The 42,664-nt window shown below is 70.6% G+C and carries 39 protein-coding genes; 23 read left to right on the top strand and 16 right to left on the bottom strand.

The genetic code is table 11. The features are described from left to right. On the bottom strand, nt 1–1,384 hold a 1,384-nt coding region (locus tag E1295_RS25850), incomplete at its 3' end, for a helix-turn-helix domain-containing protein (RefSeq protein WP_132633518.1). A gap of 367 nt (nt 1,385–1,751) precedes the next feature. On the opposite strand from E1295_RS25850, the gene E1295_RS25845 reads away from it, so the two are divergent. The 5 genes from E1295_RS25845 to E1295_RS25825 all read left to right on the top strand — a co-directional run bounded on the left by E1295_RS25845 (nt 1,752) and on the right by E1295_RS25825 (nt 5,648). Next, nucleotides 1,752–2,102: a YbaB/EbfC family nucleoid-associated protein gene (locus tag E1295_RS25845; protein WP_171055572.1), complete on the top strand. Its 351-nt coding sequence runs from the start codon at nt 1,752–1,754 to the stop codon at nt 2,100–2,102. A gap of 2 nt (nt 2,103–2,104) precedes the next feature. Next, entirely contained in the window at nt 2,105–2,704 is a 600-nt protein-coding gene (gene recR, locus E1295_RS25840) for a recombination mediator RecR (protein ID WP_132338813.1), read from the top strand. Beyond that, nucleotides 2,697–3,227 carry a DUF5063 domain-containing protein gene (locus E1295_RS25835; RefSeq protein WP_132338811.1) on the top strand — a complete coding sequence of 177 codons (531 nt, stop codon included), beginning with the start codon at nt 2,697–2,699 and terminating at the stop codon, nt 3,225–3,227. Before recR ends, E1295_RS25835 begins: the two co-directional genes overlap by 8 nt. Nucleotides 3,228–3,315: 88 nt before the next feature. After that, nucleotides 3,316–4,590 carry an aspartate kinase gene (locus tag E1295_RS25830; RefSeq protein WP_132633516.1) on the top strand — a complete coding sequence of 425 codons (1,275 nt, stop codon included), beginning with the start codon at nt 3,316–3,318 and terminating at the stop codon, nt 4,588–4,590. After that, the gene (locus tag E1295_RS25825) at nt 4,587–5,648 is read left to right on the top strand and encodes an aspartate-semialdehyde dehydrogenase (RefSeq protein ID WP_132633514.1); all 1,062 of its coding nucleotides are present in this window, start codon (nt 4,587–4,589) and stop codon (nt 5,646–5,648) included. Before E1295_RS25830 ends, E1295_RS25825 begins: the two co-directional genes overlap by 4 nt. 55 nt (nt 5,649–5,703) lie before the next feature. On the opposite strand, the gene E1295_RS50250 is transcribed toward E1295_RS25825, so the two are convergent. Continuing rightward, a complete protein-coding gene (locus E1295_RS50250; protein WP_132633512.1) occupies nt 5,704–6,615 on the bottom strand; it encodes a hypothetical protein in 912 nt (303 codons plus the stop codon). Nucleotides 6,616–6,790: 175 nt separating this feature from the next. Here E1295_RS50250 and E1295_RS25815 point away from each other — a divergent pair, with 175 nt between their 5' ends. The 4 genes from E1295_RS25815 to E1295_RS25800 all read left to right on the top strand — a co-directional run bounded on the left by E1295_RS25815 (nt 6,791) and on the right by E1295_RS25800 (nt 10,372). Beyond that, complete coding sequence (locus tag E1295_RS25815) at nt 6,791–7,459, top strand: TetR/AcrR family transcriptional regulator (protein WP_166427412.1); 669 nt, start codon at nt 6,791–6,793, stop codon at nt 7,457–7,459. Nucleotides 7,460–7,532: 73 nt separating this feature from the next. After that, the gene (locus E1295_RS25810; RefSeq protein ID WP_132633510.1) at nt 7,533–8,492 is read left to right on the top strand and encodes an LLM class F420-dependent oxidoreductase; all 960 of its coding nucleotides are present in this window, start codon (nt 7,533–7,535) and stop codon (nt 8,490–8,492) included. Between the two features lie 27 nt (nt 8,493–8,519). Then, complete coding sequence (locus E1295_RS25805) at nt 8,520–9,938, top strand: amidase (protein ID WP_220448886.1); 1,419 nt, start codon at nt 8,520–8,522, stop codon at nt 9,936–9,938. A 65-nt stretch (nt 9,939–10,003) separates the two neighbouring features. Continuing rightward, nucleotides 10,004–10,372 carry a YkvA family protein gene (locus E1295_RS25800; RefSeq protein ID WP_246080350.1) on the top strand — a complete coding sequence of 123 codons (369 nt, stop codon included), beginning with the start codon at nt 10,004–10,006 and terminating at the stop codon, nt 10,370–10,372. Here E1295_RS25800 and E1295_RS25795 read toward each other — a convergent pair. From E1295_RS25795 to E1295_RS25780, 4 genes are all read right to left on the bottom strand, one after another. Further along, nucleotides 10,369–11,565: an amidohydrolase family protein gene (locus E1295_RS25795; protein ID WP_132633508.1), complete on the bottom strand. Its 1,197-nt coding sequence runs from the start codon at nt 11,563–11,565 to the stop codon at nt 10,369–10,371. The genes E1295_RS25800 and E1295_RS25795 overlap by 4 nt on opposite strands. Before the next feature lie 91 nt (nt 11,566–11,656). Further along, the gene (locus E1295_RS25790; protein ID WP_132633506.1) at nt 11,657–12,391 is read right to left on the bottom strand and encodes a tyrosine-protein phosphatase; all 735 of its coding nucleotides are present in this window, start codon (nt 12,389–12,391) and stop codon (nt 11,657–11,659) included. Nucleotides 12,392–12,400: 9 nt separating this feature from the next. After that, nucleotides 12,401–13,219: an SURF1 family cytochrome oxidase biogenesis protein gene (locus tag E1295_RS25785; RefSeq protein ID WP_132633504.1), complete on the bottom strand. Its 819-nt coding sequence runs from the start codon at nt 13,217–13,219 to the stop codon at nt 12,401–12,403. A 47-nt stretch (nt 13,220–13,266) separates the two neighbouring features. Continuing rightward, nucleotides 13,267–13,746 carry a winged helix-turn-helix transcriptional regulator gene (locus E1295_RS25780; protein WP_132633502.1) on the bottom strand — a complete coding sequence of 160 codons (480 nt, stop codon included), beginning with the start codon at nt 13,744–13,746 and terminating at the stop codon, nt 13,267–13,269. 59 nt (nt 13,747–13,805) lie between these two features. Between E1295_RS25780 and E1295_RS25775 the strand changes: the two genes are divergently transcribed. Together E1295_RS25775 and E1295_RS25770 are read left to right on the top strand one after the other, a co-directional pair. Then, nucleotides 13,806–14,291, top strand: coding sequence for a GNAT family N-acetyltransferase (locus tag E1295_RS25775; protein ID WP_132633500.1), 486 nt, complete (start codon nt 13,806–13,808; stop codon nt 14,289–14,291). A 26-nt stretch (nt 14,292–14,317) separates the two neighbouring features. Then, nucleotides 14,318–14,914 carry a TetR/AcrR family transcriptional regulator gene (locus E1295_RS25770; RefSeq protein ID WP_132633498.1) on the top strand — a complete coding sequence of 199 codons (597 nt, stop codon included), beginning with the start codon at nt 14,318–14,320 and terminating at the stop codon, nt 14,912–14,914. Nucleotides 14,915–14,965: 51 nt separating this feature from the next. Here E1295_RS25770 and E1295_RS48965 read toward each other — a convergent pair whose 3' ends face one another. Beyond that, entirely contained in the window at nt 14,966–15,148 is a 183-nt protein-coding gene (locus tag E1295_RS48965; protein ID WP_166427411.1) for a hypothetical protein, read from the bottom strand. 12 nt (nt 15,149–15,160) lie between these two features. Here E1295_RS48965 and E1295_RS25765 point away from each other — a divergent pair, with 12 nt between their 5' ends. Then, entirely contained in the window at nt 15,161–16,084 is a 924-nt protein-coding gene (locus E1295_RS25765; RefSeq protein ID WP_425465367.1) for an RNA-guided endonuclease InsQ/TnpB family protein, read from the top strand. Nucleotides 16,085–16,269: 185 nt separating this feature from the next. Next, the gene (locus E1295_RS25760) at nt 16,270–17,667 is read left to right on the top strand and encodes a DUF7059 domain-containing protein (RefSeq protein ID WP_132633496.1); all 1,398 of its coding nucleotides are present in this window, start codon (nt 16,270–16,272) and stop codon (nt 17,665–17,667) included. Between the two features lie 273 nt (nt 17,668–17,940). Here E1295_RS25760 and E1295_RS25755 read toward each other — a convergent pair whose 3' ends face one another. Together E1295_RS25755 and E1295_RS25750 are read right to left on the bottom strand one after the other, a co-directional pair. Further along, a complete protein-coding gene (locus tag E1295_RS25755; protein WP_132633494.1) occupies nt 17,941–21,036 on the bottom strand; it encodes an AfsR/SARP family transcriptional regulator in 3,096 nt (1,031 codons plus the stop codon). Nucleotides 21,037–21,428: 392 nt separating this feature from the next. Then, nucleotides 21,429–22,706 (bottom strand): pyridoxal phosphate-dependent aminotransferase, encoded by a 1,278-nt coding sequence (locus E1295_RS25750; RefSeq protein ID WP_132633492.1) that lies wholly within the window; start codon nt 22,704–22,706, stop codon nt 21,429–21,431. A 79-nt stretch (nt 22,707–22,785) separates the two neighbouring features. On the opposite strand from E1295_RS25750, the gene E1295_RS25745 reads away from it, so the two are divergent. The 3 genes from E1295_RS25745 (at nt 22,786) to E1295_RS25735 (ending at nt 25,583) form a co-directional block, all read left to right on the top strand. Continuing rightward, nucleotides 22,786–23,808: a LysR family transcriptional regulator gene (locus E1295_RS25745; protein WP_246080348.1), complete on the top strand. Its 1,023-nt coding sequence runs from the start codon at nt 22,786–22,788 to the stop codon at nt 23,806–23,808. Between the two features lie 95 nt (nt 23,809–23,903). Continuing rightward, the gene (locus tag E1295_RS25740; RefSeq protein ID WP_132633490.1) at nt 23,904–24,575 is read left to right on the top strand and encodes a ribonuclease HII; all 672 of its coding nucleotides are present in this window, start codon (nt 23,904–23,906) and stop codon (nt 24,573–24,575) included. Nucleotides 24,576–24,602: 27 nt separating this feature from the next. Then, on the top strand, nt 24,603–25,583 hold the full coding sequence (locus E1295_RS25735) for an LLM class flavin-dependent oxidoreductase (protein ID WP_132633488.1): 981 nt from the start codon (nt 24,603–24,605) through the stop codon (nt 25,581–25,583). A 30-nt stretch (nt 25,584–25,613) separates the two neighbouring features. Here the strand turns inward: E1295_RS25735 and E1295_RS25730 are convergent, their stop codons facing one another. Then, nucleotides 25,614–26,000: an SCO5389 family protein gene (locus E1295_RS25730; protein WP_132633486.1), complete on the bottom strand. Its 387-nt coding sequence runs from the start codon at nt 25,998–26,000 to the stop codon at nt 25,614–25,616. A gap of 86 nt (nt 26,001–26,086) precedes the next feature. Continuing rightward, nucleotides 26,087–27,016, bottom strand: a complete 930-nt coding sequence (locus tag E1295_RS25725) for an ATP-binding protein (RefSeq protein WP_132633484.1) — start codon at nt 27,014–27,016, stop codon at nt 26,087–26,089. Between the two features lie 67 nt (nt 27,017–27,083). Here E1295_RS25725 and E1295_RS25720 point away from each other — a divergent pair, with 67 nt between their 5' ends. Further along, nucleotides 27,084–27,563: a tetratricopeptide repeat protein gene (locus E1295_RS25720; protein ID WP_132633482.1), complete on the top strand. Its 480-nt coding sequence runs from the start codon at nt 27,084–27,086 to the stop codon at nt 27,561–27,563. Here the strand turns inward: E1295_RS25720 and E1295_RS25715 are convergent. Further along, on the bottom strand, nt 27,560–28,939 hold the full coding sequence (locus E1295_RS25715; RefSeq protein ID WP_246080346.1) for an LCP family protein: 1,380 nt from the start codon (nt 28,937–28,939) through the stop codon (nt 27,560–27,562). The two genes, E1295_RS25720 and E1295_RS25715, sit on opposite strands and share 4 nt — an antisense overlap. A gap of 127 nt (nt 28,940–29,066) precedes the next feature. On the opposite strand from E1295_RS25715, the gene E1295_RS25710 reads away from it, so the two are divergent. The 4 genes from E1295_RS25710 to E1295_RS25695 all read left to right on the top strand — a co-directional run bounded on the left by E1295_RS25710 (nt 29,067) and on the right by E1295_RS25695 (nt 32,757). Further along, a complete protein-coding gene (locus E1295_RS25710) occupies nt 29,067–29,777 on the top strand; it encodes a class I SAM-dependent methyltransferase (RefSeq protein WP_132633480.1) in 711 nt (236 codons plus the stop codon). 41 nt (nt 29,778–29,818) lie between these two features. Continuing rightward, complete coding sequence (locus tag E1295_RS25705; RefSeq protein WP_132633478.1) at nt 29,819–31,258, top strand: MFS transporter; 1,440 nt, start codon at nt 29,819–29,821, stop codon at nt 31,256–31,258. Between the two features lie 69 nt (nt 31,259–31,327). Further along, nucleotides 31,328–31,729, top strand: coding sequence for a hypothetical protein (locus tag E1295_RS25700; protein ID WP_132633476.1), 402 nt, complete (start codon nt 31,328–31,330; stop codon nt 31,727–31,729). 77 nt (nt 31,730–31,806) lie between these two features. Further along, complete coding sequence (locus E1295_RS25695; protein WP_220448885.1) at nt 31,807–32,757, top strand: serine hydrolase domain-containing protein; 951 nt, start codon at nt 31,807–31,809, stop codon at nt 32,755–32,757. Between the two features lie 17 nt (nt 32,758–32,774). Here E1295_RS25695 and E1295_RS25690 read toward each other — a convergent pair whose 3' ends face one another. Next, a complete protein-coding gene (locus E1295_RS25690) occupies nt 32,775–33,644 on the bottom strand; it encodes a LysR family transcriptional regulator (RefSeq protein ID WP_132633474.1) in 870 nt (289 codons plus the stop codon). A 70-nt stretch (nt 33,645–33,714) separates the two neighbouring features. Here E1295_RS25690 and E1295_RS25685 point away from each other — a divergent pair, with 70 nt between their 5' ends. Next, complete coding sequence (locus E1295_RS25685; RefSeq protein ID WP_132633472.1) at nt 33,715–34,590, top strand: 4-hydroxy-tetrahydrodipicolinate synthase family protein; 876 nt, start codon at nt 33,715–33,717, stop codon at nt 34,588–34,590. 45 nt (nt 34,591–34,635) lie between these two features. Here E1295_RS25685 and E1295_RS25680 read toward each other — a convergent pair whose 3' ends face one another. The 3 genes from E1295_RS25680 to E1295_RS25670 are packed head-to-tail and all read right to left on the bottom strand — an operon-like array spanning nt 34,636 to nt 42,062. Further along, nucleotides 34,636–39,471, bottom strand: coding sequence for a DNA repair ATPase (locus tag E1295_RS25680; protein ID WP_132633470.1), 4,836 nt, complete (start codon nt 39,469–39,471; stop codon nt 34,636–34,638). A gap of 6 nt (nt 39,472–39,477) precedes the next feature. Beyond that, complete coding sequence (locus tag E1295_RS25675; RefSeq protein WP_132633468.1) at nt 39,478–41,574, bottom strand: SPFH domain-containing protein; 2,097 nt, start codon at nt 41,572–41,574, stop codon at nt 39,478–39,480. Next, nucleotides 41,574–42,062, bottom strand: a complete 489-nt coding sequence (locus E1295_RS25670) for a hypothetical protein (RefSeq protein ID WP_246080344.1) — start codon at nt 42,060–42,062, stop codon at nt 41,574–41,576. The genes E1295_RS25675 and E1295_RS25670 overlap by 1 nt, the downstream gene beginning before the upstream one ends. 196 nt (nt 42,063–42,258) lie before the next feature. On the opposite strand from E1295_RS25670, the gene E1295_RS25665 reads away from it, so the two are divergent. After that, complete coding sequence (locus E1295_RS25665) at nt 42,259–42,603, top strand: alcohol dehydrogenase catalytic domain-containing protein (protein WP_342775908.1); 345 nt, start codon at nt 42,259–42,261, stop codon at nt 42,601–42,603. Nucleotides 42,604–42,664 lie beyond the last annotated feature (61 nt).

Raw genomic sequence — 42,664 nt, 5'->3', positions numbered from 1 at the left:
CGGTGGGAGGCAGTGCGGCGAGGCGTTCGAGCACCTCGTAGTCGTCGCGCCCGTTGCAGGTCTGTGCATACGCCCACAGATCGTCGGGTGTGCCGCGCCGCAGCAGGCAGGCGCGCACCTGCGCCTCGATCTCGTCGCGTTCCCTGCGGATCTCCGGCGACTCCGAGCGCAGCAGCAGCGGGCCGCTGTAGGCACGGGCCAGCGCGGCCGGGTCGCCGGCGGCGAGGTGGCGGCGCAGCTCCAGGAAGTCGGCCTCGACGGGGCAGATCAGCCGGTACGGCTTGGCCGCGATCGCGTTGCCGAACTGGGCGCGCAGCCGGTGGATCTCCGCCCTGATCGTCACGGGGTTGCCGTCGTCGCCGTAGAGCAGGAACGACAGTTGCTCGGCCGTCAGCCCGTGGGGGTGCAGCGCCAGGAGGGCGAGGATCTCGGCGTGCCGGAGTGACAGAGGTTGTTCGCGGTCGCCGAAGGTGGCGGTGGGGGTGCTCGCGCCGAGGAACGCCATGGTCAGGGCCGGCGGCGTGGTGGACGGCGAGGGGCGCAGGAGGAAGCCGTTCGCGAAGGGTTCGATCAGGGCGACGGAGCCGTCTCTGAGGAACATGCGCTGGGCCTGGTTGCCGAGGTGGACGCGTTCGCCGAGGCAGCCTGACGGGTCGCCGGAGATGACGCGGCCGGTGGACGACAGCAGGATGCCGGGCCGCCCGCGCAGCGCCTCATAGCGGCGGCGCAGGCGTTCGTCGCGTTCGTGCATGCGCAGGGCGAGCTGGGACTCGGCCAGTTTGGCCGTGGTGGCGACCAGGGCGACGGTGGCGGGGTGGAGGGTGCGGGCGGTGCCGCTGACGTCGACGCAGCCGATGACCTGGCCGGAGTCGGGGTCGCTGATGGGGGCGGCGCTGCACGACCAGACGTGGAGCACGCGCATGAGGTGCTCTTCGGAGTAGACGTGGGTGGGCCGGCGGATGGCGAGGGCGGTGCCGATGCCGTTGGTGCCGACGTTGTGCTCGGCCCACTGGTGTCCGTCGGCGAGCCCGATCTGGTCGGCGCGGCGGATGATCGCCTGGCCGCCTTCCCGCCACAACACCCGCCCGTTGTCGTCGGTGACGACCATCATGTGGTCGATCTCGTCGGCCAGGCCGGCCAGGGTCTCGATGAGGAGGGGGAGGAGGGGACGCAGCGGGTGGGCCTGGCGGAGGTCCTCGATGCGGGAGGCGTCTAAGACGAAGGGCGCGCTCGTCTTCTCCGGGTGGATGTCGGCTTCGAGGGAGCGACGCCACGACGCCGTGATCAGACGGCGTGGGGACTGCGGCCAGTCCTGGCCGTCCCCCACCGCTTCGTGTGCCCTGCGCAGCGAGCGGGAGTATTCGTCGAGATGGGCGTAACTCATCGGTCACTCCAAGTAGTCAGTTCGACTATCCGTCCTGAGAGCCTTTCACGCAAGCCATTCGTGATGATTGCACAGTGTGATCAAATGAACGCAACGTGTGCGCAACGTTCGGTCCCGTAGCGTTCCTGACCAACGCGCCGGTTCGCCGGCGTGAGGCCGGGTCTCGGCGCTGGAGGGGGGCCTGAGACCCGGCCGGACACTTCCGAAACTCCCCCGAACGCCCGGTGGGGAACACGCCGGGCGAGGAGCGGATCATCCGGGCAGAGGCCCTGGGACGAAACATGGGGACGCCACCAGTACATGACGCCGCCCAAACACCGTAGGCTCGTGGCAGTCAAGAACGCGGAGCCACGAGGAGCGCACGACGGTGAACCCAGGGGATGTCAACCTGCAGCAGCTGCTGGAGCAGGCACAGCTCATGCAGCAGCAGCTTGTGAGCGCCCAGCAGGAGCTCAACGATGCGCAGATCGAGGGCTCAGCAGGCGGCGGCATGGTCACCGCCGTCGTCAACGGCTCGGGCGAGCTGCTCGAGCTCAAGATCGACCCGAGCGTGATCGACGCCGGCGACGCACAGGACACCGCTGACACGATCGCCGACCTGGTGATCGCAGCCGTCCGCGACGCCGTGCGCGCGGCCGCCGACCTGCAGCAGGAGAAACTCGGCCCGCTCGCCCAGGGGTTGGGTGGCGGCGGCCTCGGACAGTTGCCAGGGTTCTAGGCATGTACGAAGGGGTCGTCCAGAACCTGATCGACGAGCTGGGGCTGCTGCCCGGCGTCGGTCCCAAGAGCGCGCAACGGATCGCGTTCCACCTGCTGGCGGCCGATCCAGCCGATGTCAAACGGCTGGCGCACGCGTTGCTGGAGGTCAAGGAGAAGGTGCGGTTCTGCCGCACGTGCGGCAACGTGGCCTCCGAGGAGGAGTGCCGCATCTGCCGTGACGCGCGCCGCGACACCCACGTGATCTGCGTGGTCGAGGAGTCGAAGGACGTCGTGGCGATCGAGAAGACGCGCGAGTTCCGCGGCACCTACCACGTGCTCGGCGGCGCGATCAGCCCGATCGACGGTGTCGGCCCCGACGACCTGCGCATTCGTGAGCTCATGACGCGGCTGGCCGACGGCCGCGTCACCGAGCTCATCCTCGCCACCGACCCCAATCTCGAGGGGGAGGCGACGGCGACCTACCTCGCCCGTCTGGTCAAGCCGATGGGTGTGAAAGTGACACGACTGGCCAGCGGTCTGCCTGTGGGCGGTGACCTCGAATATGCCGACGAGGTCACCTTGGGCCGCGCGTTCGAGGGACGGAGGCTGCTGGATGTCTGACGAGTGGAGCGCGCTGGCGGAAGAGATCTCCGGGCACGCACAAGACTACGTCGACGGGTTGACGAGGGTCGCGGGCGGCGAGGGTGGCGACGCCATATGGTCGTTGCTGCTGGTGGAGGTCGCCCAGGTGAGCCTGGCGGGCGCCAAGCTCGGCGCCAACCGCGACGTGATCCTGGCGGGCAACTACGAGCCGCCGATGAGCGAGGACCCCGACATCGACGGCGTGCGTACGGCGCTGGCCGAGCGGCTGGAGGCGGTCGACGACTACGCCGAGGTGTTCGACCCGTACAAGGACACGGGGGTCACCCCCTACCGGCTGTCCGACGATCTGACGGCGGTCGCCGCCGACCTCATCCACGGGCTGCGCCACTATCACGCCGGCCGGCCGCACGAGGCACTCTGGTGGTGGCAATACTCTTATTTCAACACCTGGGGCAACCACGCGGGTGCCGCCATGCGAGCGCTGCAGGCGCTGGCCGCGCATTCGCGGCTTGACGTGGCCGAGGAGACCACCACGGTTTGAAGATCATCCACAAGGTGGCATGGCCCCTCGGGCTCATGAGACGGCCCCAGTAGACTGGCAGCTCACAGTCCAGACCGGGAGACTTCTTGTGGCCCTCGTTGTACAAAAGTACGGTGGTTCGTCCGTCGCCGACGCGTCCTGCATCAAGCGGGTCGCGCAACGGATCGTCGCGACGAAAAAAGCCGGCAACGACGTGGCCGTGATCGTCTCCGCCATGGGCGACACGACCGACGAGTTGCTCGACCTGGCCGAGCAGGTGTCGCCGCTGCCTCCGGGCCGCGAGCTCGACATGCTGCTGACCTCGGGCGAGCGCATCTCGATGGCCCTGCTGGCGATGGCGATCGCCAACCTCGGCCACGAGGCCCGCTCGTTCACCGGCTCGCAGGCGGGCCTGATCACCAATTCGGTGCACGGCAAGGCGCGCATCATCGACGTGACGCCGAGCCGCATAAGCGAGGCGATCGACGAGGGTTACATCGCGATCGTGGCCGGCTTCCAGGGTGTCTCGCACGACACGAAGGACATCACGACGCTGGGTCGCGGCGGCTCCGACACCACGGCGGTCGCGCTGGCGGCGGCGCTGGAAGCCGACGTGTGCGAGATCTACACCGACGTCGACGGCGTCTACACCGCCGACCCGCGCATCGTGCCCGCGGCGCGGCAGATCCCCAGAATCTCCTACGACGAGATGATGGAGATGGCCGCGTGCGGGACGAAAATCCTGCATTTGCGCTGCGTCGAGTATGCTCGCCGGTTCAACCTGCCGATTCACGTACGCAGCTCGTTCAGCACCAAGGAAGGCACGTGGGTCGTGTCCGACCCTTACACCGAAGGAACCGAGATGGAGCAGCCGATCATCTCCGGCGTCGCGCACGACCGGAGCGAGGCCAAGATCACTGTTGTCGGGGTGCCCGACAAGGTCGGAGAGGCTGCCTCGATCTTCAAAACACTGGCCGACGCCGAGATCAACATCGACATGATCGTGCAGAACGTCTCGGCCGCGGCCACCGGTCGCACCGACATCTCCTTCACGCTGCCCACGGCCGACAGCCAGGCCGCGCTGACGGCGCTGAAGAAGGTCCAGGAGCGGATCGGTTACGAGTCGCTGCTCTTCGACGACCAGATCGGCAAGGTGTCGCTGATCGGAGCGGGCATGCGCTCGCACCCCGGCGTCACGGCGACGTTCTTCGCGGCCCTCGCCGACGCGGGGGTCAACATCGAGATGATCTCCACGTCGGAGATCCGCATCTCTGTCGTGGTCGGGGAGGACGGTGTCGACGCGGCCGTGGGCGCCGCCCACCGTGCCTTCGATCTCGACGCTGACCAGGTCGAAGCCGTGGTGTATGGAGGAACCGGACGATGAGCAGCAGGCCCAACCTGGCCCTGATCGGCGCGACCGGCGCCGTGGGCACCGTGATGCGCGACATCGTGTCGTCGCGTGAGGACATCTGGGGCGAGATCCGTCTCGTCGCCTCTCCCCGTTCGGCGGGCAAGGTCCTGCGCGTGCGCGGCGAGGACGTCGTGGTCCAGGCGCTCGCGCCCGAGGTCTTCGACGGCATCGACGTGGCCATCTTCGACGTGCCCGACGAGGTGTCGGCCGAGTGGGTGCCGATCGCGGCCGCCCGCGGTCCCGTCGTGATCGACAAGTCGGGCACGTTCCGCATGGAGCCCGACGTGCCGCTGGTGGTGCCCGAGGTCAACCCGCTCGACGCCCGCAACCGGCCGCGCAACATCATCTCCACGCCCAACTGCACGACGTTGTCGATGATGGCGGCCATGGGCGCGCTGCACGCCGAGTTCACGCTCTCCGAGCTGGTCGTCGCCTCCTACCAGGCGGTGTCTGGCGCCGGCGTGGCCGGTTCCGCGCGACTCTACGACGAGGTCGAGGCCCTGGCGGGCGACCGCAGCCTCGGTCAGGTGTCGGGTGACGTACGCGGGGTGCTGGCCGACAAGCTGCCCGGCGAGTCGCCGTTCCCGGCGCCGATCGCGTTCAACGTGGTTCCGTGGGCCGGCTCCTACAAGGAGGGCGGCTGGGCCTCCGAGGAGCTCAAGCTCCGCAACGAGTCCCGCAAGATCCTCGGCATTCCGGAGCTCAAGGTCTCCGCGACCTGCGTGCGCGTGCCGGTGGTCACGACCCACTCGCTGGCCGTGCACGCGCGGTTCGAGCGCGAGATCACGGTCGCCGACGCGCACCGGGTGCTGGAGGCGGCGCCGACGGTGGTGCTCATGGACGACCCGGCCGACGGGGTGTTCCCGACGCCGCTCGAAGTGGTGGGCAACGACCCGACCTACGTCGGCCGTGTCCGCCAGGCGGTCGACTTCCCCAACACGCTCGACCTGTTCGTGTGCGGTGACAACCTGCGCAAGGGGGCGGCGCTGAACGCGGCGGAGATCGCCGAACTGGTCGCGTCCGAGAAGTGACCGGATGATGTGGTGTGACGCCGTGGGTGCCGCACGGCGTCCGCCGCAGGCCTTCTCACCGGAAGAGGATGTCCCAGTGGTCGCCTTCGTCGGCGTAGACGGTGCCTGAGCCGTCTCTGTAGAGCCGGGCGCCGTCGCTGCGGACTCCGGCACGGTCGGACGTTTTCTTGATGTGCCGGTCGACGCAGGAGTTGTGCGAGATGTCCAGCTTGTAGCCGTTGCCGTGGCTGTACTGGCCGGGCGCGTGGCCGGTCTCCGTGCCGCCCGTCACCATGATCGGGCAGCCGCTCTCGCGCTTGAACTTGATGATGCCGGCGATGGTCCCCGCCCGTACGGAGTCGAACGAGGTGCAGTGGCGCTGGTGCTTGCTCGTGCAGTTGCCGGTCGACTTCGTACGCAGGCCCGAGGTCCGCAGCCAGCCGGCGGCGGTGGCGTGGGTCAACTGCGCGGCCGCCTGCCGGGGCATCACGCGGTTCAGGTTCACGCGGCCGCGCTTGTGCGCCTTGTGAGCCTTGTGCCGCCTCGTGTGGCGCTTCTTGGCCACCTTGGTGCGTTTTCGCGCCTTGGAGGCCTGTGGGTGGCGTTCCGCGGGCGCCAGGTTCGCCCGCGGCTGGGCCGTCCACGGCTCCACCCGCGTCGTGTCCGGCAGTCGGCCGCCTCCCGTCAGCCACCGCAGGTCTTCCAGCGGCCAGTTCTGCAGGGCCGCAAGATCGTCACGGTTCATCATGAGGTTTTCGTGCGCCGAGGGTCCGGCCGGCAGCGGCCTGGCCTCGGAGGCGCCGGACTGCGTCTCCGCCATGGCCGCCCGCAGCGGTGGCGGGAGGGGATCCTCCCACCCGCCGGGCCCGGCCTCGTTGGGCCCGCTTCCTGACCGCTGCCCATCGGGGTGGGTGGCGGCGGAGGCGGTCGAGGCCAGCGCGATGATGGTGATCTCTATGCCGAGGAGCGCGACTACGATGAGGCGCACTGTTCCACGTATCCACATGTCGATGCCTTTTCGCGGAAATAGCCCTTCCGCCTAGAAACGACAATCCCACCATTCACTGGAGATAACTCATGCCGCGGATGCAACTTTGCCGTGGATCGGCGATCACCGTGCGGCTCCATGACCTAACCAGGTCTCCCGACGTACAGTGACGAACGTGTCCGAAGCCCGAAGCCGTGGATCGGAGAGCACCCGGGAGCTCATCGTCGAGACGGCGTTGCGACTGTTCAGGGAGCGCGGCTTCGACGCGACCACCATGCGCGCCATCGCCGCGGAGGCCGGGGTTTCCGTGGGCAACGCCTACTACTACTTCGAGAGCAAGGAGGCGTTGATCCAGGCGTACTACGACCGCGCCCAGGCCGAGCACGAGGAGGCATGCAGGGCGTTCCTGGAGACCGAGGACACGTTCGCGGCCCGGCTGAGCGGGGTGCTGCGCGAGTGGGTACGCGTCTCCGAGCCCTACCACGAGTTCGCCGTGAAGTTCTTCAAGCACGCGGCCGAGCCGACCAATCCGCTGAGCCCGTTCAGCGAGCAGTCGTCCCCGGCGCGGGAGGCGTCCATCGCGATCTACCGCCAGGTCGTCGAGGGTTCGCGCGACCGCATGAACGCCGAGCTGCGGGAGGAGCTGCCCGAGCTGCTGTGGTTGTTGTCCATGGGGATGGTGCTGTTCTGGGTGCACGACACCTCGCCGGGGTGCGCCCGTACGTACCGGCTGATCGAGGTCACGGTGCCGCTGGTGGACCGCCTGGTCGGGTTGTCGCACCTGCCGGGGCTGCGGGGGATCACGAAGGACTTCATCGCGGCGGTGCACGAACTCCGCGCCTAGCCCCCATACCGAGCGGTTGGTAAGTTGGACGCGTCCAGCGTCCGACCGGGCGTGGCAGTGCTGGAGGCTGTGCATGACGCAGAAGTGGGGCATGACCATTCCCTTCTACGACCGTTCGCTCGCGAGGTCGCAGAAGCTGATCGCGGAGTTGCCCGGGCTCGGCTACACCGACGCGTGGTCGGCCGAGGTGAACGGCGTCGACGGGTTCACGCCGCTGGCCCTGGCCGCGCAGTGGGCGCCGGGCATCAGGCTGGGCAGCGCCATCGTGCCCGTCTCGACGCGCGGCCCCGGACTGCTGGCCATGTCCGCGGCCACGCTGGCCGATCTGGCGCCCGAGCGGTTCGTGCTGGGCATCGGGGCGTCCTCGCCGGCCATCGTCGAGCGGTGGAACGCGGGCACCTTCGACAAGCCGTACGCGCGCACCCGCGACACGCTGCGTTTCCTCAAGAAGGTGCTGGCCGGTGAGAAGGTGACGGAGGCGTACGAGACGTTCGAGATCAAGGGCTTCCGGCTCGAACGTGCTCCCAAGGCGCCGCCGAAGATCGTGCTGGCCGCGCTGCGGCCGGGCATGTTGCGGCTGGCCGCCGCCGAGGCCGACGGCGCCATCACCAACTGGCTCTCCCCGCAGGACGTACGCCGCGTGCGCGCCGAGATCGGCCCCGGCACCGAGCTGATCGCCCGCCTGTTCGTCTGCGTCAGCGAGGACGCCGACCAGGTGCGCGAGATGGCCCGGCGCATGCTGGCCGGCTACCTCACGGTCCCGGTGTACGCCGCCTTCCACGACTGGCTGGGCCGCGGTGAGACGTTGCGCCCGATGCACGAGGCCTGGGCGGCGGGCGACCGGCAGGCCGCGCTGAAGGCCATCCCCGACGAGGTGGTCGACGACCTCATCGTGCACGGCGACGCGGCCACCTGCCGCGCCAGGATCCAGCAGTACGTCGACAACGGGCTCGACACCCCCGTCCTCGCCCCCATCCCCGGCGGCGAGGTCTCCATCGACCAGGCGGTGCGCGACCTGGCTCCCCGGGCTTAGCCTGGCTCCCCGGGCTTAGGAGGCGACGTGGACGACGTACTGAGGCTGGACGCGCTCGGTCAGGCACAGGCGGTCAGGGAGGGAGAGGTCTCGGCGCGCGAGCTGGCCGAGGCCGCGATCGCCCGCATCGAGGCCCGCGACGGCGAGCTGAACGCGGTCGTTCACCGCCGCTTCGAACGCGCGCTGGCCGAGATCGACGCCATCCCGGCGGACGCGCCCTTCCGAGGGGTGCCGATCCTGCTGAAGGATCTGGGCTGGCGGCAGATGGGGGAGCCGTACAGCGCGGGCTCGTCGGTGCGCGACGGCGTGGCGGACGCCCCCGACGGGTACGGCGTCGTCAGCCTGCGCGAGGCCGGGTTCGTCATGCTGGGACGGACCAACACCCCGGAGTTCGGCTCCACGATCACCACGGAGCCGCTGGCGTTCGGGCCGACGCGCAACCCGTACGATCCGGCGTACTCCGCGGGCGGGTCGAGCGGCGGCTCGGCGGCTGCGGTGGCGGCCGGGATGGTGGCGCTGGCCACCGCCAGCGACGGAGGCGGCTCGATCCGCATTCCCGCGTCCATGTGCGGCCTGGTGGGGCTCAAGCCGACGCGCGGCCGGGTCAGCCTGGGGCCGGCGCTGGGCGAGGGGTGGAGCGGGTTCTCGTGCCCGGGGTTCGTCAGCAGGAGCGTACGCGACACGGCGGCGGCGCTCGACGTCGTCTCCGGCATGCGGCCCGGCGACCCGTACGCCGCCCCGACGCTGCCCGGCCCGCTGGCCGCGGAGGTGGGGGCGGATCCCGGGCGGTTGCGGATCGGGTTCCTCGCCACGCATCCGAGGGGCGACGTACCGGAGGCGCCCGAGGTCGCCGAGGCCGTCACCAGGGCGGCGGCGCTGCTGGAGTCGCTCGGCCACGACGTCTCCCCAGGAGGCCCCCAGGCGCTCGCGGACCCTGACTTCCCACAGCACTTCGGCAACATCGTGGCCAACAACCTGGCCGCGCAAGTCGCGAGCCTGGGCGCGGCCCGCGGCAAGCCCGTGGACGTGGAGGAACTGGAGCCGCGTAACGCCGTCATGGTGGGCACGGCCAGGGACCACAGCGCGGCCGACCACATCCTGGCCACGCAGTGGGTCGACGGGTTCCGCCGGCGCATGGCCGCCTGGTGGAGCGCCGGTCACGACCTGCTGCTGATGCCGTCGCTGGGGGTCGCGCCGTTCCCGCTGGGCTGGATCCCGGCCGACGACCTCAGCCTGGGCTTCGGCAGGACCGCGCACGCCGTGGCCTACACCTCGCCGGTCAACGCGACCGGGCAGCCCGCCGTCTCGCTGCCCCTGCACAGAACCGCGGCGGGGCTGCCGGTGGGCGTGCAGCTGGTGGCGGCGGCCGGCCGGGAGGATCTGCTGGTCAGGGTGGCCGCGCAGGTCGAGCGGGCCTGCCCGTTCGAGCATGCGGCGCTGGCCTGATCGTGAGGAACTCGTGGCCGGGGCGACGCGTTATGTCGTGAAGAGCCGGGGGTAGGGGGTTTCTCATGATGGCAAAGGCAGCACGCGCCGCGGCGGCGTGGCGGACCTATCGCGAGGTGACCAAACCCGGGTCGCCCGCGCTGATGACCAGGGTCCGGGCGATCCCGCGGATGATCGGCGCGGTCATGCGCGGCCAGTACGACGGCATGGGCAAGGGCAAGCTGAGCCTGCTCGCGCTCGGCGTGGTCTACATCGTCTCCCCGGTCGACGTGCTGCCCGACTTCCTCATGCTGATCGGCGTCGCCGACGACTTCGGCGTGTTCCTGTGGCTGGTCGCCTCGCTGCTCGGCGAGAGCGGGCGTTACGTCCAGCACGAGCGCAGCGTCATCCAGAGCCGCGTCGAGGGGCCCGTCGAGGGCCTCGAACAGGCCTAGATCTCCTCCATGCGCAGCCAGGCGCGCGACGGCAGCGGGTGACCGAAGAGGCGGGCCGCGTTGCCGTAGGCGACTCGTGCGATGTCGGCGGGCGGCAGCGCGCCCAGGTTGTGCGCCACCGACTTCTGGGTGTCGGGCCAGGTCGAGTCGGAGTGGGGATAGCCGCTCTCCTGGAGTACGTGGTCAAGGCCCACGGCGAGCCGCACCCCCGACAGCGCGTGGTCGTCGCGCGTGCCGAAGAAGAAGTTGCGGCGCAGCACCTCACTCGGCTTGAGCCCGCCCTCCCATGACGCCTCACCGGCGACCGGATGGTCGAGGGCGTAGTCGGCGCGCTCGGCCAGCATCGGCAGCCAGCCGACGCCGCCCTCCACGATGAGGATGCGCAGCGCGGGGAAGCGCAGCGGCAGCCCCGACCAGAGCCAGTCGGCGCAGGCGAACATGGCGCTCGTCGGCATCAGCGTGGTGATCGCTTCGAGGGGCGTGTCGGGGGAGGGCACCGGCGACCAGGAGGCGTCGCCCGTGTGCAGGGCGACGACGGTGCCGGTCTCCTCGCAGGCGGCGAAGAACGGATCCCAGTGGCCGGAGTGGATCGACGGCAGCCGCAGCCTGGTCGGGAACTCCGGGAACACCACGGCCTTGAAGCCCTTGGCGGCGTTGGCGCGGATCTCCTTGGCGGCGACGTCGGGATCGGGCAGCCACGGGAGCTGCAGCCCGATGACCCGCTCCGGGTAGGTGCCGGCCCAGACGTCGATGTGCCACTCGTTCCACGCCTTGACCAGGGCCAGACCGAGCTCCTGGTCGCGGGTCCTGGCGAACGGCATGCCCGACTGGCCGGCCAGCATGCCGGGGAAGCAGAGCGCGGCCCAGATGCCCGCGACGTCCATGTCCTTGATGCGGGCCTCGATGTCGTGGCAACCCGGGCGCATGTTCTCGAACCGGACGGGGTCGAGGGTCCACTGCTCGCGTGGCAGCCCCGCGCCGACGTCGATGCCGGCGCACGGGTAGGTGGCCCCGCCGTAGCGCCAGACCTGGTGACCCGCCTCCGTCTCCACGACCTTGGGCGCGACCTCGGCGTATTTCTCCGGCAACCGGCCATCGAACAGATCGGGAGGCTCGATCAGGTGATCGTCGGCGGAGATGATCACGTAGTCGCGCCGCCTCGGGTCTGGGTCGGGGAGCAGCGGCGTAGTCACGCCAGTAACCGTACGACGAGGGGATAACGTCGAACAAGCTGCGACGTATCCGTTGGGTCTCCGAGATCACCACATCGGGAGCCGACTCGAGTCAAGGCGCTTCAGTCAACAGGTGATCCCGCAGCTCATCGACGGTGTCCTGGGTGAGCTGGAGCACGTGGCCGGTGTACGCCTCGACCGAGCCGTGCCGGCGGGCGAGATCGGTCAGGAAGAGCCGCATGGCCTCCGCGGGGGCCATTCCGAACCCCGGCCACGGGGACGCGCCCGGATGTCTGCTGCTCCAGTCGGCGCGGAACCGGTCGGTCGACAGCCCTGTGAGTGCGTAGTCGGCCACGATGTCGTCCTCGCTGACCCCCGCCAGCGACAGGACCAGCGCGGCGAGCACGCCGGTACGGTCCTTGCCGGCGGCGCAGTGGATGACGACCGGGGCGTTGTCGGCCCGCGCGATGGTCTCCAGCGCGATCCTGAGGTTCGCCACGCCGTCGTCGGTCAGCTCCAGGTAGCGGTCGGCGAGGTAACGCGCGATGCCGAGCTCCTCGTCGTAGGTGGTGGCGGTGTCCCAGCGGCGGCCCTCGATGGGCAGGTTCTGGTAGAGCAGGCCGTCGGTCTCGGGCACGCGGCCGTTCTTCTCGACCTCGAACGCGTGCCGCAGGTCGATGACGCTGCGTACGCCCAGGTCGCGGAAGGTCGTGAGGTCGTCACCGGCCAGCCAGCCGAGGGAGTCGGCCCGGTAAAGCCGCCGCCACCGGACGACGCGCCCATCTTTCGTGGAATATCCGCCTACGTCGCGAAAATTGCAGAGATTGGTGAATGTGATGTGGCGCACCTCACCACCCTAGCGGGGAGACGTCCGAGTTCCCTCAGCGTCGGCTTCCTCAGCGTCGGCCCTCTCGGCTTCCTCCGCGGCGGCCCTGCGCTCGGCCACCTCGCGGCGGATCAACAGGACCCATCCGCCGACGGCGATCCCGATGAACAGCCACCACTGGACCCCGTAGGCCAGGTTGAGGCCGCCACCGGCGCCCACGTCGGGCTCCGGCACCGGCGCGGGCGCCGCGGCCGGCCGCGGCTGCTGCTCGGTCAGCTCCACGTAACCGCCCACCAGCGGGTACGGGAGCCCCTTCCCGATCGTGTCCGCGTTGATCAGCAGCACCTGACCGGGCGGCAGCCCTGAGCGCTCCCGGATGCCGCTGGACTCCTCGGTCTCGCTCGGGCGCAGCCGGCCGGTGACGCTGACCTGCCCCGTGGGAGGCGGCGGCACCTCGGGTGGGGTGTCGGCGGTGGCGCCGGCCTTGACCCAGCCCCTGTTGACGATCACAGCCGTGCCGCGGCCGGTGACGAGCGGGGTCAGGACGTAGTAGCCGGGCCTGCCCTCCTGGGGGCGCCGGCGTACGACCAGGGCGTGAGACGGGTCGTACGTGCCCGCCACCGTCACCTTCCTGAACCGGTCGTCCTCACGGACCGGCCGCCCGGGGGCCGCCAGCCGTTCCAGCGGCACCGGCGGGGCCTCGATGTTGGCGGTGACCCGCTCGCTGTTGGCGGAGCGTTCTTCGAACCGTCCGAACTGCCACCGCCCGAGGAACACGAAGGCGGGGATGACCAGCAGCACCACCACGTGGAGCGCGAGCCACCGAGGCGTCAGAAGGAACCGGTACACGCTCTCAAGACTAGGCGCAAAGAGGGCCGCCACCTGCGTCGGGCCGCTCACGCGCTCCTGAGCTCGGCTCCTTCCCCGGGGACGGGCGTGATCTCGCGCGGGCCGCTCACGTCGTGGCCGTCGGCGCAGCGGAAGTGCTGCTCGACGGGGGCGCCGCAGCCGCGGTGGGTGAGCCGGACGGGCGGCCCGTCGTCGTCGCAGAGGTATTTGTCGCCCCAGTGCATGAGCGCGACCATCAGCGGATAGAGGTCACGGCCCTTGTCGGTGAGCCGGTATTCGTCGCGCTGGCGCTGCCCAGGCTCGCGGTAGGGCTCCTTGCGCAGCAGGCCCTCGTCGACCAGCCGGGCCAGGCGGGCGCTGAGCACCTGGCGAGGGGCTCCGGTGATCGCCTGCATGTCGGCGAAGCGCCGCACGCCGCTGAACGCCTCGCGCAGCACGAGGAAGGTCCACTTCTCCCCGACGATGTCGAGGGTGCGCTCGATCGAGCATCTGTCCGCTCGGAAATCCATGCGAGACGGCACATTCATCTCGCCATTATATCTGAGTTCGATTGACAGACCCAGAGGTGACAGGGCAGGCTGAGTTCGTGAATGGAACCCAGATCCGTCCGGCCTGTCCTGATGACGAGGAGGGGATCAGACGTTTCCTGGCGGGTCTGTCGCTGCACACGCAGACGCTGCGCTTCTTCACGGGCGTCGCCAACCCCGCCGCCGGTCTTGTGCGCACGCTGCTGGCGGTGGACGAGCGCCGCGACGCGCTCGTCGCCACCGCCGAGGGCGGCGAGATCGTCGGCCACGCCATGAGCTATCGGGGCGGGTGCAGCGACGTGGAGATCGCCGTGGTGGTGACCGACCGGTGGCAGGGGTTCGGGCTCGGGCCGCGGCTGGTCGACACGCTGCTGATGCGGGCCGCCGTACGGGGGGCGAGGACCGTGGGGATGGACGTCCTCGGCGAGAACCGGCGGGTGTTGCGGCTCATCCGCAGGTTGTGGCCGGACGCCGAGATGACGGTCGCCTCCGGTGCCGTGGCGGTCACCGCTATGATCGATCGGCACGGGTTATTTGCGGAATAACGTTCTGGTGGCACACCATTGACAGCGTGAAGAGTGTCAAGAACGGACGCGACGGCCGGACCCGCATCATCGAGGGTGCCCTCCGGCGGTTCAGCCAGGACGGCGTCTCCGCCACCACGCTGGCCAGCCTCCGCGAGGAAAGCGGCGTGAGCGTCGGCAGCTTCTACCACCACTTCGCCAGCAAGGAGCATGTCTTCGGCGTGCTGTACGCCGAGATCCTCACGGCCTACCAGAGCGCCTTCCTCGCCGAGCTGGTCAGCCACGAGGAGGCCCGCGACGGCATCGAGGCCGTGGTGGCCTTCCACATGCGCTGGGCGGGCGAGCACCCCGAGCGGGCCAGGCTGCTGGTCAGTGAGCGCCCGCCGCGCAAGCACGAGCCGGGCGGCGCTGAGGTGGCCGAGGAACGTCGCGCGTTCTTCCGCAAGGTCTCCGACTGGTGGCGGCCGCACATGAAGAACGGCCTGCTCCAGCCCGTCCACCCGACCATGTGCTACGTGCTGTGGCTGGGGCCCGCGCAGGAGATGTGCCGCCTGTGGTTCGCGGGCGCCCACACGCCTACCGACGAGGAGATCAGGGGCCTGGGCGAGGCGGCCTGGCAGAGCCTGCGCCAGCGCTCCGGCTGACGGCACGCGCGGCGGCCACCTCGCCGGGTCCGTACGTCGCGGGTGTTCGGGTCATGCCGGTTGGCGGGTCGGTGAGGGCACCCGCCAGCTGTGCCCGCCGAGGGTGATGTCGAGCCGGAGGTCGCCGCGCTGCCTGCGCAGGCCCGGCACACGTACGCGCACCAGCACGTCGAACCTGCCCTGGCGCGGATAGCCGAACCCCAGCTCGCCCGGCAGCACCAGGCCGCCCAGCATGTGATCAAGAAGGTGTGCGACGCCTGTCGCACGCTGCACGCCGACCTGGCCGCCGGCAACCTGGGCAAGCCCGGATCGCCGCGCCGTCTCAAGGCCGAGGCCAAGCCGGTCTCCTTCCGGCCGCTGGCCGCCCAGCCGTATGACGACCGGTGCCTGTCCTGGCAGCACGACGCGCGGACGGTGTCGATCTGGACGACCGGCGGCCGGCTGAAAGGGGTGGCCTTCACCGGCTCGGACCAGCAGCTGGCGCTGCTGGCCGCCCACCGCCGTGGCGAGTCGGATCTGGTGTGCCGGGACGGGATGTGGTTCCTGCACGCCACCATCGAGGTCCCCGACGTCCCGGCCGCCGCGCCCAAGGGGTTCTTGGGCGTGGACCTGGGCATCGCCAACATCGCCACTACCAGCGACGGCGTCCGGCGCAGCGGTGAAGGGCTGAACGCGGTGCGGCACCGGCATCGTGCGTTGCGCCGCCGGTTGCAGGTTAAAGCCACCAAGTCCGCCAAGCGGCTGCTCAAGCGCCGTCGCCGCAAGGAGGCCCGTTTCGCGGCCGACACCAATCATGTGATCGCCAAGCAGATCGTGACCGAGGCGGAACGCACCGGGCGCGGGATCGCTCTGGAAGACCTCCAGGGTATCCGCGAGCGGGTACGGCTTCGCAAGCCCCAGCGGGTCACGCTGCATGGGTGGAGTTTCCGCCAGCTGGGCGGCTTCATCGACTACAAGGCGGCCCGGGCCGGTGTCGCCGTCATCCACGTCGATCCGTCCTACACCTCACAGCAGTGCTCGCAGTGCGGGCACGTGGACCGGCGCAACCGGCCCGGCCAGGCTACCTTCTCCTGCACGTCGTGCGGCTTCGCTGAGCACGCCGACGTCAACGCAGCCCGCAACATCGCCTCACGCGGTGAGACGGGCTGGGCAGTGAGTCACGCTGCCTGACGCGGACCAGACCGTGCACCCCATGTACGGCGAGGAGCTGCAAGCTCGGTCGTTCACGGCCGAGAAGCTGACAGATATCGCGTCCGCGTTGTCCCGCGCAGGCAGAATGCCGGGCGGACCGGTAACCGTATGAACACCCTCGGTATCGGATCATGCGTGGAAGTCCGCGATGAAAGGATGGACTTGTGGAACGACTGCGCGATCATCTCCTGGAGACCGGTTACACGATCGACGGCGTACGCGAGCGCCTCGGCGCGATGGCCGCCTCCGCGCTGTCCAGGGAGGAGCTGGTCCCGGCGCTGCGGGCCACCGCCGACGGCGACCCGCTGGCGACGCTGATCCGGTTGTGGTGGCTGGGTGTTCCCGTGCCGGCGAAGGGGCTCGCGCCGGAGGTCATGCGTTCCGGGCTGGTCGAGACGGACGGCGACCAGGTCCGCGCGAGCGTGCACCTGCAACCGTGGGAGACCGGCGGCTACCTCGTCTCCGACCGCAAGGTCAGGCCGGGTGACCCCGCGCTGCGGCCCGACCACGTCGTGGGAGCCGGCGGCGCCTCGGCGAACCTGGCCCAGCTCGTCACCCGCCGCCCGGTCGGGCGCGCGCTCGACCTCGGCACGGGGTGCGGTGTGCAGGTGCTGCACCTCGACGGGCGGGCCGGGCACATCGTGGCGACCGACCTCAACCCGCGGGCGCTGGAGCTGGCCGGGCTGAGCTGGGAGTTGTCCGGGGTGTCCGGGGTGGACGCGCGCGCCGGGTCGATGTTCGAGCCGGTCGAGGACGAGCTGTTCGACCTGATCGTGAGCAACCCGCCGTTCGTGATCGCCCCGGAGGGGAGGCTGACCTACCGGGAGACGGGTGCCGCCGGCGACGACTTCTGCCGCGACCTCGTCCGCGAGACGCCCCGTCACCTCAGCCCCGGCGGGCAGGCCCACTTCCTGGCCAGCTGGCTGCACGTCGAGGGCGAGGACTGGCACGACCGCGTCGGCGGCTGGCTGCGCGAGACCGGCTGCGACGCCTGGGTGGCGCAGCGCGACGTGCAGGACCCCGCCGAGTACGTCGAGCTCTGGCTCAGGGACGCCGCCGAGCAGGGCACCAGGAGCTACGCGGAGCGCTACGACCGCTGGTTGTCCTGGTTCGAGGAGCGCAAGGTCGAGGCCATCGGGTTCGGCTGGATCTCGATGCGCAACTCGGGCACGCTCGACCCGGTCGTACGTGTCGAACACCTCACCCACCAGGTGAGCCTGCCGGTCGGCGACTACGTCGACTCGGTGCTCGACGCCGTCGCGGACGCCCACCGGGCCGGCGACCTCGACGCCGCGCGGCTGCGTACGGTGGAGGGCCTGCTCGACGAGCGGATCGGCCTGCCCGGCGCGGAAGACCCGATCCGCATCGTGCTGCGGCAGACGCAGGGCCTGCGCCGCAGCAGGGAGGTGGGCACGGTGGAGGCCGCGCTGGCGGGCGTGTGCGACGGCCAGCTGGCGCTGGGGCCGCTGCTCAACGTGATCGCCGAGCTGGTCGGCGACGGCGAGATCCCCAACGCCGACGCGGTCAGGCCCCTCATCGCCGAGGGATACTTCCTCCTTTGATCCGGCATTGATCGGACGTTGACACCTCGGGTGGAGGCTCAAGGCCAGGACACGGCCCTGGGGGGTTCGAGGGCCGTGCCAGGTCCGGCCGGTCGTCTGTGTGAGGCGGCTGCCGCCCGCGGAGCATCCCGATGACCGGGCCCCCTAGCGACGCGTGGCGGCGAAGGATGACCGGCCGGGCTGAACCTCAGTCGATCACGGGCACCTCGTGACTCCCTAAGGACAGCCTTGATCAACCATGTGTGGATGACACGTCTGGACGACGAGCTGTACTCAGGACTCGACGACGGGCTCGCCGTCGGTCCCAGCGACGGAACCAGCGACGGGCTCGGTGACGGAACCAGCGACGGAACCAGTGGCGGGCTCGTCGGCGGGGATGCCGTCGAGCAGGGCCTTGAGATCGCCGGCCTCGGGAGCGCCGAGCCGGGAGAAGATCTCGAAAGCCTGCCGTAGGCAGTCGAGACTCCTCCGCGCGGCGCCCGGCTCATGACCGAGGCCGCGCAGCGCCTTGCCGAGCACGGTGAGCGAGAGCGCCTCGCCGTAGGGGTGGCCGATGTCGCGGGAGACCACGAGGGCCTGCTCGGCGTGGCGTACGGCGTCGGGGTAGCGCTCGGCGGCGATGAAGGTCTCGGCCAGCCTGGAGCACACGCGCTGCTCCCAGACCCGCTGCCTGCTGGCCCGGAAGAAGGCGAGGCACTCGGCGTGGTGGTGCACGGCCTCGGTGAGCCGGCCGACCCGGGAGAGCACGATGCCGAGGTGGTAGCGGGCGCGCGCGGTGCCGGCGCCGCTGCCGATCTCGGTGAAGATGGCCAGGCCCTTCTCCGCGGCGGCGATCGCGTCGTCGGGGCGGCCGAGGCCCAGGTGGTCGCGGGCGGAGTAGCTGAGCACCAGGGCCTCGCCCGCGGGCACGCCGTTCTCGCGGTAGAAGCGCATCGCGGAGTCGAACAACGCCAGCGCCTCGGTGTGGCGGCGCTGCCTGCCGACCACGACGGCCAGGGCGTTGCGCACCTCGCCGGTGACGATCTTCTCGTCGCGTTCGCGCGACAGCTCGTCCACGCGCCTGAAGTGTTCCTCGGCGTCCTTCAGCCGGTTGCCCGCGAACAACACCCGGCCGAGCACGTAACGGGCGCGCAGTTCGCCCGCGGTGTCGCTGATGGCCAGCGCGGCGGCCAGCACCGCCCGGGTGCTCTGGTCGAACTCGCGCGTGTGCGTGCCCGACTCCAGCAGCGGCTCCATCGCCACCAGCAGGTCGGCGGCGGGCAGGAGGTGCTCGGCGGTGCGGGCGGAGGCCGCCGCCTGGTTGATGGCGGCGAACAACGAGTCGCCTTCGGCGATCAGCCAGGCCACGGCCTCGTCGACGCTGGTGAACGTACGTCCGCTGCCGACCACGACCAGGTTGGCCGAGATCATGCTGCCTTCGTAGGCCAGTTCGTGCGCCGACTGGGCGGAGGCCAGGTAGAAGCCGAGCAGCCGGCGCAGCGCCATCGTCCTGGCCTGGGGCCGCTCGCCCTTGTCCAGCTCCCGCCTGGCGAACAGCTTGAGCAGGTCGTGGAAGCGGTAGCGGCCCGGCGCCGGCGCCTCCAGCAGGCTGGCGTCCACGAGCGACTCCAGCACCTCCTCGGCCTCGAACGCGCTCATCGACAACACGGCCGCGGCGGCGCCCGCGGAGATGCCGGGGCCGTTGGGCAGCGCGAGCAGCCGGAACGCGCGGGCCTGCGCGGTGTCGAGCTGCCCGTAGCCGAGCGCGAACGTGGCCTCGACGGCCAGGTTGCCCACCCGCAGCTCGTCGAGGCGGCGCTGCTCGTCGGCCAGCCTCGGCACCAGCGAGGCGACCGTCCACGACGGGCGGGCGGCGAGCCTGGCGGCCACGATCCGCACCGCCAGCGGCAGGAACCCGCAGGCGGCCACCACGTCCATGGCCGCCGCGTGCTCGGGTGAGACGCGCTCGGCTCCGGCGACGGCGGCGAACAACGACAGGGCCTCGTCCGGCTCCATGACGTCGAGGTCGATCAGCCGGGCCGACGGCAGGTCGGCGAGCTTGCCGCGGCTGGTGACGATGGCCGCGCAGCCGGCGGAACCGGGCAGCAGCGGGCTGACCTGCGCGGCGTCGCGGGCGTTGTCGAGCAGGACGAGGATGCGGCGGTCGGCCAGGATCGAGCGGTAGAGCGCGGAGCGTTCGGCGAGGCCCTCGGGGATGACGTCCGGCGGGATGCCGAGCGCGCGCAGGAACCCTCCGAGCGCCGACTCGGGCGCGGTGGCCTCGCCGGAGTAGCCGCGCAGGTCGGCGTAGAGCTGGCCGTCGGGGAAGACCTCGTCGACCTGGTGGGCGACGTGTACGGCCAGCGCGGTCTTGCCGACGCCGCCGATGCCGGAGATGGCGACCACCGGCACCCCTTCGGGCGACGACTGCGCGGACGAGCGGGCCGACACCATCGTGCGCAGGCGCCGCACGACCTCCTTGCGGCCGGTGAAGTCGCTGACGGCGGCGGGCAACTGCGCGGGGCGGGGCAGGTCGAGCGCCTGCGGCTCCTCTTCCTCGTACGCCTCGGCGGCGGAGGTCTCGTCGTCGGCGACGGGCGCGGCGGCCAGCGTGGGGTCGGCGGCCAGGATGCGCTGGTGCAGCGCGCTCAGCTCGGGGCCGGGCTCGATCCCCAGCTCGTCGACGAGCGCCTCGCGGGTCTCGGTGAAGACGTTGAGCGCATCGCCCTGCCGGCCGCAGCGGTAGTAGGCGAGCATGAGCTGGGCGCGCAGCCGCTCGCGCAGCGGGTGGTCGGCGGTCAGCGCGATCAGCTCGGAGACGACCTTCGCGTGGTCGCCCAGCTCCAGGTCGACGTCCATGAGCGTCTCGACCACGCTGATGCGGCGCTCGACCAGCCGGTCGCGCTGGTGCTCGGCGTAGGGCCCGACGGCTCCGGCCAGCGGCTCGCCCTCGAACAACTTCAGCGCCGCCCGCAGCGCCCTCGCGGTCTCGGACAGCCGGCCGGCCCTGCGCGCGGACTCGGCCTCGCGGATGCCGCGTTCGAAACGGGTCAGGTCGAGCGCGTCGCCGGGCAGGCGCAGCGCGTAGCCCCTGCCGATCGAGGTCAGCAGCTCGGGGCGGGAGCGGGCGGGCCGGTCGGGTTCGAGCACCGTACGGAGCCTGGAGACGTAGGTGCGCAGGGCGCCCAGAGCGCGCGGCGGCGCTTCCTCGCCCCAGACCGCGTCGATCATCTCGTTGGGGGTGACCGCGTGCCCTTCCCGCAGCAGCAACATGCCGAGAATGGAGCGCTGCAGCGGGGTGCCGAGGTCGAGTTCCCGGCCATCGCGCCACGCGCGGACAGGACCGAGCACGGCGAACCGCAGCCCGCCTGGAACGCTCTGACCAGCCATGCCGTCTGTCTCCAAGCAATGGAACGATTTGGTACCAAATGATAGATCCATAGTTGCTCGTCACCTAGACGCCGGGCTGACCGTTCACGAGGCGTTGATCCGCCGTTGATCAGGCGTTGAGCTCACCCCTGGATGCTGAGGCTCGGCTGGGTATGACACTCAGGCGATACCGGACACACGCGGGGGCGTGTCATACAGAGAGCCGGCGGGCAGGCAAAAATACCGGCCCCGCCCAGAAATTTCGGGCGGGGCCGTGACGGAAAGAATGAGCATGAACACCTGCCGGTGCGCGGGCCGGTCAGCTGCGGACAGGGTGGCTCCGCAGGTCGACGACCCCTTGTGGGGGGTGGGGGACCGGTTTCCCCGGCTGGGTGGGCCTCCTGGGGACCGCTTCAGTGCGCGGCGACGAGCGCGGGGTCCGGCCCGGCGGTCGCGCCGTGACGTACGAGCGAGAGCTCTTTCAGGCCCATCGACAGGTGGTGGAGATTGGCCGCGATCCACGGCAGTTCGAGCGGGTCGGGGCTGGTCAGAGCGGTCAGCCGCTCCTGTGCGGTGTCGCCGTAGAGCAGGCTCACCGCCACCCTCATGCGGGCCGCGGCGGGGTCGTCGCCGAAGGCGTGCCCCGGCAGGACGCCGATGCCGTGGTTCTCCAGCAGAAGTCTGGTGATCTCGGCGGAGCCGCCGAGCCTGAGGTGGCTGAGGTCGGGGTAGAGGTAGAAGCCGCCCTGAGGGGTGGGCACGTCGGCGCCGATCTCCACGAACCTGTCGTGCACGGCCCGTGCGAGCAGGCCGTGCAGCCGGCGGCTGCGGGTGATGCGCTCGGTCAGCTCGCGTGGGTCGCCGAAGGCGTAGGCGGCGGCCTCCTGTACGGGTGCCGCGGGCGCCGACCAGATCTCGCTGGCCACCGCGAGCAGGCGGGCGCGCAGTTCGTGCCCGTCGTCGGGGAGCCTCGCGACGCCGATCCGCCAGCCGCCCAAGGCCAGGCTCTTGCTGAGGCCGGTGGTGACGATCGTGCGCTCGGGTGCGAGGTCGGCCGGGGAGGTGTAGGGCAGGTCGGGGTCGTGGAGCAGGTCGCGGTAGATCTCATCTGAGATGATCATGAGGTCGAGCTCGCGGGCGACCTCCACCAGGCGGCCCACGGTCGCCGGGGTGGCCAGCCGTCCCGTCGGATTGTCGGGGAGTGTGACGAGCACCGAGCTCACGACCCTGCCCTGTGCCCTGGCCAGCCGCACCTGGGCGGCCACCAGGTCGGGGTCGGGCACCCCGCCCTCTCCTGGAGGTGCGGGCACCAGGATGGGGCGGGCGCCGACGAGGTCGGCCTGCGCGGCGTAGCTGACCCAGCTGGGCATGGGCAAGACGATGTCTCCGCCGATCGCCAGGAGCAGGCCGTACAGCAGCGACTTGCTGCCGGGCCCGCAGACGACCAGTTCGGGGTCGGTGATGAGCCCCCGTCGTGTCCAGTAGCCCGCCGCCGCGACCCGTAGTCCGGACGCCCCCGCGACCGGTCCGTAGCCGTTGTGCTCCGATGCGGCGGCCAGCCTCTCGCGCAGCGCCGGGTGGACGGGCAGACCGGCCTCACCGAAGGCCAGGTGCAGCACACGTTCCCCGGCGCGTCGTCTTCGTTCGATGTCCTCGTTCGCCGCCAGAGTGGCGGACAGAGTTACCGTCATGTTTGTCACGTTCCCAGGGTGGTTGCCTTCAGGCATCAGGACAAGCGAGGCTTTTCATGGGTAGGCGTAAGGAAGTCTGATGCTCGAATTGCGGCGTTTGGTGCTGATCTGCGAATTCGCACGCCGAGGAAGCATCTCGGCGACCGCCGAGTCGCTGGGATACAGTCCTTCGGCGGTTTCGCAACAACTCGTCGCGCTCGAACGCGAGACCGGCACGGCGCTGATCGACAGGACCGCGCGCAGCGCGGAGCTCACCGACGCGGGCCGCCGGCTCGTCACGCACGCCGAGCGCATCCTGTCCATGGTCGAGGAGGCCGAGTCCGACCTGTCCGCGCACGCGGGCACACCGGCGGGACGGGTGGTCGTCACCGCGTTCCCGACGGCGGCGGTCGCGTTCGCGCCCGCGCTCGCCCGCTCGCTGCGCCGCCACACCCAGCTCACGCTGCGGCTGGGGCAGAGCCGGTCCGGGCGCGGGATGCGCGAGGTGCAGTCGGGCGAGGTGGACATCGCGCTCGTCGACGACTGGTACGGCCGCGTGCGCGACAGCGAGAGCCTGCGGGTCTTCCCCCTGCTGCACGACCCCCTGGTGCTGGTCGTGCCGCGCAAGCACCGCCTGGCCGACCCCGACGTCCCGGTCGACCTGCGCGAGCTGCGCGACGAGGCGTGGATGGCCACACCCGACGGCGAGCCGTCGCGGCTGGCCGTGGATCGCCTCCTGGTCGACGTGGGCGGCACCCGGCCGACGCCGTGGGAGTTCGAAGGGCTGGGGACCATCCTGTCGCTCGTCGCCAAGGGCATCGGCATCGCCGCCGTGCCCGCGCTCGCGCTGGCCGCCGGGGTGCGGGGGCTGGCCGTACGACAGTTCCCCGGCAACCCGGTCGGCCGCGTGGTGCACGCCGTCGCCAGGGGCTCCAGCGTCAACCGGCCGTCGGTGTCGGTGACGTTGCGGGCCATCCACGTGGCCGCCCGCTACATCGCGGCCGACCTCGAACCGGTACGCCCGGCGGAGCGGCGGCGGGCCGAGGACGACATGCTCGCCGACTGGCCCGACGGGCCGGACCGCTCGGCCAAGGACGTGGTGGGCCGCTCGTTCGGCGAGTGAGCCGCCGCTCGCGCCGGCTCGTTCGGCGAGTGAGCCGCCGTTCGCGCCGGCGACCCCGCACCGGGCCGGTCGCGGAGGCGATAGCGTCTGCGTTCATGGCGCCGACGTACGACATCGAGCACCTCCTGCTCTCCCAGCCCAGCGTCCGCACGGTCGCGGGCGTCGACGAGGTGGGCAGGGGCGCGTGGGCCGGTCCGGTGACGGTCTGCGCCGTGGTCACCGACCTGTCCGAGCCGCCCGCGGGGCTGACCGACTCCAAGCAGGTCTCCGCCGCCAGGCGTACGCCGCTCGCCGCCGAGCTGGCCGCGTGGGCGGCGGGCGTCGGCTACGGCGAGGCCGGCCACGCGGAGATCGACGAGCTGGGCATGACGCAGGCCCTGCGCAGGGCGGCCCGCCGGGCGCTGGAGGCGCTGCCCGTACGCCCCGACGCGGTGATCCTCGACGGCAAGCACGACTACATCGGAGCGCCCTGGCCGGTGCGGCTGGAGATCAGGGGCGACGCGGCGAGCATCTCGGTGGCGGCGGCGTCCGTGCTGGCCAAGGTGCGGCGCGACGCCTACATGGGGACGATCGGCTGCGACGAGTACGGCTTCGCCGACAACGCCGGCTATCCGTCGCCGCTGCACCAGGAGGCCCTCGCCCGGCTGGGGCCCACCCCGCACCACCGGCTCTCGTGGTCCTACCTGGACGATCTTCCGCAGTGGCGGCATCTCAAGCTGCACCGCGACCCGCTGGCGGGCGAAGGGCAGGCGACGCTCTTCGGCTGACCGGCGGGACCCGTCATGATGGAGCAGGTGCGAGTCGGCATTTTTCTGATCGCGGCGCGGTTTCCCGGCCAGGAGGCCGGGCGGGTGTTGTCCGACGCCGTCGAGCTGGTCGTGGCGGCGGAGGAGGCGGGGTTCGACGACGCGTGGATCGCCGAGCACCACTTCATGTCGTACGGCGTGTGCCCGTCGGCCACGACCCTGGCGGCGGTCGCCGCCGGCAGGACCACCCGCATCGGGCTGGGCACGGCCGTGAGCGTGTTGTCCACGCAGCATCCGGTGGCGCTGGCCGAGCAGGCGGCCATGCTGCACCACCTTTCCGGCGGGCGGTTCACGCTGGGCGTGGGCAGGGGCGGGCCGTGGGTGGACCTGGAGGTGTTCGGCACGGGGGCAGAACGGTTCGAGCGGGGGTTCGGGGAGTCGCTCGACGTGCTGCTCGACGCCCTTTCGACGGGCCGGGTGGCCGCGGACGGCGAGTTCTTCCGCTTCAGGGAGGTCGGGGTGGTGCCGCAGGCGGCGATGCGGCCGGTCGTCGCGTGCACCTCCGGGCCGACGGTGGGGCTGGCGGCTCGGCGCGGGCTGCCCATGTTGCTCGGCATGCACGTCGGGGACGCGGAGAAGGCGGCGATGGTCACGGACTACGCGGCGCGCGGGGGAACGGCGGCCGGGCACGTGGCGGCGGGGGTCGCGTACGTGGCCGACTCGACGGCCCTGGCGGTGCGGGAGCTCAAGGGCTCGTTGCCGCGGTGGCTGGGGCCTGGGCTGGCGGGTTATGTGCCGGTGGACGGCCGGCCGCGGGCCTCGCGGGACGTCCCGGCGTACGTCGATCTGCTGACGCGCATCCATCCGGTCGGGTCGGCCGGGCACTGTGCGGAGACCCTGCTGCGCACGGCGGAGCAGACCGGGATCGAGCACTTCATCCTGATGGTCGAGGGCCTGGGGGACCATCGGCGCACGCTGGAGAACGTCAGGCGCTTCGGCGCCGAGGTGCTGCCGCTGCTGCCCCGGTGACCCGGCGGGCTGCCGGGCCACCGGGAGGGATCAGCAGTCCACCAGCTCCGGTTTCTGGTTGAGGATCTGGGCTCGCGGAGTGACGAACTCGTGCAGGGCCTTCGTGGCCGTCGGATCGAAGACGGCGACCCGGTGGCAGTTCTGGAAGGCCAGGCGGACCCCGAAGTGGCGCTCCAGCGCACCGCGCATCGAGTCGCTCGCCAGGCAGCGCAGGAGCTGGCCGCGGGCCTCCTCGGACGGCGGTGGCACCGTGTTGTCCTCGAACTCGGCCCCGGTCTGCTCGCGCCGGCTCGCCAGGTCGCTGATCAGCGACCACGCGTACGGCAGCGAGTCGCGGACGCACGCGACGAAGGCCGCGTCGTCCACGTCACCGGCCCTGGCCTGGTCGAGCAGATCGTTCGGAACGGTCAGCGACATGCTGTCTCCTCTCGGAACGGGTCAAATGTGACGTTAAGCGGGGATGGGGGGAGCCTCCAGATGCCTGGAGGGGGACAGTCGTGTGTTCAGGGCCCGTAGACGAAGCCCGGATCCACCTGCTCGGCGAGGTCGGTGCCGGCGCGCTCGTTGCCCCACGCGCGGGCGTTGCGCAGGTGGAACTCCACGGTCTGCCGGCCGAAGCGCTCCCAGTCTTTCTCCTGCTCATCGACGGTCTTGCGGAGCAGGGCGAGCGCGTCGGCGTTGGCCGGCTCGAGGTCGTCGAGCGTGAAGTGGCGGCCCTGCTCCATGGCGCGGACGGCGGCCGAGTGCTCCATCCAGGTGAGCAGATCGTCACCCACGTGCTCGCGCAGGAAGTCGACGTCGGACTCGCCGTGCACCTTGTTGCCGACCACGGCGAGCGCCACGTCGTAGTGGGCGGCGTAGTCGCGGTATTGCCGGTAGACGCTCACGCCCTGCCTGGTCGGCTCGGCCACGAGGAACGTCAGGTCGAACCGGGTGAACAGGCCGGAGGCGAAGGAGTCGGCGCCGGCCGTCATGTCGACCACCACGTAGGAACCGGCGCCGTCGACCAGGTGGTTGAGCAGCAGCTCGACCGCGCCGACCTTCGAGTGGTAGCAGGCCACGCCCAGGTCGTCCTCGCTGAACGGGCCCGTCGCGAGCAGGCGCAGGCCGTCGGGCGTGCTCAGCCCGAGCGGGTCGGCGGCGAGGTCGTCGAAGCTGAGCAGCGTGGAGCCGCGACCGGGCGGGGTGGTCTTGACCATGGCCTCCGCCGAGGGGATGCGCGGGTTGGAGCCGCGCAGGCGCTCCTTGATCTCGGTGAGGTGGGCGCCGAGCGGCTCGGGCTGCCGGTCGAGGCCGAGCACCAGGGCGAGGTGCTGGTTGATGTCGGCGTCGATGGCGACCACGGGCCCGCCCTGGCTCGCCACGTGCCTCGCGAACAGCGCCGACATCGTGGTCTTGCCGCTGCCGCCCTTTCCGACGAACGCCACTCTCACGGCGCCTCCTTGTGGGGATGAAAATGGTTACCGTTTCTGTCCGGCACCATCATGCCACACTCGGTGCATGCGGAACGAAGAATTGGCGCGCGCCGTGCGTTTGCGCGAGGAAGGCCAGAAGGAGGAGGCCCGGCAACTCCTCGTCGACCTGGCCCGGCGGCATCCCGATGACGCCGAGGTGGCCTACCAGGCCGCATGGGTGCACGACGCGCTCGGCCTCGAGGCCGAGGCCGTGCCCCACTACGAGCGGGCGCTGGCAGGCGAAGGGCTGAGCGAGGCCGACCGGCTGGGCGCCTTCACGGGGTACGGCAGCACGCTGCGGGTGCTCGGCAGACCCGCCGAGGCGCTGGAGACGTTCGAGCGCGGGCTGAAGGAGTTCCCCGGCGACGGGGCGCTGCGCACGTTCTCGGCGATGGCCCTGCACAACACCGGGCGCAGTGCCGAGGCGGTCACGACGCTGCTCAAGGTGATCGCCGAGTCGGACCAGGCCGGCATATACACCCGCGCCATCGCCTACTACGCCGACCACCTGGACGAGACGGTCTAACGGCAGGCGGCGTCGAGGTTGATCGGGTTGTCCGGCTTCGGCGTCGCGGCCGGCCGCTCGCGCGTGGGCACGGTCCTGGTGGACGGGCGGTCCCTCAGGGAGCCGGAGACCGTGTCGCGGATGAGGTTCCAGTCCGGGTTCGCGGTGTCGACCAGCGGCGGCACGAAGCTGAGACTGCGGACCTTGGCGCTCTTCACCTTCTGCGAGAGCTCCACGACGGCCGGCAGCACGTCCTGGGGCAGGTCGGTGGAGATCGTACGCTTGGCGGCCGCGGCCAGCCGCTCGAAACTGTTGATCACGGTCATCGGCTCCGCCTGCTTGACGACCGCGTTGAGCAGGCACTTCTGCCGTCCCATGCGGACATAGTCATCGCTGTCGGTGCGCGAGCGGCCGTACCACAGGGCCTCCTCGCCGGAGAGCCTGCGCGTGCCCGCCGGCAGCAGGCCCTCGCGGTTGCGGCCGTACACGATGGGGTCCTTGATGGTGACCCGTACGCCGCCCATGGCGTCGACGAGCTCCGCGAAGCCCTTCATGTCGACCAGCACGTGGTACTGCACGGGAATGCCGAGAATGCCGCTGATCGTCTCCTTGAGCACGGCGGGGCCGCGTTTGCCCTTCGGCACGCCCGGCACCACGTCCGGATGGTCCTCCGCGTACTGGAAGATCTCGTTGAGCAGGCCCGGCGTGTCGGCGCCCGCGCCGGTGAAGCCGAACGGGAACCGCGACCTGGCAGGGCCGTGGGGCAGCGGCACCCGCTGCAGGTTGCGCGGCAGGCCGAACAGCGTGGTCGCGCCGGTCGTGGTGTCCACGCTGGCCACCGTCATGCTGTCGGTGCGCACGCCGGGCCTGCCGGGCGCCGAGTCGCCGCCGAGCAGCAGGAACTGCACACGATCCGCGCCGTTCCACGGGTCCTGGGCCATGATGGGTGTGCTGTCGGCGTTCGACGGGAACAACGTGTTCACGACGTCCCGCGACAGGTAGGCGATCCTGGCGGCGTAGGCGGTGGGGGCCAGGACGAGGGCGCAGAGCGCGACGGTCAGCGTCGTGGTGAAGAAGCGGCCGATCCGGTCGGAGCGCGGGGGGCGCACCAGCACGAACGACCAGACGATCACGCCGGTCCAGGCCAGGGCGATCATCACCAGCGCTACGGTGAGCACCGTCAGCCAGCGCGGCTGGACGGCCAGGGACAGGAGGTTGGCGCTGTACGCGGTGACCACGGTGAGCACGCCGGCCAGCATCAGCACGTACGCCACCATGAGGGCCAGCCCGGACCGGCGGCGTTCGACCGCCAGGTGCGCCACGCCCCACAACATGGCCGCCCCCATGGTCAGCGCGATGCTCGCTCCCAGGCCAAAACCTCGTTCTCTCCCTGTCATGCCTGGTCAAACCCCCAAAGTATGCCCATCCAAGTCACCCTAGTTATGCGTAATGTGCTGGTGATGGTGCGCCAGGGCAGGGTTCGGTCAATTCCCGGTCAAGACAAGCTTGAGATATAACGTGAATGTGGGCAAGCGACACGGTAGTTACGGGTTCGATGCACCTTGGGCGCTGGCGGGGTTACTCCTCGGAGTGATCACGCTGGCGGCGCTCACGGCGGTGTCGTTCACGTTCGACGTCCCGGAGGCGGGAGTCGCCTTCCTGCTCGGCGGCACGTACACGCTGGCCAGCGCGGGCAGTCACCTCTACACGACGCGGCGTGGCAAGCGGGCCGTCTGGGCGGCGGAGCTGGACCGGCTGGAGGGCGGCGAGCGCCTGCTGGATCTCGGGTGCGGGCGCGGCGCCGCGCTCACGCTGGCCGCGCGACGGCTGCCCGAGGGGCACGCGATCGGCCTCGACCAGCACGCCAAGGAGGCGCCGCGAGCGAGGGTGAACGCCGAGCGGGAGGGCGTCGCCGACCGGGTGTCGTTGGTGGTGGGCGACCCGCGTGACCTGCCGTTCGAGGACGACACGTTCGACGTGGTCGTCTCCGACCAGGCCCTCCACACCATCGCCCGCCGCGAAGGCCGCGAACAGGCCGTACGCGAGGCGCTGCGGGTGCTGCGGCCCGGCGGCCTCATCCTGATCGCCGACCCCCACTACACCCGGGCGTACGAGGACACGCTGCGCTCGCTCGGCGTCGTCGACGTGCGGCGGCGCGACGCCGGCTGGCGGTTCTGGTACGGCGGGCCGTGGTCGCGCACGGAGATCATCGAGGCCAGGAGCCCCGCGGTATAGACAACGTTTGCCGTTCGCTCGCCGGGTATCGGGATGACCTTATGAGCGACGTGGAAACCGGCACGATAACCACTAAGGTGCCCGCACGGCTGGACCGGCTGCCGTGGTCACGCTGGCACTGGATGATCGTCATCGGACTGGGCACCGTGTGGATCCTCGACGGGCTCGAAGTCACCATCGTCGGTAACCTCTCCGCGCAACTCGCCGAACCCGGCAGCGGCCTGGACATCACCCAGGCCCAGGTGGCGGGCACGGCCGCGGCGCTCTATGTGGCGGGGGCCTGCTCGGGCGCGCTGTTCTTCGGCTGGCTCACCGACCGGTTCGGCCGCAAGAAGTTGTTCATCATCACGCTGCTGGTCTATCTGGCGGCGACGCTGCTGACCGCGTTCTCGTTCAGCGTGTGGTGGTTCTTCCTGTTCAGGTTCGTGACGGGGTTCGGCATCGGAGGCGAGTACGCGGCCATCAACTCGGCCATCGACGAGCTCATCCCGAGCCGGCACCGCGGGCGCATCGACATCATCATCAACGGCAGCTACTGGCTCGGCGCGGCCGGCGGCGCGCTGCTGACCGTGCCCCTGCTGAACGACCTGCCGGTCAACATCGGCTGGCGGGTCGCCTTCGGGCTGGGCGTGGTGCTGGGCCTGGCGATCCTGCTCGTACGCCGGCACGTGCCGGAGAGCCCCCGCTGGCTGTTCATCCACGGCAAGGGCGACGAGGCCGAGAAGATCGTGGAGGACGTCGAGCGGCAGGTCGGCGAGGACCTGCCGGAGCCGTCGCAGTCGATGACCATCCACCAGCGCAGGTCCATCGGGTTCGTGCGCATCGCGCACACCATGGTCGCCCTCTACCCCAAGCGGACCGTGCTCGGCCTGTCGCTCTTCATCGGGCAGGCGTTCCTCTACAACGCCATCACCTTCGGGTACGCCCAGATCCTGTCCACCTTCTTCGGCATCACCACGAACACCGGCTACTACTTCGCCGTGATCGCGGTCGGCAACTTCCTCGGCCCGCTGCTGCTCGGCCACCTTTTCGACACCGTGGGCCGGATCCCGATGATCTCGGCGACGTACATCGGGTCGGGGCTGCTGCTGCTCGGCACCGCCTGGCTGTTCAGCCAGGGGGCGCTGACCGCGGTCACGCTGACCGCCTGCTGGTCGGTGGTGCTCTTCGTGGCCTCGGCGGGGGCGAGTTCGGCGTACCTGACGGTCAGCGAGATCTTCCCGATGGAGACCAGGGCGATGGCGATCGCGTTCTTCTTCGCGGTCGGCACGGCCTGCGGCGGCATCGCCGGGCCGCTCGTCTTCGCCAACCTGGTGGAGAGCGGCGTGCCGGGGGACACGGCGCTCGCGTTCGGCATCGGCGCGCTGGTGATGATCGCCGGAGGGCTGGTCGAGTTGTTCCTGGGGGTCAAGGCCGAGCGCAAGGGGCTGGAGGCCATCGCGGCGCCGCTCTCCGCGGCCGGGGCGACCAAGGCCGCTTGAGGACGCCTTGCACCTCGCCTATGTCCGGCATAAAGCAGACCGAAATCGGCGTCCGGTAGAACGGTGGCCATGGTCAAACATGCCAGGAAAACCGTCATCTCGCTCGGAGCCGTGGCGCTCCTGACGCTGGCGGCGGCAGCCGCTCCCGCGCAGGCGACCTCGGCCACCGACATCCCCAAGGACAGATGCAAGCGCGGGAACTACTGCATCTACGACCCTCCCAGATACCCCCTCTGGCAGTACAGCGGAAACAACGATGTGACCCACACCTTCGACGGAGGGTCGTCATGGATCAGGAACAACGGGTATAGACAGGCCGGCGCCGACCATATCCGCTTCACCTACAACTACTTCGGCGAATCCAAGAAGACCGGATGCCTGCATCCGCCGGGCGACGGCACGACGATCAAGAAATTCACCAAGAAGAAGTCCGTCAACATCTTCAAGGTGCGATGGGTCGGCGCCTGCTAGGCACCCGGCCGAGAACCGGTGGACACTGACACCGTGTCAGGCGATATGCAGGGTGTTCCTACGTCGAGGAGGACATCGTGGTGATCGCCGACCGGGTCGATGAGGTGCTGCGCGCGGGCAGGGCCCCGCATTTCCACGCTCTTGTGGTGATGCGGGCTGGGGAGGTCGTTCTCGAACGGTACGGAGCCGGGCGGGACCACCGGCTCGGCGAGGACCTGGGACACATCGTGTTCGACCGGGACACCCTGCACGACCTGCGGTCGGTGTCCAAGAGCGTCGTGGGACTGCTGTACGGGATCGCGCTGGCCGAGGGGCTGGTGCCGGAGCCCGGCGAAGGGTTGATGCGACAGTTCCCCGAATATCCGGATCTGGTGGCCGATCCCGCGCGGTCGCACCTCACCGTCGAACACGCGCTCACCATGACCCTCGGCCTCGAATGGAACGAGGACGCCCCTTACACGTCCCCGGCCAACAGCGAGATCGCCATGGAGCTCGCGCCCGACCGGCACCGCTTCGTGCTGGAGCGGCCCGTCGTCGAGGAGGCGGGGAAGCGGTGGACGTACTGCGGGGGAGCGGCGGCGCTGCTCGGGGCCGTCATCGCGCGCGGCGCGGGCCGGCCGCTGACCGACTACGCCGCGAGCGCGCTGTTCCGGCCGCTCGGGATCGGCGACTTCGCCTGGACCAAGGGCGACGACGGGATCGAGTCGGCCGCGGCGGGGCTGCGGCTGCGCCCGCTCGACCTGGCGGCCGTCGGGCAACTGGTGCTCGATGGCGGTCGCGACATCGTGCCCGGCGAGTGGATCACGCGGATGCTCACGCCCCGCATGGTGATCGAGGACCAGTTCCGGTACGGGTACCAGTGGTACATCGGCACCGGTGCACGCCGGCTCTACGAGGGCATCGGCAACGGGGGCCAGCGGCTGCTCGTGGCGCCCGGCGAGGACCTGGTGGTGGCGGTGACGGCCGGCGAGTACGACGCGGGCATGGACAGCGCCGCCGCCGTGCTGGACGCCGTGCTCGGCAGGTGACGGCCCCGGGCGGCCGGTCAGAGCGGCAGGCGGGTGGCGGCCGTGCCGAAGGCGGAGACGGCCGCCAGGATCGCCGGGTGCTCACCGTACCCCTTCCTGAAGGCCGCCAGCGTGCGGCGGCGCAGCGGCAGGCGGGTGAGTGACACGTCGGGCGGTGGGTGGATCGCCGCCAGGTGAGGCACGAGCGCGACCCCCTGGCCGGCCGCCACGAAGGCGAGCACGGTGTCGAAGTCGTCGATGTGGTGGCGTACGGAGGGCTCGAACCCGGCTGCCTGGCAGGCCCTGATCGCCATCGTGTGGCAGAGGGTGCCCGGCTTGTTGGTGATCCAGGCGTCGGCGCGGGCGGCGGCGACCGAGGGGCGGTCGGTGAGGTAGATCGGCTCGCTGAACAGCGGCTCGGTCTCGATGGACGAGTCCGTGACCGGCGGCACGAAGTCGTATTCGTGCACGAGCGCCACGTCCAGCTCGCCCGCCCGCAGCGCGGCCGAGACGTCGGCGGGGTCGATCTCCGAGACCATCGGCTGGAGCGCTGGATGTGCGCCGGTCAGGGCGGCGAGCGCGGGAGGCAGGAGCACCCTGGCCGCCGTGGGGAACGCGCCGACGCGCAGCGGCCCGGAGGGCCCGCCACGAGTGGCGGCGAGCGCGGCGGACGCGCGTTCGAGCTGTTCGAGCACGGCCTGGGCGTGTTCGACGAGCAGCTGGCCGGCGGCCGTCAGCGTCACGGTGCGGCCGGTGCGTTCGAGCAGCGGCACGCCCGCCTCCCGCTCCAGGGCGGCGAGCTGCTGGGAGACGGCGGAGGGCGTGAACGTCACGGCCTGCGCCACCGCGGCGATCGTGCCGCGCCTGGCGAGCTCGCGGAGCAGGAGCAGCTTGCGCGGGTCGAGCATAAGTTGAGCTTAACCTCTGGCCAAGAAATCAGTGCTGGACCTAACGGGTTTGGCCGGGCACGCTCGAAGCATGCTGAGAGGAATCCACGTACCGCTGATCACCCCGTTCGCCTCCTCTGGAGAGGTGGCGGGGGACGCGGTCGAGAAGCTGGCGGGCCACGTGCTCGACCAGGGCGCGGCCGGCCTGGTCGCGCTGGGCACCACCGGCGAGGTGGCCGCGCTCGATCCGGAGGAGCGGGCGCTGGTGATCGAGGTGTGCGCGCGGGTCTGCGCGGAACGACAGGCGCTGCTGACGGTCGGGGTGACGGGCAACGACACCCGGTCGACGGCCGCGGCGCTGCGGCGACTGCCTGAGGGGGTGGGGGCGGCACTGGTGACCGTCCCCTACTTCCTGCGGCCGGGAGAGCGCGGGGTGATCGCGCACTTCGAGGCGCTGGCGGAGGAGACGCCCGTGCCGCTGGTGATCTACCACATCCCCTACAGGACCGGGCAGGCGGTCGGATTCGCCACGCTGCGCCACCTGGGCGCGCATCCGATGGTCGCGGGCGTGAAGTACGCGGCGGGCCTCGACCAGGACGCCGTGGCCCTGCTCGGCGACCTGCCCGCCGGCTTCCAGGTGCTCGGCGGCGACGACGCGTTCATCTCGCCGCTGCTGGCGCTGGGCGCGGCCGGCGGGATCCTCGCCTCCGCGCACCTGGAGACAGCGCGCTTCGCCGAACTGGCCGACGCCTGGCACGCCGGCGACGTCACCCGGGCGAGGACGCTCGGCCACCGGCTGGCCCGGCTCTCGGCGGCGCTCTTCGCCGAGCCCAACCCGACGGTCCTCAAGGGCGTGCTGCACGCCCAGGGCCTGATCCCCACCCCGGACGTACGGCTGCCGCTGGTGCCCGCGAGCGCCGGCGCTGTGTCACAGGCTCGGCAGGTGGCGGTACATCCAGTGGAGTGACTCCTGGCTCGCGCTCCTCTTCATGAAGAGCGGCATGCCCACCCGTCAGCGCTCGGACCCCCTGATGGCCGTGCCGACGTCGCCGACGCGGTCGGCCAGCAGCCCGATCGCGCCGACGGCCCTGGTCATCGGGTCGTCCTCGGACCCTCCGAGCGCCTTGGCCCTGAGGTAGGCCGCCTTGACGGCCGCCCAGCGTTCGGCCTGGGCGGGCGTGAGCCTGCCACGCAGCTCGGCCAGCTTGAGCAGGTTCGCCTCGGCGTCCGTGGTCAGCGTCTGCGCCTCGCCCAGATAGTGGTCGTCGATCAGCGCTTCGAGCTCGTCGTCGTTCATCGCGGGCACGATGCGCTCGGCCAGCTTGTTCATGTTCCGGTACGACCCCTGCAGCCGGTACGGAGGCTCGGTGCGCGCGGAGTCGGACTGGGCGGCCGAGGCGATGTAGGCCCGGTTGCCGGCCAGGATGACCTCCTGCACCCGCACCAGCTTGGACAACACGCCGAGGATCTGGTCGAGCTCCGGCTTGGTGTACGGATGACCGAGCTGGTCCGGCCGTACGGTCGTGTCGCCCTTCGCCAGCCGCACCAGCAGCTCCACGTCGGCGCGGTCGCGGCCGGCGAGTGGCGCGAGCACCGGGTTGGAGGTGAGGGCGTTGTCGATGTAGCTCAGCGCGAACAGGTCCTCCTTGCCGGACAGCACGTCGCCCAGGTTCCACACGTCGGCCCGGTTGGCCAGCATGTCGGGGATGCGGAAGCGCTGTCCCGACTCGGTGTACGGGTTGCCCGCCATGCACACGGCGAACCGTTTGCCGCGCAGGTCGTACGTGCGGGTGCGGCCGTTCCACACGCCCTCGATGCGGCGCTGCGCGTCGCACAGCGAGATGAACTTCTGCAGCAGCTCGGGCGAGGTGTGCTGGATGTCGTCCAGGTAGAGCAGCGTGTTGTTGCCCGTCTCCAGCGCGAACGAGATCTTCTCCACCTCCTGCCTGGACGTGGCGTCGGGCGCGTCGGCCGGGTCGAGCGAGGTGACGTCGTGGCCCAGGGCCGGGCCGTTGACCTTGACGAAGACCAGGCCGAGCCGGCTGGCCACGTACTCCATGAGGGTGGTCTTGCCGTAGCCGGGAGGTGAGATGAGCAGCAGCAGGCCCATCTGGTCGGTGCGTTTGCCCGCGCCGGTCGCGCCGAGCTGCTTGGCCAGGTTGTCGCCGATCAGCGGCAGGTAGACCTCGTCCAGCAGGCGGTTGCGGACGAAGGCGCTCATGACCTTGGGGCGGTACTCGTCCAGGCGCAGCCGCCGCCGTTCCGCCTCGACCAGTTCGCTCCTGCGGCGCTGGAAGGCGCGGTAGGCGGGGACGCGCTCCTGCCTGAACCTGCGGGTCCTGGTCAGCAGCTCGTCGAGCCTGATCTCCAGCGTGCGGCCGGCGATGCGGGGGTGGGAACCGAGCAGGCCGTCCACGGTCTCGGTCGTGGCGGCGCTGGAGTCGTGGCGGGGCAGGTCGCACAGTTGTACGGCGATGGCCTCGACGACCTCGGGGCCCTCGCGGAAGGCGGAGATCCACGCCTGCGCCAGCTGGAGGCGTTCGGGCAGGGCGAGCGCCTTGAGGTCCTCCTCGAACTCGCGCACCTTGGCCGGGCCCAGCTCGTGGCGGAACGCCTCCAGCAGGTCGCGCGCATCCTTGCTGGTGACGAACCCGGCGGGGCCGCCGCCCAGCTCCTCGACCAGGTATTCGCCGGCCAGGCCCGCGTGCGGCGCGAAGTCCGTACGCAGACCGGTCATGAACTCCGCGATGGCGGCGCCCAGCTCGGCGGCCAGCGCGCCGAGCGCGGAGGCGTCGCCGAAGACCGTGCGCGCCCGCACCAGCGACAGCGCCCGGGTGGCACATGTTTTACGTGAAACCTCGTCCAGCCCGAACGCCCAGAACAGCTGAGCGGCCGCGCGGACCTCGGCCGGGTAGCGCAGCAGCCCGGCTCCCTCCCGCAGCCGTACGAGCGCGTCGAGGATGATCGTGGCGTCGTGGTCGTGCACGCCCCGCTCGTAGCCCTCGTCGTAGCGGGACTCGGCGGCCTGCCGGACCAGGTCGGACAGCGGCGTGCCGGGCGTGACCGAGTCGAGCAGCGAGGCGGCCAGGTGCTCGGCCCGGTAGACGTCGGGCGTCTCCGAGACCAGCAGCTGGTCCCAGAAGGGCCGGGTGTCGGCGAACGACTCGGGCACGGGCGCGCGGTAGTCGGTGCCCGTGATCGCGAAGTACATGGACGTGCGCTCGTCGTCGCCCTCCACGTGGGGCACCAGCGTCAGGTCGATCGGCTGGGTGTTGACGGCGAACCGGTGGTGACCGAGGCGCAGCGTCTCGCCGCCGTCCGCGAACAGGTCGAGGCGGTCCCGCAGCGACCGCGCGGCCTCCTGCTGCGCCGACTTGACCCGCCCGTCCAGCTCCTCCGCGCGTACGGAGTCCCCGAGCGCGCGCAGTTCGCCCGCGACCGAGCGGACCTTGGCCACCATCGGGTCGGTCGCGAAGTAGGTGTTCACCTCGTCGAGCGACGACAGCGACCCGATGCGGCGGGTGACGCTGGCGAGGACCCGCTCGGCGGAGCCGAAGATGCGGTCGGCGCGGCGGGCCAGCTCGTCGAGCTGGGTCTGCTTGCGGGACGAGAACGCCTCGTAGACGTCGTCCCGCTTGGCCGACAACTGCGCGGCGAAGTCGTCGAACTCGCCGAAGCGCGACTCCAGGTTCTCCAGCTGCAACATCAGCCGGCCGAGCTGCTCGTCGCACTTCACGGGGGTGTCGGCGATCGCCAGCGCGCCCGTGATGGCCTGCCCCAGCAGGGCGAACTCGGCGGCGAACGCGGCCCGCCCCTCGGCCCCGAGCAGCTCGCGGCGGCGGCCGTCGAGGACGGCCCTGGCACGGTTGACGCCGCCGAGGACCTCGGCGATGCGGCCCAGGATGGACGTGCGCACGGTGGCGTCGGCGATCTCCAGCGAGCCGACGACCTCCGTCACCACCTCCAGCCCCTCCGACTGCTCGGCCAGCCGCTCGGCGACCGGCTCCGCCTCGGCGGCCGTGGTGATCGCGCCGGCTTCGGCGGCCAGCTGCTCGACGGCGGCGTGGTAGGCGGTGAACGCCTCGGCGCCCTCCAGGAACGCGACCGCCCGCCGGCCCACCACGTCCAGCTCCTCCGACACCGACGCGCCCAGCCCGTCGAGCGCGGCCAGGTCGACGTAGCGGACCTCGCGCAGCGTCACCAGGTGTCCCTGGGCCCTGCGCAGCGTGGCCAGCAGGCTCACCCAGGCGTCGGCGGTGACCGGGTCGTCGGCCTGGGCGCGGCGTACCAGGCGGGTGGTCTCCTCCGTCGCCGTGGCGAGCGTGCGCTCGGCCTGCCTGGTGAGCTGCTCGACGTTCTCGTACTCGTCGAGCACCTGCTCGGCGGTGGCGCGTACGTCGGACAGCGGGCCGCGCAGGCCGTGGTCGCCGAGCCAGTGGTAGGAGTCGAACGCCCGCGTGCACGCGGCGATCAGGCCCTCGAACGTCCCCGCGGACGGCGCCATCTCCTCGACCATGCGCGACACGGACAGGCAGTCGGAGATGCCGCGTACCAGCTCGGGGTTGCCGATGCGCTCCAGCGGGCCGGTGCCCGCGGGCTGGGTGGCGGCGTAGGTGTCGGAGACGTACGGGGTCTGCCAGACCTGCATCGGGTGGACCCGGGTCGGCTCCTCGGAGGTGGCGCGGAAGACCACCATCGTGCCGTCCTCGAACAACGAGTAGCCGTGGCAGACGATGGGCGTGGCCACCTCCTTCCTGATCACGTTGTACGGCAGCAGCAGCGAGCGCCCGTCGCCCATGGCGTGGAAGACGTACAGGACGTCCTCTCCGTTGGGGGAGCGGACCACCCGCTCGAACTCCAGGTCGGTCACGTCCGTGTCGAACGTCTTGCTGACCCCGGTCGCCAGGTAGTAGCCGCCGGGGAAGATCAGCCCCTGGTCCTCGGGCAGCCGCTGGCAGGCCTGACCGATGCCGTCGAGCCGCACGACGGACTTGGTGCGCACGTTGAAGACCAGGTGCCGCCAGTCGGTCTCCTTGTACGGCTTGATCCGCATGAGGATGAGCGGCCCCACCCTGGCGTACTCGACGTCGGCGTCCGCGAGGCTCTGCAGGGGTTCGGTGACCGGCTCCGAGTAGATGCCGGCGCCGGTCTCCGTGTTGTCCTCGATCTTGATGGTGAGGTCGCCGCCGACGGTCTCGACGAACACCTCGCCCTCGATGGAGATGTGCGGGTGGCGGCCGAGCACGTGGTCGTCGCGGGTGGTGGGCGTCCACTCGAAGTCGTGGGACGAGGGGAAGACGTGGTCGCGTTCCCCCCTGTTATCCAGATATTTCGTGACTCGGCCGGTGCTGACCGCCCAGCGCAGCACCCGGATGTCCCCGGGCCCCGTCCTGAACACCGCCAGCAGCTTGCCCTCCACCCGCCGGAGCTGCTGCAGCCGCGTCTCCTTGTAGTAGCGGTAGAGCTCGGCGAAATCCTTCCTGAACGCCGGATCCTCCAGCGTCTCGAGCTTGTCGGCGTCGAACCGGAAGGCGTCGCCGTCCCTGGAGAAGCGGTGCACCGCGAACACGTCGGCCACCGTCGTCTCCGGCTTGAGCCCGATGAAGACGTTGTAGCCGAACAACATCACGTCACCCAGGGAGACGATGTCCCTGGGGACGCAGTTGTTCTCCGTGCGGATCCGCTCGGTGCCCAGCAGGCGCAGCTCCGCGCCGCCGAACACGCGCAGCCGCTCCTGGTTGACCGCCTCGGCCGCCGCCGCGAGGGCCTGGGCCTGGGCCTGGAGCCGGTTCCTGAGGACTTCGTACGTCCCCGCCTCCAGCCCGGACCCGGCTTCGAGCGTAGTCACAGAGGGTCAGCTCCTCGCCCCGGCGAGCGCGGCCACCGGCGAGTCCGCCACCCCCAGCCTGCGGGCCGTCTCCAGCAGTTCGCCCAGCGCCGACGACTGCGGGCCGCCGTTGTTGATGAGCTGCATGAGCAGCGCGGACACGGTCAGGTTCCTCAGGTCCTCGGTACGCACGCCGCTCACCACGTCGGCGAGGTCGGCCGCCAGGCTGGCCTCACCGTTGACGTACGGCTTGGCCAGCGCGCCCGCGACGTCGGAGTGCCCGATGAACCCGTCGACCGCCTTGCCCGCGGTGATCGAGCCGACCACCTTGTCGAAGAACATCGTGTCGCCGCCGACGATGTCGATGTTGGCCTTGGACAGCCCCGCGGCCAGCACGCTGGCCTGCGACTCGGCCACGTGCCGTGACACGTCGATGTGCTTGAGGCGGATCTCCTTGTCGGCCTCGAGGCGCAGGCGGTACTCCTCGTGCTCCCTGCTGGCGTCGTCCAGCGCGGCCATCGCGGCCGCCTTCTCGGTGAGACCCTCGGCCTCGGCCTTGAGCTTCTCGCCGACCGCGGCGGCGCCGGCCAGTGCCATCGCCTGCTCGCCCTCGGCCTGTGCCTTGAGCCGGTCGCCCTCGACCAGCGCCATGGCCCTGGCGCCGTCGGCCTCGGCCGCCAGCTTCTCCTTCAGCGCCAGCGCCTCCGCGCGGCCGATCTTCTCGATGGCGTCCGCGTCGCGCTCCTTGACCTGGACCTGCGCCAGCCCGTCGGCGGCGGACTCGGCCTGGATGCCCTCGGCGAGCCGGATCTTGGCCCGCGCGTCCAGCTCGGCGGACTGCTGCCTGGCCTCGGCGAGCACCAGTTCCTCGCGGGCCTTGAACTTGCTGGCGGCCTCCGCGGCCTCGGCCGCCTTGATGTCCTTGACCAGGTTCTCCTGCGCCTCGGCCTCGGCGGCGATGATCACCTGCTGGCGGGTGCGCTCGGCCTCCTCGACCACGCGCAGCCGCTTGATGCTCTCCTCCTGCTCGGCCACGGTCTTGTCGACCGCGATGCGCTCGCGGATGACCTCGGCGATCGAGCGCTTCTCGGTCTCGACCTCCTTGTCCTTCGCGATGCGCGACAGCTCGGTCTCCCGCTCGCGGGCGATGACCTCCAGCAGGCGGTCCTTCTCGATCCGCTCGGACTCGATGGCGATCACGCGCTCGCGGTTCTTCTCGGCGACCGCGATCTCGCGGTGCTGGTTCTCCCGCTGGACGCCGATCTGCTCGTCGGTCTTGATGCCGGCGGCCTGCGCGCGCAGCCGCTCCTCGGCCTGGACGCGGGCGATCTCCGCGTCCTCGCGGGCCTTGACGGTCTCGATCTCTCGGCGCTGCTTGAGCTCGGCGTCGGCCTGGCGGCGCTCCAGTTCGAGGATGGCCTCGCGGGCGTCCACGTTCTGGCGGGTGATCTCCTTCTCCTCGTTGCGCCGGAACTCGTTCGTCCGTACGTGCTCGAGGGCCGTCAGCTCGGTGATCTTGCGGATGCCCTGGGCGTCGAGGATGTTGCTCTTGTCGAGCTGGACCAGGGAGGTCTGCTCAAGGTAGTCGATGGCGGCGTCTTCGAGGCTGTAACCGTTGAGGTCCGTGCCGATGAGCCGGATGATCTCGTCGCGGAACTCGTCGCGCTTGGTGTAGAGGTCGACGAAGTCCAGGTGCTTGCCGGCCGTCTTCAGCGCCTCGGAGAACTTCGCGTTGAACAGCTCCTGCAACGTCTGCTCGTCGCTGGCCCTGGCCGTGCCGATGGCCTGGGCGACCTTGATGACGTCTTCCGTGGTCTTGTTCACGCGCACGAAGAACGTGATCTTGATGTCTGCCCTGATGTTGTCGCGGCAGATCAGGCCCTCACGGCCGGTGCGGTGGATCTCGATCGTCTTGACCGAGATGTCCATCACCTCGGCCTTGTGGACGACGGGTAGGACGATCTTGCCGGTGAACGTCACGTCAACTTTGTTGATCTTCGACACGATCAGCGCCTTGCCCTGTTCCACCTTGCGGAAAAGGCGGCCGATGAGGACAAGGAGCCCGATCACAATGATCGCGACTACCGCTATGAGAATGCCGAGCCCCGTAGAGATGACGTCCATCAATGCTCACTTTCGTACGGCATGACCAAGAAGAATTCGCCGTCTTTGTCGTAGTCGAAGATGAGGCCGGTGGCGCCGCGGTCCAGGCGATCCAGCCCGGTCGTGCGCACCTGCACGATCGCGGACGCGCCGTCCGCGGCGCTGACCTCGGCCTGGCCGAAGTCGGGCGTGGCCTCGCCGGTGCGGATCACGCACATCTGCCCGATGAAGTCGGCGCGCGACGACCGGTCACCCGCACGGAAGAGCGGCCGCAGCGGAAGCAGCAGGCCACGGGCGGCGAGCCAGCCGCCCACCACGGCGGCGAACGGAACGGCGATCAGCAGGTCGCCGCTCATCACCTGGCTGCCGACCAGGCTCACCATCCATGCCACCGCGATCAGGAACGACAGCGTGATCCCCGCGGGCACTCCCCCGAGCCCCAGCCAGGCCGCGTCGTCCTCCACCCCGAACAGGCCGGTGATCACGGCCAGCCAATAAACCACGACCACGATGAGAAGGATGGTGAAAATGATGGTCGGAAAGCTGAATGCGGTGTCTACGAACTCGGTCATCCCACCTCGGCGTGCCCCGTCCCCGTGTGTGTCCTGTCGGACTATATCTAGATAAAGACTGGGTAAAAGGAAAAGTTCCCATAACAGTGTGCGACTTGACCTCAAGTTCGGTTGAGGTAGCACGCTCTCTCCCATGAGCGACGTGATGAGGGCGGCCGCCTTCGCCGAGCCCGGCGGCCCAGACGTGCTGACGGTGATGGAACTCCCCGCTCCCCAGGCGGGCGAGGGAGAGGTACGCGTACGGGTGCGGGCCGCCGGCGTGCAGCCCTTCGACGCGGCCGTACGCGCCGGGTGGCTTCCTCCGTACATGTCGGACGTCGGCTACCCGCGCATCCCCGGCAACGAGTTCGCCGGCGTGGTGGACCAGGTGGGGCCCGGCGTCACCGGCGTGGCGCTGGGCGGCGAGGTGCTCGGATGCCCCTATGTTCGTCAAGTGGTCAGGCTGGGTCAGGAGCGTGGTCGGCTGTCGCTGCTTTGATCAATGCGTAGACCTCGCGGGCGACATAGCGTTTGAGGCAGCGGATGACCTCGCGGCGGGT

This window comes from Nonomuraea mesophila (assembly GCF_004352805.1).
GTDB classification, from domain to species: domain Bacteria; phylum Actinomycetota; class Actinomycetes; order Streptosporangiales; family Streptosporangiaceae; genus Nonomuraea; species Nonomuraea longispora.
The sequence above is the reverse complement of the archived record's forward strand: the minus strand, read 5'-3'. Positions and strand labels throughout refer to the sequence as shown.

Coding starts and splice junctions, on each gene's coding strand:
- E1295_RS25825 (WP_132633514.1), top strand. CDS start 4,587: ATGAGCAGCAGGCCCAACCTGGCCCTGATCGGCGCGACCGGCGCCGTG.
- E1295_RS25750 (WP_132633492.1), bottom strand. CDS start 22,706: ATGACGGTAACTCTGTCCGCCACTCTGGCGGCGAACGAGGACATCGAA.
- E1295_RS25665 (WP_342775908.1), top strand. CDS start 42,259: ATGAGCGACGTGATGAGGGCGGCCGCCTTCGCCGAGCCCGGCGGCCCA.
- E1295_RS25700 (WP_132633476.1), top strand. CDS start 31,328: ATGGTCAAACATGCCAGGAAAACCGTCATCTCGCTCGGAGCCGTGGCG.
- E1295_RS25720 (WP_132633482.1), top strand. CDS start 27,084: ATGCGGAACGAAGAATTGGCGCGCGCCGTGCGTTTGCGCGAGGAAGGC.
- E1295_RS25800 (WP_246080350.1), top strand. CDS start 10,004: ATGATGGCAAAGGCAGCACGCGCCGCGGCGGCGTGGCGGACCTATCGC.
- E1295_RS25780 (WP_132633502.1), bottom strand. CDS start 13,746: ATGAATGTGCCGTCTCGCATGGATTTCCGAGCGGACAGATGCTCGATC.
- E1295_RS25740 (WP_132633490.1), top strand. CDS start 23,904: ATGGCGCCGACGTACGACATCGAGCACCTCCTGCTCTCCCAGCCCAGC.
- E1295_RS25675 (WP_132633468.1), bottom strand. CDS start 41,574: ATGGACGTCATCTCTACGGGGCTCGGCATTCTCATAGCGGTAGTCGCG.
- recR (WP_132338813.1), top strand. CDS start 2,105: ATGTACGAAGGGGTCGTCCAGAACCTGATCGACGAGCTGGGGCTGCTG.
- E1295_RS25745 (WP_246080348.1), top strand. CDS start 22,786: ATGCTCGAATTGCGGCGTTTGGTGCTGATCTGCGAATTCGCACGCCGA.
- E1295_RS25755 (WP_132633494.1), bottom strand. CDS start 21,036: ATGGCTGGTCAGAGCGTTCCAGGCGGGCTGCGGTTCGCCGTGCTCGGT.
- E1295_RS25835 (WP_132338811.1), top strand. CDS start 2,697: ATGTCTGACGAGTGGAGCGCGCTGGCGGAAGAGATCTCCGGGCACGCA.
- E1295_RS25810 (WP_132633510.1), top strand. CDS start 7,533: ATGACGCAGAAGTGGGGCATGACCATTCCCTTCTACGACCGTTCGCTC.
- E1295_RS48965 (WP_166427411.1), bottom strand. CDS start 15,148: ATGCTGGGCGGCCTGGTGCTGCCGGGCGAGCTGGGGTTCGGCTATCCG.
- E1295_RS25690 (WP_132633474.1), bottom strand. CDS start 33,644: ATGCTCGACCCGCGCAAGCTGCTCCTGCTCCGCGAGCTCGCCAGGCGC.
- E1295_RS25705 (WP_132633478.1), top strand. CDS start 29,819: ATGAGCGACGTGGAAACCGGCACGATAACCACTAAGGTGCCCGCACGG.
- E1295_RS25715 (WP_246080346.1), bottom strand. CDS start 28,939: ATGACAGGGAGAGAACGAGGTTTTGGCCTGGGAGCGAGCATCGCGCTG.
- E1295_RS25730 (WP_132633486.1), bottom strand. CDS start 26,000: ATGTCGCTGACCGTTCCGAACGATCTGCTCGACCAGGCCAGGGCCGGT.
- E1295_RS25685 (WP_132633472.1), top strand. CDS start 33,715: ATGCTGAGAGGAATCCACGTACCGCTGATCACCCCGTTCGCCTCCTCT.